General features: G+C 44.7%; 51 protein-coding genes (1 of these 51 running past the window's edge). 18 read left to right on the plus strand and 33 right to left on the minus strand.

What is annotated here, in order from left to right; translation table 11 throughout:
• Positions 1 to 49 precede the first annotated feature (49 nt).
• The 3 genes from QUA58_RS20675 to QUA58_RS20685 form a co-directional block, all read right to left on the minus strand.
• Positions 50 to 523, minus strand: coding sequence for an HAD family hydrolase (locus tag QUA58_RS20675; protein ID WP_333395650.1), 474 nt, complete (start codon positions 521 to 523; stop codon positions 50 to 52).
• A 166-nt stretch (positions 524 to 689) separates the two neighbouring features.
• Entirely contained in the window at positions 690 to 1,805 is a 1,116-nt protein-coding gene (gene rlmN, locus QUA58_RS20680; RefSeq protein ID WP_333248035.1) for a 23S rRNA (adenine(2503)-C(2))-methyltransferase RlmN, read from the minus strand.
• A gap of 113 nt (positions 1,806 to 1,918) precedes the next feature.
• Positions 1,919 to 2,986, minus strand: coding sequence for an acyltransferase (locus QUA58_RS20685; RefSeq protein WP_333248037.1), 1,068 nt, complete (start codon positions 2,984 to 2,986; stop codon positions 1,919 to 1,921).
• A gap of 920 nt (positions 2,987 to 3,906) precedes the next feature.
• On the opposite strand from QUA58_RS20685, the gene lgt reads away from it, so the two are divergent.
• The 3 genes from lgt (at position 3,907) to QUA58_RS20700 (ending at position 6,647) form a co-directional block, all read left to right on the plus strand.
• A complete protein-coding gene (lgt, locus tag QUA58_RS20690; RefSeq protein WP_333248039.1) occupies positions 3,907 to 4,800 on the plus strand; it encodes a prolipoprotein diacylglyceryl transferase in 894 nt (297 codons plus the stop codon).
• A 119-nt stretch (positions 4,801 to 4,919) separates the two neighbouring features.
• On the plus strand, positions 4,920 to 5,699 hold the full coding sequence (gene cobM, locus QUA58_RS20695; RefSeq protein ID WP_333248040.1) for a precorrin-4 C(11)-methyltransferase: 780 nt from the start codon (positions 4,920 to 4,922) through the stop codon (positions 5,697 to 5,699).
• A gap of 102 nt (positions 5,700 to 5,801) precedes the next feature.
• A complete protein-coding gene (locus tag QUA58_RS20700) occupies positions 5,802 to 6,647 on the plus strand; it encodes a dienelactone hydrolase family protein (protein ID WP_333395651.1) in 846 nt (281 codons plus the stop codon).
• Positions 6,648 to 6,817: 170 nt separating this feature from the next.
• Here the strand turns inward: QUA58_RS20700 and QUA58_RS20705 are convergent, their stop codons facing one another.
• The gene (locus tag QUA58_RS20705) at positions 6,818 to 8,020 is read right to left on the minus strand and encodes a glycosyltransferase family 87 protein (protein ID WP_333248044.1); all 1,203 of its coding nucleotides are present in this window, start codon (positions 8,018 to 8,020) and stop codon (positions 6,818 to 6,820) included.
• Between the two features lie 286 nt (positions 8,021 to 8,306).
• Here QUA58_RS20705 and QUA58_RS20710 point away from each other — a divergent pair, with 286 nt between their 5' ends.
• Entirely contained in the window at positions 8,307 to 8,789 is a 483-nt protein-coding gene (locus tag QUA58_RS20710; RefSeq protein ID WP_333056840.1) for a flavin reductase family protein, read from the plus strand.
• A gap of 49 nt (positions 8,790 to 8,838) precedes the next feature.
• Here QUA58_RS20710 and QUA58_RS20715 read toward each other — a convergent pair whose 3' ends face one another.
• A complete protein-coding gene (locus QUA58_RS20715; protein ID WP_445243623.1) occupies positions 8,839 to 9,402 on the minus strand; it encodes a pyroglutamyl-peptidase I family protein in 564 nt (187 codons plus the stop codon).
• Between QUA58_RS20715 and hisH the strand changes: the two genes are divergently transcribed.
• The 7 genes from hisH to QUA58_RS20750 all read left to right on the plus strand — a co-directional run bounded on the left by hisH (position 9,392) and on the right by QUA58_RS20750 (position 15,488).
• Positions 9,392 to 10,027, plus strand: coding sequence for an imidazole glycerol phosphate synthase subunit HisH (hisH, locus tag QUA58_RS20720; RefSeq protein WP_333395654.1), 636 nt, complete (start codon positions 9,392 to 9,394; stop codon positions 10,025 to 10,027). The genes QUA58_RS20715 and hisH overlap by 11 nt on opposite strands.
• 265 nt (positions 10,028 to 10,292) lie before the next feature.
• Positions 10,293 to 10,835: a 16S rRNA (guanine(966)-N(2))-methyltransferase RsmD gene (gene rsmD, locus QUA58_RS20725; RefSeq protein WP_333395656.1), complete on the plus strand. Its 543-nt coding sequence runs from the start codon at positions 10,293 to 10,295 to the stop codon at positions 10,833 to 10,835.
• A 257-nt stretch (positions 10,836 to 11,092) separates the two neighbouring features.
• Positions 11,093 to 12,553, plus strand: a complete 1,461-nt coding sequence (glmM, locus tag QUA58_RS20730) for a phosphoglucosamine mutase (RefSeq protein ID WP_333395723.1) — start codon at positions 11,093 to 11,095, stop codon at positions 12,551 to 12,553.
• Positions 12,554 to 12,739: 186 nt separating this feature from the next.
• Positions 12,740 to 13,714: a hormogonium polysaccharide biosynthesis glycosyltransferase HpsN gene (gene hpsN, locus QUA58_RS20735; RefSeq protein ID WP_333395658.1), complete on the plus strand. Its 975-nt coding sequence runs from the start codon at positions 12,740 to 12,742 to the stop codon at positions 13,712 to 13,714.
• A 37-nt stretch (positions 13,715 to 13,751) separates the two neighbouring features.
• Positions 13,752 to 14,921, plus strand: coding sequence for a hormogonium polysaccharide biosynthesis glycosyltransferase HpsO (hpsO, locus tag QUA58_RS20740; RefSeq protein ID WP_333395659.1), 1,170 nt, complete (start codon positions 13,752 to 13,754; stop codon positions 14,919 to 14,921).
• 43 nt (positions 14,922 to 14,964) lie between these two features.
• The gene (locus QUA58_RS20745) at positions 14,965 to 15,312 is read left to right on the plus strand and encodes a hypothetical protein (protein ID WP_333395661.1); all 348 of its coding nucleotides are present in this window, start codon (positions 14,965 to 14,967) and stop codon (positions 15,310 to 15,312) included.
• The gene (locus tag QUA58_RS20750; RefSeq protein WP_332977946.1) at positions 15,309 to 15,488 is read left to right on the plus strand and encodes a hypothetical protein; all 180 of its coding nucleotides are present in this window, start codon (positions 15,309 to 15,311) and stop codon (positions 15,486 to 15,488) included. Before QUA58_RS20745 ends, QUA58_RS20750 begins: the two co-directional genes overlap by 4 nt.
• A 152-nt stretch (positions 15,489 to 15,640) precedes the next feature.
• On the opposite strand, the gene QUA58_RS20755 is transcribed toward QUA58_RS20750, so the two are convergent.
• Both QUA58_RS20755 and QUA58_RS20760 read right to left on the minus strand, forming a co-directional pair.
• A complete protein-coding gene (locus QUA58_RS20755; RefSeq protein ID WP_333395664.1) occupies positions 15,641 to 16,273 on the minus strand; it encodes an RloB family protein in 633 nt (210 codons plus the stop codon).
• A complete protein-coding gene (locus QUA58_RS20760) occupies positions 16,266 to 17,555 on the minus strand; it encodes an ATP-binding protein (protein ID WP_333395666.1) in 1,290 nt (429 codons plus the stop codon). The genes QUA58_RS20755 and QUA58_RS20760 overlap by 8 nt, the downstream gene beginning before the upstream one ends.
• Positions 17,556 to 17,654: 99 nt before the next feature.
• Between QUA58_RS20760 and hpsP the strand changes: the two genes are divergently transcribed.
• Positions 17,655 to 18,869, plus strand: coding sequence for a hormogonium polysaccharide biosynthesis glycosyltransferase HpsP (hpsP, locus tag QUA58_RS20765; protein WP_333395668.1), 1,215 nt, complete (start codon positions 17,655 to 17,657; stop codon positions 18,867 to 18,869).
• A gap of 12 nt (positions 18,870 to 18,881) precedes the next feature.
• On the opposite strand, the gene QUA58_RS20770 is transcribed toward hpsP, so the two are convergent.
• The 5 genes from QUA58_RS20770 to QUA58_RS20790 all read right to left on the minus strand — a co-directional run bounded on the left by QUA58_RS20770 (position 18,882) and on the right by QUA58_RS20790 (position 23,716).
• On the minus strand, positions 18,882 to 20,855 hold the full coding sequence (locus QUA58_RS20770; RefSeq protein WP_333395670.1) for a TerD family protein: 1,974 nt from the start codon (positions 20,853 to 20,855) through the stop codon (positions 18,882 to 18,884).
• Between the two features lie 159 nt (positions 20,856 to 21,014).
• A complete protein-coding gene (locus QUA58_RS20775) occupies positions 21,015 to 21,230 on the minus strand; it encodes a hypothetical protein (protein ID WP_333395673.1) in 216 nt (71 codons plus the stop codon).
• 33 nt (positions 21,231 to 21,263) lie between these two features.
• Positions 21,264 to 21,824 (minus strand): TerD family protein, encoded by a 561-nt coding sequence (locus QUA58_RS20780; protein WP_333395675.1) that lies wholly within the window; start codon positions 21,822 to 21,824, stop codon positions 21,264 to 21,266.
• Positions 21,825 to 22,057: 233 nt separating this feature from the next.
• The gene (locus tag QUA58_RS20785; RefSeq protein ID WP_333395678.1) at positions 22,058 to 22,465 is read right to left on the minus strand and encodes a DUF4359 domain-containing protein; all 408 of its coding nucleotides are present in this window, start codon (positions 22,463 to 22,465) and stop codon (positions 22,058 to 22,060) included.
• Between the two features lie 285 nt (positions 22,466 to 22,750).
• On the minus strand, positions 22,751 to 23,716 hold the full coding sequence (locus QUA58_RS20790; protein ID WP_333395680.1) for a M48 family metallopeptidase: 966 nt from the start codon (positions 23,714 to 23,716) through the stop codon (positions 22,751 to 22,753).
• Positions 23,717 to 23,961: 245 nt separating this feature from the next.
• On the opposite strand from QUA58_RS20790, the gene QUA58_RS20795 reads away from it, so the two are divergent.
• Entirely contained in the window at positions 23,962 to 24,513 is a 552-nt protein-coding gene (locus QUA58_RS20795; protein ID WP_333395681.1) for an acireductone dioxygenase, read from the plus strand.
• Positions 24,514 to 24,584: 71 nt separating this feature from the next.
• On the opposite strand, the gene QUA58_RS20800 is transcribed toward QUA58_RS20795, so the two are convergent.
• Complete coding sequence (locus QUA58_RS20800; protein WP_333395683.1) at positions 24,585 to 26,204, minus strand: NAD(P)/FAD-dependent oxidoreductase; 1,620 nt, start codon at positions 26,202 to 26,204, stop codon at positions 24,585 to 24,587.
• Between the two features lie 356 nt (positions 26,205 to 26,560).
• On the opposite strand from QUA58_RS20800, the gene QUA58_RS20805 reads away from it, so the two are divergent.
• The gene (locus QUA58_RS20805; RefSeq protein WP_333395686.1) at positions 26,561 to 27,169 is read left to right on the plus strand and encodes a chorismate lyase; all 609 of its coding nucleotides are present in this window, start codon (positions 26,561 to 26,563) and stop codon (positions 27,167 to 27,169) included.
• Positions 27,170 to 27,263: 94 nt separating this feature from the next.
• Here QUA58_RS20805 and QUA58_RS20810 read toward each other — a convergent pair whose 3' ends face one another.
• The 13 genes from QUA58_RS20810 to QUA58_RS20870 all read right to left on the minus strand — a co-directional run bounded on the left by QUA58_RS20810 (position 27,264) and on the right by QUA58_RS20870 (position 46,310).
• Entirely contained in the window at positions 27,264 to 28,580 is a 1,317-nt protein-coding gene (locus QUA58_RS20810) for a cytochrome P450 (RefSeq protein ID WP_333395689.1), read from the minus strand.
• 72 nt (positions 28,581 to 28,652) lie between these two features.
• A complete protein-coding gene (locus tag QUA58_RS20815) occupies positions 28,653 to 33,992 on the minus strand; it encodes a PAS domain S-box protein (protein ID WP_333395690.1) in 5,340 nt (1,779 codons plus the stop codon).
• A gap of 514 nt (positions 33,993 to 34,506) precedes the next feature.
• Complete coding sequence (locus QUA58_RS20820; protein WP_333395692.1) at positions 34,507 to 36,489, minus strand: ABC transporter ATP-binding protein; 1,983 nt, start codon at positions 36,487 to 36,489, stop codon at positions 34,507 to 34,509.
• Between the two features lie 270 nt (positions 36,490 to 36,759).
• Positions 36,760 to 37,269: a hypothetical protein gene (locus QUA58_RS20825; RefSeq protein ID WP_333395694.1), complete on the minus strand. Its 510-nt coding sequence runs from the start codon at positions 37,267 to 37,269 to the stop codon at positions 36,760 to 36,762.
• A gap of 325 nt (positions 37,270 to 37,594) precedes the next feature.
• The gene (locus QUA58_RS20830) at positions 37,595 to 37,810 is read right to left on the minus strand and encodes a hypothetical protein (protein ID WP_333395697.1); all 216 of its coding nucleotides are present in this window, start codon (positions 37,808 to 37,810) and stop codon (positions 37,595 to 37,597) included.
• A gap of 163 nt (positions 37,811 to 37,973) precedes the next feature.
• Entirely contained in the window at positions 37,974 to 38,273 is a 300-nt protein-coding gene (locus tag QUA58_RS20835; protein ID WP_333395726.1) for a DUF3574 domain-containing protein, read from the minus strand.
• 469 nt (positions 38,274 to 38,742) lie between these two features.
• A complete protein-coding gene (locus QUA58_RS20840) occupies positions 38,743 to 39,090 on the minus strand; it encodes a hypothetical protein (protein ID WP_333395700.1) in 348 nt (115 codons plus the stop codon).
• 174 nt (positions 39,091 to 39,264) lie between these two features.
• On the minus strand, positions 39,265 to 40,347 hold the full coding sequence (locus QUA58_RS20845) for an ABC transporter ATP-binding protein (RefSeq protein ID WP_333395728.1): 1,083 nt from the start codon (positions 40,345 to 40,347) through the stop codon (positions 39,265 to 39,267).
• Between the two features lie 265 nt (positions 40,348 to 40,612).
• Entirely contained in the window at positions 40,613 to 41,476 is an 864-nt protein-coding gene (locus QUA58_RS20850) for a carbohydrate ABC transporter permease (protein WP_333395730.1), read from the minus strand.
• 80 nt (positions 41,477 to 41,556) lie between these two features.
• Positions 41,557 to 42,456, minus strand: a complete 900-nt coding sequence (locus QUA58_RS20855; RefSeq protein WP_333395703.1) for a sugar ABC transporter permease — start codon at positions 42,454 to 42,456, stop codon at positions 41,557 to 41,559.
• Between the two features lie 258 nt (positions 42,457 to 42,714).
• Entirely contained in the window at positions 42,715 to 44,028 is a 1,314-nt protein-coding gene (locus tag QUA58_RS20860; RefSeq protein ID WP_333395705.1) for an ABC transporter substrate-binding protein, read from the minus strand.
• A 579-nt stretch (positions 44,029 to 44,607) separates the two neighbouring features.
• A complete protein-coding gene (locus QUA58_RS20865; RefSeq protein ID WP_333395708.1) occupies positions 44,608 to 45,948 on the minus strand; it encodes a DUF4912 domain-containing protein in 1,341 nt (446 codons plus the stop codon).
• 98 nt (positions 45,949 to 46,046) lie between these two features.
• On the minus strand, positions 46,047 to 46,310 hold the full coding sequence (locus QUA58_RS20870; protein WP_333248094.1) for a hypothetical protein: 264 nt from the start codon (positions 46,308 to 46,310) through the stop codon (positions 46,047 to 46,049).
• A 159-nt stretch (positions 46,311 to 46,469) separates the two neighbouring features.
• On the opposite strand from QUA58_RS20870, the gene QUA58_RS20875 reads away from it, so the two are divergent.
• Positions 46,470 to 46,670 carry a hypothetical protein gene (locus QUA58_RS20875; RefSeq protein ID WP_333248096.1) on the plus strand — a complete coding sequence of 67 codons (201 nt, stop codon included), beginning with the start codon at positions 46,470 to 46,472 and terminating at the stop codon, positions 46,668 to 46,670.
• Positions 46,671 to 46,824: 154 nt separating this feature from the next.
• Here QUA58_RS20875 and QUA58_RS20880 read toward each other — a convergent pair whose 3' ends face one another.
• The 5 genes from QUA58_RS20880 to QUA58_RS20900 form a co-directional block, all read right to left on the minus strand.
• The gene (locus QUA58_RS20880) at positions 46,825 to 48,744 is read right to left on the minus strand and encodes a TolC family protein (protein ID WP_333395711.1); all 1,920 of its coding nucleotides are present in this window, start codon (positions 48,742 to 48,744) and stop codon (positions 46,825 to 46,827) included.
• Positions 48,745 to 48,797: 53 nt separating this feature from the next.
• Positions 48,798 to 49,973, minus strand: a complete 1,176-nt coding sequence (locus QUA58_RS20885; RefSeq protein ID WP_333248099.1) for an ABC transporter permease — start codon at positions 49,971 to 49,973, stop codon at positions 48,798 to 48,800.
• Between the two features lie 73 nt (positions 49,974 to 50,046).
• Positions 50,047 to 51,561 (minus strand): efflux RND transporter periplasmic adaptor subunit, encoded by a 1,515-nt coding sequence (locus QUA58_RS20890; RefSeq protein ID WP_333248101.1) that lies wholly within the window; start codon positions 51,559 to 51,561, stop codon positions 50,047 to 50,049.
• A gap of 85 nt (positions 51,562 to 51,646) precedes the next feature.
• Positions 51,647 to 52,090, minus strand: coding sequence for an Imm30 family immunity protein (locus QUA58_RS20895; protein ID WP_333395712.1), 444 nt, complete (start codon positions 52,088 to 52,090; stop codon positions 51,647 to 51,649).
• Complete coding sequence (locus tag QUA58_RS20900) at positions 52,090 to 52,440, minus strand: hypothetical protein (protein WP_333395713.1); 351 nt, start codon at positions 52,438 to 52,440, stop codon at positions 52,090 to 52,092. The genes QUA58_RS20895 and QUA58_RS20900 overlap by 1 nt, the downstream gene beginning before the upstream one ends.
• A 225-nt stretch (positions 52,441 to 52,665) precedes the next feature.
• Between QUA58_RS20900 and QUA58_RS20905 the strand changes: the two genes are divergently transcribed.
• Complete coding sequence (locus tag QUA58_RS20905) at positions 52,666 to 53,241, plus strand: Uma2 family endonuclease (RefSeq protein ID WP_333395714.1); 576 nt, start codon at positions 52,666 to 52,668, stop codon at positions 53,239 to 53,241.
• Positions 53,242 to 53,312: 71 nt separating this feature from the next.
• The gene (gene cysS / locus QUA58_RS20910; protein WP_333395717.1) at positions 53,313 to 54,809 is read left to right on the plus strand and encodes a cysteine--tRNA ligase; all 1,497 of its coding nucleotides are present in this window, start codon (positions 53,313 to 53,315) and stop codon (positions 54,807 to 54,809) included.
• Positions 54,810 to 54,864: 55 nt separating this feature from the next.
• Here cysS and QUA58_RS20915 read toward each other — a convergent pair whose 3' ends face one another.
• Positions 54,865 to 55,821 (minus strand): alpha/beta fold hydrolase, encoded by a 957-nt coding sequence (locus QUA58_RS20915; RefSeq protein WP_333395719.1) that lies wholly within the window; start codon positions 55,819 to 55,821, stop codon positions 54,865 to 54,867.
• Positions 55,822 to 56,011: 190 nt separating this feature from the next.
• Between QUA58_RS20915 and QUA58_RS20920 the strand changes: the two genes are divergently transcribed.
• On the plus strand, positions 56,012 to 57,124 hold the full coding sequence (locus QUA58_RS20920) for an AI-2E family transporter (protein WP_333248113.1): 1,113 nt from the start codon (positions 56,012 to 56,014) through the stop codon (positions 57,122 to 57,124).
• 412 nt (positions 57,125 to 57,536) lie between these two features.
• Here QUA58_RS20920 and QUA58_RS20925 read toward each other — a convergent pair whose 3' ends face one another.
• On the minus strand, positions 57,537 to 57,671 hold the 3' end of the coding sequence (locus tag QUA58_RS20925; protein WP_333248115.1) for an OmpA family protein. It continues 801 nt past the right edge of the window; the window shows 135 of its 936 coding nt (coding positions 802-936); the start codon falls outside the window, past its right edge; it ends in the stop codon at positions 57,537 to 57,539.

A 57,671-nucleotide genomic window follows, 5' to 3' on the forward strand; every position in this document is an offset into this window, starting at 1 on the left:
AGGTGTGATTTTTTAACATTTTACCTGTTTCTAAACTAAGTATAAATACTTACTTCCTTAATGGGATGCTCCCGATTTTTTTAATATATTGAGCTAGGTTTAATGCCTTAATTTTCTCGCTTTGCCCGTCCCAAGGCCCATTTGTAAGAATAGCAGTATTAATTTCTTTGTCTTCTAAAGTTTTTAGTAAGGGAATCACATCATCAAATAATGTTATTGCGTGATTAGCCTCTTTCATGTAAATAGAATTTAGTGCTGAAGAAAACGCTAAAGGATTTTCGTGAGCGCCTTGTATAACATCAGCATAGCGACGCAACCTATACTCGTCCCTTGAAATAACTCCATTAACAAATTGTCGGAACAACGTAGGTTCTATTAAGCTATAACTATTCCAGAATTGGTTAACATCTATCCCAGATAATTCAAGAACTCGATTAACAAGATTTATTGCGTTTTTTTTAGCTTTCTGATAATCACAAAGTGTATCATCTAAATCAAAAATGACGTATTTTATTATAGCCAATTATTTCTTCCACCCTAATTGTTCATCCCAAATTATACGAACTCCAACACCAACTGTTCCCGATCGATACAGCTCGTAGTAGGGTGCGTCAGATCGTAGCTGGTCGATTTTTGATGAAATCACGCACTCGCTCCGCACCCTACAAGATTATTTATCGGTTAAAAATCTATTTTTCAACCTCAGAAGCCCGCAATTGTCCGCAGGCGGCATCTGCTTCTAAGCCGCGAGAATACCGCACGCTAACTGCAATTTTCTTTTCCTTCAAAACCGAAACAAAACTGTTGATTCGATTGGGAGTCGGTCGCTGATATTCAGCTTCCTGAATCGGATTGTAAGGAATTAAATTGACGTGACACTGAAAACCGCGCAACTGATTTGCTAACTCGGCTGCGTGTTCTGGTAAATCATTTACGTTTGCTAAAAGCACGTATTCAAAGCTTAATCTGCGGCCGGTCGATCGCACATATTCCCGACATTCTGCCACTAACTCACCCAAAGGATAAGGGCGGGCGCTAGGAATTAACTCTTCGCGCAATCTTTGATTGGAAGCGTGGAGGCTGACGGCGAGGGTAATTTGCAGTTGATGTTCGGCTAGTTGGGTGATGCGATTGCGGATGCCGACTGTGGAAACGGTGATGTTGCGCTGTCCAATTCCTACGTCTTGATTCAAACACTTGACAGCAGCTACGACGTTATCGAAATTCAGCAGCGGTTCGCCCATCCCCATAAATACGATGTGGCTGACTCGGCGGCCGAAATCTTGCTGTACTGTCAAGACTTGATCGACGATTTCGTTTACTTCTAAATTGCGCTTGAAACCGCCTTTGCCGGTGGCGCAAAAATCGCAGCCCATCGCGCAGCCAACTTGCGCCGAAACGCACACAGTCAGCCGTTTATCGGTGGGAATGCCGACTGTTTCAATAATTTGACCGTCTGCTAATTTTAGGAGATACTTTACTGTGGCATCCGGTGCGACCGATCGCAAATGAATAGTCGATCGCCCGATCGGGATTTTAGCAACAGTCTCGCGCCATTGTTTCGAGAATACAGAAATGTCAGAGAGCGATCGCGCACCTCTCTCATAAATCCACTGGTACAACTGCTTCCCGCGATAAGCGGGTTGCCCGTTTTGCTGCACCCACTCCGTTAACTCAGCCAAACTCGCGCCCAACAACGGCGGAATTTTACCAGACTCAACAGCCAAAGCAGCAGTCTTGCGAGACTGATTCGCACCCTTGGAATTACCAGAAGAGTACACCTGAGAAACGGAGGTAGGGGACATAGGTCATCAGAAAAAATTTACGATCACTCTCTATACTAAAACTTCTTGACCAAAACTGCCGTCTATCTGTGACGAAATTGGCGAAATTCTGCTTAGTAAATATTTTATGGCGTTTAACTTGAAGAAGATGAAAACCGCTTGCGGAGCTTGGTGCATGGCAACTCTATATACCTATAAATTGCATAGGCTAATGTAAAGGAAATCAGAAGACTTATCGCTCCCTGCACAACCATAGGCATTTGATTAAAATAAAAATGAATACCTTGAAGGGTTGTATCGTGTACTAGATAAAGCGAGTATGAAAGTAAACCAATAAACCGCATCCATTTCCAATTTAGAGGTTTAAATATTAGCCAATCTGGAAAACGGATAGCAGCCACGAAACAAAGATGTAGTCCAATACCTTGAACAGTGAAACGAACTGTATTTTCAAACTCTGGATAACGACAGATAAAAGACACAATAATTAAAGTTATTCCTAATGGTAGTAAGAAATACTTCCAAAATCGCTCTGAGCCATAGGGAGCGTCTAATACTGGGTTACCATAGACCGCTAATGCACAGCCAAACAATATGCTATCCATTCGGGTATCTGATAAATGAAAGATCCGCTGTTCAGTTGCTCCCATGCCAAAAACTAGAACACATCTCCACAGTAGAAACAATATGCACAAACCCCAACAAATTAACATTTGCTGTTTGGGCTTTAAACGCATTTTCATTAAAAGTATGTATAAAAAAGGAAAAATTAAGTAGAAGTGTTCTTCAACGGCAAGAGACCAATACACATCTGTACCAATAGCTACTCCAGTGTTACCATTAAAAAATTCATAATAGTTATAATAATGTAGAGCCTGACTTAAAAAACCGGGCAGTCTCAGTTCGCCTTGCAATACCCCTAGTAATGTTAAAATAGATGCCATAAATAAAACTGCATAAAAACCAGGCAGTATTCGCACTACACGTCGCAAATAAAAATATTTGATATTAATCACTTGATTTTGTTCGTATTCACGTCTCAGCAAGGTTGTAATTAGATAACCGCTCAAAAAGAAAAAAGTTGTTACACCCAATCCTCCCGGCACAATATAACCCATTCCTGCATGAGATAAAAAAACAATTAAAAAAGCAATAGTCCTAATTCCATCCAATGAAGGAATGTAAAATTTTGATGCTGTCATATTTTTTTGTTAAGATTTAATTTTTTTGATATTTGCATATTACTGCCAATATTTTTTGGGTATCGAGTTTTACTTACCTTGCGGTCAAAGTCGTTATAGCCTTTCTCAAAAAGGTGAGGTACGAATTTTGACCTGAAAAGATTGATGCTTCAGGGTTTCGGCATACCTCATTTATCTGATAACCGCTATACTCTACCTGAGATATTTGGATTAGTGCAGTTGTTGGAGCAGCGCCAAACACCAACAGGTGATGCTTTCCCAGGACTCTTGGTCACAAATCTGACAATTAAGCGTATTGATTAAGGGTATTGATGAGGAATGGTTGTATCTTAAGTGGGATGAGCTAACTTGTCAATATTTTTGCGTACAAGCCTGATTTGGCTGGGCTGCGACCAAAACTCGTCCCAAAATAGCGACGAGTCCTCTCCTGCTAAAATTGAGATCTCCTCCCACTTGATTAACGACAATAACCACTAGATATAGCAATCCTAAATAATTTTCAGTAGGGACTAAGGCCAAGCCGTGTCCGGGACACGGCACTCTACAGATGGATTTTGGGTAAATCACATTTATGTTCGCCGCACGTGATAATGATTTAGGATTGCTATAGAGGGTTGAGAATAGTTAAATCTGTCGATCGAAGTCTGCCTTCTCAAAACCTAGCCAGACGCGATCGCAAACAACAGTGGTGCGTTCTGCCATTTGCTATGACTCTTTTTTGAAAATTTTTTTGATGTCGTACCGCCTTTAATCTAAAAGTATTTTAAGGACAGCATTTTTTATACAGTTAAAAAATATTTTTTCGGCACTATTCCCCAAATATTGCGTCTAAACGACCGCAGCCATCTAAAATAAACTCTGTAGTTTGTAAATAGGGTATGCAAATTTGACAGGCTTACAGCACAATTAATGGAACTTTTATGGTGCTAAATATTCTTGCGCTGCCCTTAGCGTTTCAATTTACATCCCCCGGCCCGATTATCTTTCAACTCGGCCCCGTAGCTATCCGTTGGTACGGGCTGTTGATAGCTTCTGCCGTCTTAATTGGGGTCAGTCTGTCCCAATATTTGGCCGAAAAGCGCCGCGTCAACCCAGAATTGCTGGGCGATTTAGCAATTTGGCTGGTTCTGGGCGCTATTCCTTGTGCCAGAATTTACTACGTGGCTTTCGAGTGGCCACAATATGCCCAGAGACCCGAAGACATTATTGCGATTTGGAAAGGTGGAATTGCCATTCACGGCGCGATTTTGGGCGGCACGATCGCAGCTTTGATTTTTGCGAAAATCCAGCGAGTTTCTTTTTGGCAAATGGCAGATTTAATCGCGCCTTCGGCAATTCTCGGTCAGGCGATCGGACGCTGGGGAAATTTCTTTAACTCCGAAGCTTTTGGCAGTCCTACGGATTTGCCTTGGAAACTCTATATTCCCCCAAACAGCAGGCCGGCAGCCTACGCTAATTTTGAATACTTCCACCCCACATTTCTCTACGAATCCCTGTGGAATTTGACAGTATTTGGGTTGCTTCTGACTTTGTTTTTCCGCGATTTGCAGGGCAAAATTCGCTTGAAAATTGGTGCTTTGTTTTTGGTTTATATCGCAGCTTACAGTTTGGGTAGAGTCTGGATTGAAGGGTTGCGGACTGATAGTTTGATGTTCGGGCCGCTGCGGACGGCGCAAATGGTAAGCTTGACTGGGATTGTTTTAGGGTTAGGCGGTTTGGCTTGGCTTTATTTGCTCGATCGACCTTTACCCGATGTTGTCTCCCCCAATAGCGATCGGGCAAATATCGATCGCAAATCCCCAGAGGATCAATAAAAAACCCCAGAGAGGTTAGTCTCTAGGGTTCAAACCAGGGTGCATCTACCATCCCTTACTTCCAACCAAAATAGGTGCATCCGGAAGCGTCGGTAAATTTAGCAAATTTTTTAGCAGCCATGAGTTTGACAGAGATTCCATCCCTAATTCCAGGGGTATACATTGTAGGTGCAGGCCCCGGAGACCCGGATTTGTTGACTGTTAAGGCTCAAAAACTACTGGCTGCCGCCGATGTCATATTATTTGCTGATTCCCTAGTCCCAGAGCAAATTTTGCAGGGAGTGCGCGCAGATGCTGAAGTGATCCAAACTGCGGATAAGACCCTCGAAGAGATTGTACCTTTGATGGTGGAGCGAGTGCGCGCCGGCAAAAGCGTCGTCCGCCTCCATTCGGGCGATCCCTGTCTCTACGGGGCCGTCGGCGAACAAATGCAAGCTTTGGCCTCCGAGGGAATTGCTTTTGAGGTAATCCCGGGAATTAGCGCTTTCCAACTTGCGGCAGCTAAACTTAAAATTGAGTTGACAGTTCCGGGAGTTGTGCAGACAATTATTTTGACCAGAATTAGCGGCCGCACGGAAGTGCCGGAACGTGAAGAATTAGCTAGTTTGGCAGCTCATCAAGCAAGTTTGTGTCTGTATTTGAGCGCGCGCCATGTCGAACAGGCTCAAGCTAAGTTGATGGAACATTACCCGTCTGATTTGCCTGTAGCTATTTGTTATCGGTTGGGCTGGCCGGATGAAAAAATTGTCCTAGTTCCTCTTGACAAAATGGCCGTTGCTACACGCGAAAATAATTTGATCAGAACGACAATGTATGTGATTAGTCCGGCGTTGGGGAAAGAAGCTCAAGGGCGATCGCGCTTGTACCATCCAGAGCACGATCGGCTTTTCCGTCAGTAGTCATTAGTCATTGGTTATTTGTTAGTTCCAATTACCAATGCCCAATCCCCCCGCTTCGATCCACCCAATGCCCAATGCCCAATGCCCTATTCCCCATTACAAATGAAAGATTTAACTCGCAGACAATTTATCATTGTCACCGCATTAAGCGCCGGATTTGCCTTAGCAGTTCATCCTATTGCCGCTGCCGTTATCAATACGGATGCTGCTGGCTTAGTTGCAGGTGAGGTAAAAATTCCTGTAAAAGACGGCTCAATTCCAGCATACAGAGCCATGCCAGCCACCGGCAGCAATTTTCCAGTAATTTTAGTAATTCAAGAAATCTTCGGAGTTCACGCCCACCTTCAAGATATTTGCCGCCGTTTTGCAAAATTAGGTTATTTAGCGATCGCCCCAGAAATGTTTGCCCGTCAAGGTGATGTTTCTAAAATCACCGACATCCAAGAAATTATTAGTAAAGTTGTCTCGAAAGTTCCTGACGTTCAAGTTATGTCTGATTTAGATGCTACCGTAGAGTGGGCACAAAAGTCAGGAAAAGGCAATACTAATAAGTTGGGAATTACAGGATTTTGCTGGGGTGGCAGAATTGTTTGGCTGTACTCTTCCCACAACCCGAAAGTCAAAGCGGGAGTGGCTTGGTACGGGCGTGTGGTTGGCAATTCTACGGATTTAACTCCCAAACAGCCGATCGACATTGCAGCCAGTTTGAAAGTGCCCGTATTGGGGCTTTACGGCGATAAAGACACCTCAATTCCCAACGATACAGTCGAGAAAATGCGACAAGTTCTCAAAACTGGCAGCAGCGGTTCCGAAATAGTGCTTTATCCAGATACGCCGCACGGTTTTAACGCCGACTATCGCCCCAGTTACCGGGAAAAAGAAGCTGAGGATGCTTGGAAACGGATGCAAGATTGGTTTAAGAAGCACGGAGTTGCACAAGAGTTTTGAGATTTCTTCGTTCTTGGCAACCCTTCGCCCCTCGATGAGTTTTGAAGTTCATAAACCCGGTTTATTCGTAGATATTTAGTCGCCCAACCAGGATTTTTGCGGCGTATAAACCGGGTTTATGAGGCAAGCGCCTCTTATGATAATTTCTGCCCCTGGCAACTCTGCGAAAATCAAGCCATTTTTTGCAGAAATCCTTGATTGGATTTAGCTTTCATGCTGAATGCAAGAACACCAACTACCAGCATCAAAACAACAATTGTTCTCCAGTGAATCAAAAAAGGCAAACCCGCAGCTAAAAATATCCGTCTCGGAAAAAACAGCAGAAAAACTAAAGCAATACTGCCGATTGAAGCTTTGCGGTTATTCTTGCTGCAATACAGCCACAGCGATGTCACAATCGGGAACAAACCTACATAATCATAAACGTGAGTATATCCCAGAAAAGTGAAGGATATACCCATCAGCAGAGCCAAGACATCTTCTCGATTAATTTTATTGCGGAATACCCACAGCAGAACCGCTAAAATTACTGCCACAATCTTGATAGCCGGTATCTTCAAGCCGAAAGAAGCGAAAAGACTTTCCATACCAACTTTATCTTGAAACCCCGGTTGATTGAAAGGCAAAGAACTATAGCTGTCTTGAATTCCTTGATGCCATGCTGCCAGCATCCCAACGGGCCCGCCGTACAGCACCAATGGGTAAGCGCTCATAATTGTAACCGTTGCGAAGGCTACAGCTAATATTTTCCAGTTCCGTTCTAGCAAAAACCAAATACCGAGCAATAAGCATAGTTGTGGCTTAAAACTGGCGATACCTAAACAGATTCCTGCCCATACAAATTTTTCCCGTTGGCTGAAAAACCAAGCAGCCATGGTCGCAGAAAAAGCCATCAAAGAAGTTTGACCCATCCACACAACGTGGGCCGTGAATGGGTTGCCGATAATTATCGCAGCCATAATCCAACCGCCCAGGTGATTTTCACTATTATTTTGATGTTGATTGACGGTACGAACAGTCATGAAAATAATAGCTGCGATTGACAGCAAGTTGAGTAATAGCCAGACGAATTTGGCAACAGAGTAATCAAAAATACCGACCAACATACACAATGCGGCTGATTGAGGAGGATAAAAGAAAGCGGCATTTTCCAGACCGTCAATTTCCTTTATTCCTGCTACACTTTTAGTCAGCATATCGTGGTTGTAGGCATTCAAACCCGTCAGCCAAGCACGTCCAGCAGCATAAAGGACGGCACCGTCAGCATTGAGCGAGCCGTCTCTGCCAATCCCTACTATGCCGAAACAAATTAGAGATAATATACTGACGGCTAAAAGACCTAAACCAAAGTTCCGCTTAAACGATTCTGTCATCGAATTATCTCCGATTTTGTTAACGAATTGAGCAACTACGTTGAGATTGCAATATTAATGGCTAAAGTTTTAACACAGCATATAGTTAGTTGCAAAAAAATCCGAGGAACTTAATTTAACTTAATAAAAATAAATGTTGGGTGAAGCAGAAGATTTGGTATCGAAAAAAACAATATTGGCAATCTCAACAGTTTCGGTATGGCGATCGCCCTTAAGACAGTTGGGTTTGGGTGCGCGACATTGGTAAACTGGGCGGTGTAGAATTATAGATCGAACAGGTAAGCCCGTGCTAGACGAACAAGCTAAAAAGACCATCTTGCGGAAAATCCCTCACGGATTGTACATCTGCGGTGTCAAAGACGGGGAGGAAGTCAACGGTTTCACCGCTAGCTGGGTGATGCAATCTTCCTTTACCCCTCCCTTAGTTGTCAACTGCGTCAAGCAAGACTCCAAATCCCACGCCATGATCAAAGCCAGCGGTGTCTTTGCTTTGAGTTTCCTAGAAGCAGGGCAAAAAGAGTTAGCCCAGAAATTCTTTAAACAGCAGCGCCGCGTTGGCAATAAATTTGAGGATGTAGAATTTTATCCGGGCGCGGAAACTGGTTGTCCGATTATCTCGGATTCTCTGGGTTACATCGAGTGCAAAGTTGTCGGTGCTGTGGAACACGGGGATCACACGGTTTATGTGGGAGAAGTTTTGGCAGCCGGCGTCCACCGAGAAGGCAATCCGTTGCTGCTAGAAAGCACCGGTTGGAATTACGGCGGCTAAAGACTTGGCAGTTGGCAACTGGCAGTTGTCAGTTGTCAGTTGTCAGTTGTTAAGTGAGGCGAGTTAAAATTAATAAAAAATCGGCGACAATTTTGTCGGCATTTTCTTCTGTCAAAATTGGTACGTGTACGAAAATACATTTGGTGCTAAGTAGAGAATCTGCAAGGTGTTTTAAAACTGCATAATAGAGGGCTTCGCATACAAATTTTCCTGCTTCGTGACTGATTTCGGTTGCTGCTAAATCAGCGACTAGCGGTTCGAGATTAACTACGGTTTTCAGAATGTCGCGATCGCAACAAGCGCAAGATTCTACGGTTAATTTTTGCCGACTCTCGGCCATGCCGCAGCAGATAATAGTGTCGGGTTGGAGTTGGTTGATTTTGGCGATCGCTAAATTAGGTGCTAGCTGAAAATCTACTGGCAGTTTCCTCAAAAAAGTCAGGGAATCAGGCAAAGATTTGATTTGGGAAATCTTGGCTAATAAATCGTCCGAAGAGTTGGATTTCTGATGGGGAAGCCAAGTATCAAATGAGGTGAGCAGGATTTTCGCCGTCATATTTGTGCAATAATACTGATATTGATAATATAAGGCAAGTAAGTCAATGTCTGTCATTGCAGTAGTGGACTATGACATGGGCAATCTGCACTCGGTCTGTAAAGGCTTGGAAAATGTGGGTGCAGTACCAAAAATTACAGATTCTCCTGCTATAATCGAGCAGGCGGATGCGGTGGTTTTGCCGGGGGTGGGTTCCTTTGACCCGGCAATGCAGAATTTACGATCGCGCAATTTGATAGAACCGATAAAAAGGGCGATCGCCTCGGGGAAACCTTTTTTAGGCATTTGTTTGGGTTTGCAAATTCTATTTGAAAGTTCCGAAGAAGGCGTAGAACCGGGATTGGGCGTTATTGCGGGAAAAGTGCGCCGATTTCGCTCGGAACCGGGTTTGACAATTCCCCACATGGGATGGAATCAATTGCAATTAACTCAGCCGGATTTGTCGCTGTGGCAAAATTTACCGTCCGATCCTTGGGTTTATTTCGTGCATTCTTATTATGTCGATCCAGTTGATTTGGAAGTGCGATCGGCAATTGTGACTCACGGTAGTCAAAATGTGACGGCGGCTATAGCTAAAGGCAATCTGATGGCTGTGCAATTTCACCCGGAAAAGTCTTCGACTACGGGATTGCAAATGCTGTCAAATTTTGTCAGTCTGGTGAGGGAAAAAGTACCTGCTTAGGTGGCATGAGTCTTGAAAATCCCGGTAGATTGCCGAAACTGGGTTTGACATTTTTAAAAGTATTCTTCCTTCCGGACATCCGTTACATCTGAGATGTTGCACCATTCTCAATTACTTGTTTAGGAACAGGCAAGATGCCTGTTCCACAAGAAAATTCACTCTTTGTGGAACAGGCATCTTGCCTGTTAAGCGAGAATGGTGCAAGATGTGAGTTACATCCGTTACATCCGTTACAAAATCCGTTGCCGAACTTCCTTCTTCCTAAATGAGCCTGAGAATCTGTGGCAATCGCCAAATCAAAACCCTGCCGGGACTCGCAACTCGCCCTACACCTTCGCGAGTCAGAGAAGCTTTATTTAATATTTGGCAAGGGACGATCGCAGATTGTAGATGGCTTGACATTTGTACCGGCAGTGGTTCGATGGGTGCAGAGGCTTTGTGTCGGCAAGCCGCGAGTGTCACCGGTATCGAACAGTCGGCGAAAGCTTGTGCAATTATCCGCGAAAACTGGGAGAAAATAGCAGATTCTTCTCAAGAAGTCCAAATATTGCGGGGAGACGCGATCGCAAAATTGACGGCACTAGCGGGACAGCAGTTCGATCGCATTTACTTCGATCCGCCCTACGCCAGCGACTTGTACGAACCTGTGTTAAACACGATCGCCAGCCAAGAAATGCTAGCACTCCTCGGCGAAATCGCGATCGAACACAGCCCGGAGCGATCGACACAAGCGATTTCCGGCCTAGAAATTTGTCGCCACAAAGTATACGGCAATACAGCATTAACCTTCTATACCCGCAGTTGCTGACAGGATCAAACCGCAGCAGCGTCAAGCCTGGAGACAGGAAGAAACCGGGTTTCGTGGCGTTGGCGCGCCCCCGGTACTAAAAGTTTTTCCCTTGGATACGATACAAACTTTTCCGATGAAGCTAAGCTTTGTGCGTAGGTTGTCAGAGCAAGTTGCTTCAGCAATTGACGAAATAAATGGAGTTTAGGCTGAAAATAAAGCTTTCAGTTGTAACATGAACCCAAAGTGTGAGTGTGAATATTCCTAAAGGAGTGAATATGGTTCAGACACCTTCGCGCCCTCGTGGCAGCGAGTTTCCGGCGGCTAACTCGGTACAGCCAGTCAAACGCGATACGATTCTGCTGGGAGATAGCCTCTCCCTGCCCAATACCAAACTCTTCGGCACAGACGGCATTCGCGGGAAAGTTGGAGAATTGCTGAATGCACCCTTAGCCCTGCAAGTTGGCTTCTGGGCTGGACAAGTTCTACGGCAACATTCCCCCAACCAGGGGCCTGTGATTTTGGGACAAGACAGCAGGAATTCCAGCGATATGCTGGCAATGGCACTGTCAGCGGGTTTGACGGCCGCCGGTTTGGAAGTGTGGAATTTGGGATTGTGTCCCACTCCCTGCGTTGCTTATCTGGCAAGCGTTTCGGAGTCGGTCGGCGGAGTGATGATTTCGGCTTCTCACAATCCCCCAGAAGACAACGGCATTAAGTTTTTCGACTCAAACGGCTCGAAGCTGTCGCAGCAGTTGCAGGAACAAATCGAAGCGGGAATCCGGGGGGCAAAGGTTCCAATTGCTAGCTTGGGTTTGGGACACCACTACCATCGGTCTGAGTTGGTTAAAGATTATGCCACTTCCCTCTGTGATTCGCTGCAACAGATGAATTTGGAGGGAATGCGGATAGTTTTGGATTTGGCTTGGGGGGCGGCCGCGGGTTTGGCGCCGGCGGTGTTCGCGCAAATGGGTGCGGATGTGATCTGTTTGCACGACTCTCCTGATGGATCTCGTATTAATGTTAACTGCGGTTCTACTCATCTCGACAGTTTGCAAGCGGCTGTTTTGGAACACAATGCTGATTTGGGATTTGCTTTTGACGGCGATGCCGATCGAGTTTTGGGTGTTGACAACAAAGGTCGATCGATTGACGGCGATTACATTCTTTATCTGTGGGGTCGGCAGTTGCGCGACTCCCAACAGTTACCATCCAATTTAATTATTTCTACTGTAATGGCTAACCTCGGCTTCGAGCGAGCTTGGGAAGAATTGGGGGGCAAACTAACTAGAACCAACGTGGGAGATCAGTACGTTCACGCTGAAATGCAGCGCACTGGTGCGATGTTGGGCGGCGAACAGTCGGGACACATTCTTTGTCCCCATTACGGTATTAGCGGCGACGGTTTGCTGACAGCTTTGCACTTGGCTTCGCTGGTGCGCCAGTCCGGGCAATCTTTGGCACAATTGGTAAGTGGCAGTTTCCAAACTTATCCGCAGTTGCTGCGAAATATTCGGGTGGACGATCGCGAAAAACGCCTGAAATGGCAGGAGTGTGAGGCAATGCAAAGTGCGATCGATCGTGCTACAACTGCAATGGGAGAACAGGGACGGGTTTTGGTTCGCGCTTCTGGCACTGAACCGCTAATCCGAGTTATGGTAGAAGCTGCCAGCGCCGAATTGGCTAATTTCTGGACTGAAAATTTAGTTTTAGCCGTTGGGCAACACATAGCTATCTGATGGAAATGGGGAATTGCTAAAACTTTTGAATTTTGAGTTTTGAGTTTTGAGTTGAAATCCTTTAATTCAAAATTCAGAAATCAAAATTTCTAACTATTAATTTCTAGTTTTAATCAACTTCTCCAAAAATAACGAGTGGGGCAGGCATCCTGCCTACCCTTAACTTTATTTTCACTCAATTGTGTGATGATGATTTCTGTTGTGATACCCACCTACAACCGCGAGCAGCCCCTGCGAGAGACATTGGCTGATGCAATCCGGCAAAATTACCCGAATTTTGAAGTGCTGGTAATCGATCAAACTCGCACCCACGAATCAGAAACTCAAGTTTATTTAGAGGAATTGGCAAATGCTGACAAAATTCGCTGGTTTAGGGTAGATTGGGCGAGTTTACCTGCTGCTCGAAATTATGCAGTGCGCCGCGCAGTTGGAGAGATTATTTTATTTATTGATGATGATGTACAATTGCCAGATGGTTTTTTGGCGGCTCACGCTGACAACTATTTAGAAAAACCTGATGTGGGATGTGTGGCGGGCAGGGTTTTTGACAGAATGAAACTGGATAATTCTGGAGGTGATTTGGCGATCGAATATTTGCCCTCTGAAGCGATGGATGCAGGCATTGCGTGGTATTTTATCGATTTGGTGCATACAGTAAAACCGCAGCAGGTGCTCTCGGCTAGAGGCTGCAATATGTCATTTCGCTCCTCAGTTTTTGCCGAGTGCGGGCTGAGGTTTGACGAGCGGTTTGCAGGGAGTGCGGTACGGGAGGAGTCGGATTTTTGTTTGAGATTGCGATCGACTGGCATGAAAATTTGGTACGATCCCAATGCCTGTTTAGTTCACTTAGGGGAAGAGAGCGGTGGATGTCACGATGTCAGCACGCGATCGATCGAATATCAAATCACATTTTATCACAACCATTTCCTCATGGGATTAAAAAATTTAACAGCCTTTCAATGCCTGCGATTTTTCACCAAACTCTTTGACTGCCACGTTTTGGGGAATCCGCCTTGCCATAAAAGTCGATCGCCCATTAAAATAATTGTTCGATTTAGTTTTTATATCCTCGGTTTTATCAGTGCCATCAATACATTAATTCAGTCCCTATCGAACGACGGACAAATTTACACCCATCAAGATCACATTAATGCTAAATAATTATTATTACCAATTGTCAATTATCCCTGACTAAAAAATGAGAATTCTCGTTGCCAGCCACACCTATATAGTTGACATCAATCGGGAAAAATTCAAGATATTAGCAAACCTAGAACCCGATATTGAAGTAACAGTTGTAGTGCCGCAGCGTTGGAAACCCGGAGGCATACAAAATAAAATTATAGAAACGCAATTCTATCAGAAAAGTTCATTTAAAGTAGTTCCCCTATCTAATTATAGCCAAAATAATCAAGGTTTGCTAACATTTGGCACTGATTTAATTGAAGTTTTGCAAAAGTTTAGACCGCAGATTATCCAAGTTGAACAAGGTTCAAAATCCCTCGCTTGTGCTCAGCTAATCTTACTAAACAGACTGCTAAAACTGCAAGCAAAAAATATATTCTTTACCTGGTGGAATCTCCCTTATCGATTGAACTGGCCCGTTTCACTCTTAGAAAATTACAATCTTCAGCACACCGATGGAATTATTGCAGGCAACTTAGATGGATCTAACATTTTGCGACAGCGGGGCTATCAAGGTGCGGTGAAAGTAATGCCTCAACTTGGAGTAGATGAAACTTTGTTTCGCCGTACTGGTAAAAACGCTGATTTATCGCGCAGGTTCGGCATTGAACCGACCGATTTTGTGGTAGGATTTGTAGGGCGATTTGTCGAAGAAAAAGGACTGCTAACTTTAGCTGAAGCCTTGGCTGGGTGGAAAAAACTCCCTTGGAAGTGGCTGTTAGTAGGACAAGGAAAATTGCGTGCGCACCTCGCCGAAAAATGTATTGAATGGGGAATCAGCGACCGAATAATCTGGGTAGAAAGCGTTTCCCACGAAGAAATCCCCCCCTACATTAACTTAATGAACTGTTTGGTATTGCCCTCGCAAACCAGCTATAAATTCAAAACTTTGACCACTGTGGGCTGGAAAGAACAATTCGGTCACGTTTTAATCGAAGCGATGGCCTGTAAAATTCCGGTAATCGGTTCCGACTCGGGGGAAATTCCCCACGTCATCGGCGATGCGGGGTTAGTCTTCCCGGAGGGAAATGCAGGGGTTTTGCGCGAGTGTTTGCAGAAATTGATGGAGTCGCCGGAGTTAGCCGCTGATTTGGGCGATCGGGGTTATCATAGAGCGATGAGCAATTATACAAATAAAGCTTTAGCTGAGCAGTTGTTGGAATTTTACAAAGAATTGTTGTAACTGTTAGCAGTATAATGCAAGTGTTAAATAAAAACTGTCGTAAATGGCTATTCCTTCCGACATACGCTCTTTGGTTACCGAACTCTACCAGGTACTAGACGATACAGAGCGCCAAGCAACGCAGGGACTTTTTGCACTTAGAAGAGCAATGTCTCTTTTTCCACAAAATGAAATACTGATGCAATACTTTTCTTCGATCAGTAATTTTCAATTTAACGTAGCAGGTGTTCGCTTACAAGCCGAGCACATGGTGGGCAATGTATTGATGGATGGTGTGCCCGATGAAGATGTTCAAAAAGCAGGAGATTATTTAGCAGCCTTGCTACAGATGGCTCCCGAATCGAAAATTATGATAGACAAAGTAGTTGAGAGATTAGAAGCATTGCCATGAAACAATTACCAGATGAAAGCCTACTGCTGGAAATCCTTGAAATTGTGAAAGCTGCGGAAGCAAAAGCCAGTGAAATGTATGAATTTTCCAAAACAATGGCTCACAATACTCAAATTACAGCAACAAAGAGAGAGGAAGCTGAACAGCTAGATGGGCAGCCTTTTGCAGATAATTAAATTTGGTAATGGGAGATGTTGGTATTTTGATTTAAATAACTATCCCTAATGCGGATTCTCCAAATTATCCCCTCAATTTCCTTGGTATACGAAAGTTGCAGGGCTTACGCATGGGGTGGCTAGAAACCAGGTTTCTACGACTTTCTCCCTCATCAATCAGGAATAAAACTGTTAAGTTCTTCGACTAGCAAATGTACTGTTGTTGAAGGATTATCACTTTCAGGATTGGGGCGATCGTATTCAATTAAAAGCCGTTTTGCGTGTTTAATTGTATCTTGCTGTTTGTCTTTTAATTCCTCATAAATCGTATCGCTGTTTTTCTTATATTCGTGTCCCAATTTATTGGTTAGCATATTTTGATAACGCTGGCGAGAAATTCCCGTATTATAAAAATGGAAGTGCAGCAAATACCACAATTCAAAAGCATCATTTGAATAAGCTACGTCAATGCCGTTATTTCTTGCAAGAGTTATGGCTGAATTAAAATTTTGCAAGTCGTTAGGATTTTTAGGGTTTTTATCGCGATCGAACACGCACCAAAATCGGTCTGTTTCGTCGAATTCTAAGCCGTTTTTTAACTGAATAGCTTTTTCTACTAAACTATTCGTATTTCTTCCTTCTCCTGTGATCTCCAGCTTAATTACCTTTGCGTCTACCGGGAAACTTTTAAAATAGTAGGGTTCTGTTTTCTCACCTTCGCACACGATAAAAAACCATCTTCTACTTTTCTCTTTTCGATCGCCGTAAGGAATCTTGCTTTGTCTAGACGAACTTTTTTTACTCATGAAGTTCACCTATGAGTTCTTTAAAATTACCAATAAAAGGGATAGCGCCATACTTGCCGATAATGTAATCGCGCTCGAATGAGGCATCTTTCCCGACTTTATACTCTACCAAAGAGTACAAATCAGTAGCACCCTTGTTATCCTTTTCAGTAAACCATATTTGATCCTTACGAAAAGTTTTGCTACTGAGTAAGTTTGTATCGTGTGTCGTGAATATAAGCTGTGCGTTGTGCGGATTAGTCTCGTTAGAATTGAATAAACAGATTAATTCGCGAGTAATCAGCGGATGAAGTCTGGCATCAAGTTCATCAATTAATAAAATCTTTCCTGTTCTTAAAGTATCCAGGAGAATGCCTGCTAATGCAAACAGTTTGTTGGTTCCCTCAGATTCATGCTTTTCGATATCGAATGATTCGATCGAAGTTCGCTTACCGTCAGCATCATATTTCGGGTGAAGTGTTTTCACGGTTGGTTTGCTTTCAGAATTAAGATATAAACTACCGCCGTAGGATGTAGCATATAATGCCTTATTATTGGAAATAATAAATACAGGTTGATTTGTGATTTGGATATCAGCAATACCCAAGTCTAATTTTTTGATGAATTCAATAATATCATGCCTGTGGCGATCGTTCTCAAAAGACTCTAAAGTTTCCTTGCGGTATAGCCTATCTTGCAAGCCTGATATCAATTGCAAAGTTTTACTGAACCACAGCAATATTTTGCCTGAAATTTTACCATTAAATTGTGCGACTACAGAAAGAAATAAAGCATTACTTCGGGTTTTATCGATAATTCCTTGTCCCTCTGGGAAATCATCTAATATAAAATTGTCAAAATCCCGTTCAAAAAGCATTTTTTCTTCACTGTCATCAGCTTGAAATAGCCACTCAGAAACAACTTCCCGCGCGTTCACCTCAAAACCGTACCTAAAAGTTTGGTCTTCAAGTATAAAAACGATTTCAAAGAAAGACGGCTCTTTTTCTGTCTCTGTACTTAGCCTGAATGCTTCAATATCGATCGCCTCTGAAACTTGCGTTTCTTTGGATGAGTTGAGGACAAACCATTTCATAAAGTTAATAGCAGCGATAAGATTGCTTTTGCCGCTTGCATTAGCTCCATAAAGAGCAGCACTTTTGAGTAAGCTTAACTTATCATTAATTGGGAATACATTATTTTCGTCCAGCTCTTTGTCTTCCTCAGTAATTGACGAGGCTACCATGCTGAGGGTGACAGTTTCTTTAAAAGATTTGTAGTTGCCGACGCTGAATCCAATCAGCATAACTTGCCTCCGATCGCCTAAATTAGTATAACGTGCAAATTTTGCAATTCTTTCTATGATAACACAACCAGCTACCTCAGCTAACACCAAGTGCTAACCATGCGGATTCTCCAAATTATCCCCTCAATTTCCCTAGTCTACGGCGGGCCAAGTCAAATGGTACTCGGGCTTTCTGCGGCCCTCGCTTCCCGAGGTATTGATGTCACAATTATCACCACAGATTCTAACGGAGATATCGGTCAACATCCCTTAGATGTCTCCTTAAATCAACCAATAAAACAAAACGGTTATCAAATTATTTATTTCCGCTGTTCTCCGTTTCGTAGATATAAGTTTTCTGTGAGTTTATTGCAGTGGTTAAATGAAAATGCGCGACAATTTGACCTCGCCCACATTCACGCTCTTTTCTCACCAGTAACTACCTTTGCCGCCACAATTGCTAGATATCACAAGTTGCCATATATTATGCGTCCCTGCGGTATGCTTGACCCCGCCGATTTGCAGAAAAAAAAGCGCTTGAAACAGATTTATGCCACGCTTTTAGAACGCCATAATTTAGCAGGGGCAGCCGCAATTCACTTCACAAGTAAAGAAGAAGCTAAAATCTCAGAAAGATTTGGTTTGAACTGCACAGGCAAGATGCCCGTGCCACGGGATTTGGACTGCACAGGCAAGATGCCTGTGCCACGGGATTTGGTGATTGCATTGGGGGTGACAGCAGGTTTGTTTCCTAAAAGATTGCGAGAATCTCAAGTGCCAATCATCTTATTTATGTCGCGAATTGAACCTAAAAAAGGGCTTGATTTGTTAATTCCAGCATTAGAAAGTATTTTGGAATCAGGCATAGAGTTTCACTTTATTTTAGCTGGTTCAAATCCCCAAGATGCTGAGTATGAAACACAAATTAAAGGAAAAATTCAGAATTCCAGCTTAGCAAAATACACAACAATAACTGGCTTTGTGAGCGGTGATTTAAAAGTTGAACTATTGACAAAAGCCGACTTATTTGTATTGCCTTCTTATTACGAAAACTTTGGCATTGCTGTAGCGGAAGCGATGGCCGCCGGTGTACCTGTCGCCATTTCCGATCGCATACATATTGCGGAAGACATACAGCAAGCAGAAGCTGGTTGGGTAGAACCTTTGGAAATAGGGGCGATCGCCAATTCAATCAAATCAGCACTTCTCAATCCACAGGAGCGCCAACGCCGGGGATTGAAGGGCCAAGAGTATGCCAAAAAGCATTATAACTGGGAGGCGATCGCCCAACAAACCATTGATGCTTACCAGGAGATTTTGTCATCTCTTAACTAATGCAACAGCCGCTTACCTTTTACTTCTTCTCCTGCTGCGAGTTCTTGTGCTGCTGCTATCAGAATTTGCAGGCGAGATTTTTTCAACGCTGCTATTGCTTTTAACATCAGTAGACTCAGAGTTTGAGGTAGCAGTCGCGGATTTTCTTCTAATTATAATCGGAACATTAACAGATCGACCGCAGGGCCTGCCAAAGGAGTCTATGTTCCTTCGATAATCGCAGATTGCAGCCTGTACACTCGGTTCTTGACAATCTTTAATAAAGCTTTGTGCTAATTGGTAATTATTTCCGTCTCCCTGCTTTGAGAAAAGTTCTCCAGCTTGTTGAAAGTCTGCTACTGCTTGCGTTTTTGTTCCCAACATACAGCGAATAGCACCTCGTTCCAAATAAGCCAAACCATAATTAGGATTAACGCGAATAGCTTGTTCGTAATCGCCGATCGCCTTTTGCTTGTTTCCCAATTCATAGTATGCTTGACCGCGACCGAAATAAGCTTCTGCTAAGTTAGGATTAAATTGTAGAGCTCGATCGTAATTGTAAATTGCCTGCTGCTTGTTTCCCTGTTGGCCAGTAGCAATTCCCAATCCGAGGTAAGCTTGAGGTATGTTCGGATTCAACGCTAAAGCCTGAGTAAAATTGGCGATCGCCCCCGGAACATCTCCCTTTTGAATTTTCAAAGAACCTTGGTTGCTGAAAGTTGCGGCTTTTTGAGCGATCGCAACTCTTTGACTGATAACAGCGCGATTGGCCCGGTAATTAGATAACTTATTTTGAGCTAAATTATAAACAGGTGTACGTGAATCGATCGCTTCTAAAAGTGCGATCGCCTGTTGCCATTTACTTTGCGACTGCTGCCAAACTTCGATCGGATGAGGCGGTTTTTGCACAACCACAGCAGCTTCCATCGCCAATTTTTGAGCCGTTGCTAGACTTTCTGCCGCCTGTAAATTTTGCGCTACTGGAACCAAACTCGGACGCAGTTGCAGCAAATCTGCTCTAGCTTGTTGATACCCAAAGCCGGGGAAGTTAGGAATTTTGTCTAAATTGGCGATCGTTTCTTTAAGTCGTCGATCAAAACTTCTGAGCAGATTTACATCGGTGACTTTCCCTGCATTCTGCGTTTCAACTGCCAGTATTTTCGCTTGCTTCAGCGTTTCATTTCCCGATCGCATAAAGGCGCTCATCCCTGCACCTGTCCCCAATATCAAAACCCCTAAACCTGCTAATAAAGCTGCGGGTATTTTGCGGCTTCGCGAATTATTAACTTGATTGTTAATTCGTGAGGGCTGTACCCTTTGAGTCTGACGAGATTGTTGCGCTTCCGGTTCTGAATCCCCCTCCAAATCCCAGGCCGGCAACTGCAAATCATCTGCTGCTTTTCCTGCTGCCAACTCTCTACTACTGGGAGCAATATTATTGCTATTTCCGCTTTTATATTTGTCAACCAGACTCTGCAATCCTGCTTGATATCCTTCTCCTACTGCCTGAAATCTCCACTCTCCATTCTTTCTATACAAACGACAAAATTCTACAGCAGTCTCTCGGGAAAAGTTCTCTTTTAATTCATAGCGAACCAGTTCGCTTCCCGTATCCAAATTGGTAAGTTTGATAAAAGCATTTTTGATATTGCTAAAACTTGCCTTAATTTTATCTGCTTCGTGAATAGTGACCGCAAAAGTTATTTCCTCAATTTCAGGATTAATTTTCTCTAAAATAACGCCGTAAATACTCTTATTCTCTTGACCTCGGTTGTTTTTATCAGGAATCGATTGCACCACCGAACCGTCACAGGATTGCAGATTATTATAAAAGATAAAATATTTATCATTAGGTAGTTTGCCGTCAGCACCTAGCATAAAGGCAGAGACATCAATCTCGTAGCTTTGTCCGGTCTCTGTCACTTGCCAACCCAGGGCAATCGCCATTTTTTTCAAACCGGGCGCTTCTTTAGAAAAATTAAATCTCTCACCCTTACTTAATTGCATCCCCATCTGCTTATTTGTTAAATATAAAAATTTATACTACTCATCTTAAGGTTAAGTGGCATAATAAGTTATTTAATTAATGAAATTTAACAGAGTTTCTATAATCGCGGGCTTGATTAAAAATATCTGCTGCCTGTCTCTGAATTTATTGAGATTTACTTACAGAGAATTACCCAAGTAAAAACCAGGCTTTTTGCCCCAAGCGGTTTCTACAATTGAACTTAATTTGACATTAGTTTGGAGCATTTTCAAAACTAGGTAGCAAGGTAACAAAGTCACCAAAAGCTCCAGACGAGACTGTTCCGCTTCCGGTTCTGGCTTCACGTCCAACTTCCCAGCCGGGAACTGCAAATCATCGGCTGTTCCCGCTGCCAACTCGTGAGTAATTGGAGCAATATTATTACTGTTTTAGCTGCAATACTTGTCAACAAAACTCTGCAATCCTGCCTGATATCCTGCTCCTACCGCCTGAAACCTCCACTCTCCATTCTTTCTATACAAACGACCAAATTCTACCGCAGTCTCTCGCGAAAAAATTTCTTTTAATTCATAACGAACCAGTTCGCTTTTTGTATCCAAATTGCTAATTTTGATAAAAGCATTTTTGATATTGCTAAAATTTGCATTAAATTTCTCTGCTTCGTGAATAGTGACAACAAAAGTTATTTCCTCAATTTCAGGATTAACTCTTTCTAAGATAACGCCGTAAATAGTCTTATTCTCTTGATATCCGTTGTTTTTTTCAGGAATCGATTGCAGTACCGAACTGTCAAAGGATTGCAGATTATTGTAAAATATAAAATATTTATCGTTAGGTATTTTGCCGTCAGAACCTAGCATAAACGCAGAGACATCAATGTCGTAGCTTTCTCCTGCCTCTGTCACCTGCCAACCGAGGGCGATCGCCATTTTTTTTAAATCCGGCGCTTCCTGAGACATATTAAATCTCTCACCCTTACTTAATTGCATTGCCATCTGCTTATTTCTTAAACCTAAAACTTTATAGTGATCATGTTAATATTAAGTGGGACAATAAGTTTTGTTCTTTAAGAAAACTTAATAATTTGTCTCTAATAGGGGCCATGATTAAAAATATGTGCTACCGATCTCCGAATTTATTGAGATTTCCTGAGAGAGAATTACCTAAGCAAAAACCGGGCTTTTGACAAAACCCGGTTTCGACAATTGAACTTAATTTGACTCTACTTTTGAGCATTTTCTGAACTAGGTGGCAGCGTCACAAAATTACCAAAAGCTCCAACCGTTTGATAGCTTTTTTTGCCCAGTTCAGTTGTGTAAATACTGACCACACCTAAATTTTGACGCTGCGTTGTATTGTCGAGCAAGCTTTCGATCGTGCCCCGCTGCGAAGTCAGCAAATTCTTGCAACTGCCGATCAAAGTATCTGTAATGCCGCCCAAAGCTTTCGGCACGCGAGAATCTTTGCACACAGTGCTTTCCAACTCGTTTTGGAGTACGCCGGAAGCATAAGTTAGGTATTGATCTCTCCCAGGATTTGTAAATGCCATGCCGCCAGCCAGAAGAATCATGGCGATCGCAACTTTTCCCACGTTGCCGAAAAAATTAGAAGTTGACTTGTTAGTATTCATTGGTTTATCAATAATCATTTTTTTTTAGCCCGGTTGAGTTATAAGCTTCTCTTGATTTAAACTACACTTCGTCGGAAACAGATTTCCGAAAGGAGGGGACAGTTTTTAGATTGGAGGCCAGTTCCGAGTAAGTCTCTCACTGGTTTACCTTCCTTTTACCTTCCTTTTTGCCACAGATCCGCTAAATCTCGAAAATAATCTCGATTTTGAGACGGGCAGGATGCCCACCCCACAAGAGTAACTGGTTCCCCAGGCAGAGAGAGCCTGGGGACGAGGAATTGAAACTTAGTTTCGCTTTGATTTTTGCCGATCGATCTCCCGCTGCAATTCTTCAATCTGACGGCGCAAAGCCTCCGTCTCGCTGTTAGGCGTTTGGGACTTGACATCAACCGCACCCTCGGATACCGCCCGCTTGTAGTTCCCCAGCTTAATTTGGCGGTATTCCTCGGAACTTGCCCAGTCTCGCAAATACCGCAGGCGTTCCACCGGGAAAGGGTGACTCAGCATCACGCCCTGGCCGCCGTTGTAAAGTAAAAATTTATACACTTGATTGAGATTGTCTCGATCGAGCTCTTGATAGTTATCAGACTGGCGGATAAATTCTTGCAAACTGCATTGGTCAGCATATTTACTGCTAACTCCCGCAAGTTTCATCATCGTCTTCATCACGCTATTCAAATCATCAGTTACTAACAAAGCCGCCCGATCTGCGGATAATTCCGCCTTGCGCCGCCACTCATAAAAAGCGTAAATTAAACCGCTTCCGACCATATTTCCCAGCCCGAAAGTCATCTCGCCAATGGTCGAGGCGACGCTCATCGCCCACATCGCCATTTGATTTAAAATTGGATGGCCGCATTTTATGTGTCCCAACTCGTGAGCTAGCACTGCCTTGATTTCTGCCTCGTCCAATAAGTCTAAAAGACCCGTATTTAACACTATGTAAGGCTGGTTTTTTCCTAGGGCGTAGCTGTTAACTGCGGGATTTTGAGACACAAACAAACCCGGTTCTGGAAAAACATCTAAATCCTGCACGCACTCCCGAAATATGTGATAAATGCTGGCATACTGGCGCGGCCCGACCTGAATGCTATTTCCCATTAAGTAAACGAATTGCGGTCGTTCGTAGATAAATTCTACAAATTTGCTGGCAATTAAGTCAAATCCCGGTACGCTGCGTAACGCTTCTTCGGCTTGGCGATCGAGGGGATGCTGAAATGCTTCGCTAGAAATTCCAGTATAAGTAGGCATGGTTGTTGCAAAAATTACATGAATAAAATCAGTATACTGAACCGCTGGCGGTACAGACGGACACCTGACTTTTTTGGGTTCTGATTAAATACTGACAAATTAATTGGAAAATTGTGTTGAGTCGATCGACCAAACTTGCGAACACCCACAAATCCTAAAAATAGCGTTAAAATTGTTTTTCTGCTACAAGGGCGATCGACCAATATCTTTCGCCGTCTGTGAATCAAAAATAAAAACGTGAAATAATGGCTATCCTGCAACTCGAAAACGGTACAACCTACACTCAATTAAGCGATATTGCGCGCGAACTCGCGCCTTTAAACATTCAACTCAACCGCTGGCCCGTGGGTGACAGCGCTGAAATTCTGGAATTGCTAGCGAAAGATGCTCTTGACGACAATCAAAAAGAGCAAATCCTGCAAGCCCTCGACGGCTACTTTCAACAGTTGTCGGAAACCGCAGGCTATCAAGAGCGCGACTTAATCGTACTGCACCCAGACATTCCCAACATCGACACCGTGCTGTCGAAATTCAATAAGTGCCACATCCACGCTGACGATGAAGTGCGTTATATCGTAGCAGGCGAGGGCATTTTTGGCTTCGTGCGGCCCGACGGTAGCCAAGTGGAACTCACGGTGCAGCCAGAAGAATTTATCAATGTACCGGCGAATACAGAACACTGGTTTTATTTGACTGCGGCCCGGAAAATTAAAGCTGTGCGCTATTTTACCACCACAGAAGGCTGGACGCCGGAATATACGGATACGGAAATTCGATCGCGCTTAGCTACTGTTTGAAAAGAGTTGACAGTTGACGGTTGACGGTTGACGGCTATCCTCAAATCATCTAAAAATCCTCAAATCCAGCCTCAAACTTTGTGATTTGAAGATCGCAAAATACTCAAAGCAACCGCCTCCGCCACCTTAATCCCATCAATCCCCGCCGACAGGATTCCACCCGCATATCCCGCACCTTCCCCAGCAGGATAAAGGCCTTCTGTATTCAAACTCTGATAATCTTCCCTGCGTTTAATCCGAATCGGCGAAGAAGTGCGCGTTTCCACCCCAGTTAAAACCGCATCATCCATCGCAAATCCTTTGATCTGTTTGTCAAAAGCCGGAAGCGCTTCGCGGATGGCTGCGATCGCATAATCTGGCAAACTTTCGCTCAAATCAGTCATCACAACTCCCGGCGTATAAGAAGGCTGCACACTGCCTAGCGCCGTGGAAGGGCGATTTGCCAAAAAATCACCCACAAGCTGCCCAGGGGCGTTATAAGTGCCACCTCCTAACTCAAATGCCCGTTCTTCTAGGCGACGCTGAAACTCAATTCCTGCTAAGGGATGACCGGGATAATCCTCCGGCGTGATACCTACTACAATCCCGCTGTTAGCATTGCGTTCATTGCGAGAATATTGACTCATCCCGTTAGTCACAAGTCGCCCCGGTTCCGACGCAGCAGCCACTACCAAACCACCGGGACACATACAGAAACTGTAAACAGAACGGCCATTTTGGCAATGGTGCACCAGTTTGTAATCGGCGGCACCCAAAAGTTTGTGGGCCGCGCGATCGCCAAAACGACAGCGATCGATTAACTGCTGCGGATGTTCCACCCGAAAACCAATAGAAAAAGGTTTAGCCTCGATGTAAACACCGCGCGAAAACAACATTTCAAAAGTATCGCGGGCGCTGTGTCCCACCGCCAATACTATATAATTACTCGCAATATATTCTCCGCTGGCTGTGGTAATTCCCTGCACTTTGCCATTTTCGATATGGATATCTTCTACACGAGTTTGAAAACGAATTTCTCCGCCTAACGATTCAATTTTTGCCCGCATACTTTGGACAATTCCTACCAGTTTAAAAGTGCCAATATGCGGCTTATTAATATATAAGATTTCCGGTGAAGCTCCCGCATTCACAAGTTCCGTCAGCACCTTGCGCCCGTAATGCTGGGTATCTTTAATTTGGCTGTAGAGTTTACCGTCGGAAAAAGTACCTGCACCGCCTTCGCCAAACTGAGCGTTAGATTCTGGGTTGAATTCGGTTTTTTTCTTCCAAAATCCAAAGGTGTCAACTGTGCGATCGCGCACTGCTTTGCCGCGTTCTAAAAGGATCGGGCGAAATCCCATTTGTGCCAGCATCAGCCCTGCAAAGATACCGCAGGGCCCCGTACCAATCACAATGGGCCGAATCGTCAAATTGCTGGGGGCTTGCGCTACATAGCGATAATTCATGTCTGGTGTTACCGTGACATGAGGGTCTTTTTTGAGGCGTTGCAGATGTTGTTTTTCCTGTGTCGTTTCCACATCCACAATATAAACAAGGACGATTTCTGCTTTTTTGCGAGCATCGTAGCTGCGCTTGAAGATGGTATAGCTTAGCAATTCTTCGGGGGGGATTTGCAGCTTTTTGAGTATGGCGCTGGCGATCGCACTTTCAGGATGATCTAAGGGAAGTTTGATTTCGGTTATTCGTAACATATAGTAGTCAGTTGTCAGTTGTCAGTTGGGGCGGTGGATGGTGCGTGCGGGCCCTCTTAGTTGTCAGTTGGTAGGGGCGGTGCCCCCGTGCCCGCCATCTTAGTTGTCAATTGTCAGTTGAAAAATTGAATAAAATCAGTCGAATAAAAGTATTTAGGAATTGTGCACGGGTAGCTAAAAAGCGTTTTTTTCGTCCCAAACCCGGTTATGAGAGTCGGAGTACGATCGCGAATTTTATTATAACTATTTGACTGGACATTCTATGGGCGATCGCCAGTAGATTTTTGACTTTTGACTTTGATTGGATAATTGCAGAAGCGCTATAATAAACAAAAAATTAAGTTTTGTAAACACCCTTGACTGCAACATTCACATTCAAAAACAACCAAACCTGGCACGCTCTCAACCCCCTGTGGGAAGGAGCAGAAGACGCTGTACAGAGGGGTTTACCCCACACTAAGCTAGCGCCGGCATGGCAAATACTGCTCCTGGGCGACGGTTCCCCCACCCGTCACCTGCAACTGCTGACAGGGGAACCCACAGAAGTAGACGTGATCGATATGTCCTTAGTGGGTGAGGACGCAGACGGCGCACCCCAGCAAATTGTCGCCGTTCCAGGGCCCCGCCTGCGCCGCCAAGTGTGGCTGCGGACAGCTTCGGGACAGCGCCTCGCCTACGCGACTTCTTGGTGGGAAGCGAGTCACGTAGATGAATATTTGCAAAATAAATCTTTGCCAATTTGGGCTAGTTTAGCGCGGCTGCGGACGGAATTGTATCGCGACGTGCAAGGCATTTATCTCGGTGATTCGGCGATTTTGGAGTCTGCTTTTGAACAATCGGGGCCTTTTTGGGGGCGACACTATTTGTTTTGGCATCACGGGAAGCCGCTGACTCTGATTTATGAGGTGTTTTCACCTTATTTAACTAAGTATTTGGGGCCGATGCACTTGGATGTTGATTCATAAAATGCGATCGCTCTTCGAGAACCCTGTTAGATCAAATATCGGAATTATCGACCTCTCTGTTCTCTTCCTCTGCGTTCTCTGCGTCCTCTGTGGTTTAATCCTTCAGATTCATAGTTGTTTGCCAAAATTTCACTCGCAAACCGTCGCGCGGGTGCGGAGTCGGTACTCGGATTAAATTCAAATCTTGATCCAGTAAAAGCTCCCATTCGCACTCCCGAACCATCCTCGCCGCAAACAATTTCATTTCCAAGCGGGCGAACTCTTTTCCCAAACATTCCCGCAAACCGCCGCCAAAGGGCACGTAACTAAAAGGTTTCGCATTTGTCGATCGATCCAAGCTAAATCGATCGGGATCAAAGCGATCGGGTTCGGGATAAACTGCGCTATCCTGATGCGTCTGATTAATTTCATACAAAACGCTCCAACCCTTGGGAATTTCGTAGCCGCCGAACTCGCAAGCCTTAATTACCTGCCGAAAACCGCCTCCCACCGGCGGCACCAACCGCAGCACTTCTCGCATCACCTGCTCTAAATAAGTCATTTGTTTGAGCTGTTCCAGAGTTAGCGGTTCAGTTGCAGGAAACTGCTGTTGTTCGGCGCGAATTTTTGCCATTACATCGGGGTTTTGAGCCACGAGAAGACAAAAAGAGGCGATCGCCGAAGTCAGAGTTTCGTGTCCCGCAAACAACAGCAACAGCACTTGATCCTTCAACTCCTCCAAACTCAGAGAAATGCCCTCATCATCGCGAGCGCTAATTAGCAAACCCAAAGCATCATTACCGCCGGGGGTTCCTTGCTGTCTGTCACGAATAATATTTTCTAGTTCAGCTAACAGCAACTTTCTGCCATTTTTAGCTTTGCCAAACCGAGTAAAAGGCAAATCCAAAGGAATAGAAAATAAACCATCCGAGAAGATCTCAAAATAATGTCCTAGCGCAGTATCCGAACCATTGTCAATTCCAACTAACAGCTTACTTGCAACATCAAAAGTATAATTTCTCAGTTCGGGATACCACGCAAACTCGCTCATTTGAGTCCACCTTTGCAAGTAGCGCCCCGTGATATCTTCCATCCCGCCGATGTAGCCCGCCAGAGCTCGCGGTTGAAATGCTTGATATAGCAGCTTGCGTCGATTTTGGTGTTCCGAACCCGTTTGCAGCGCCAAGGAAAGCGGCCCTAACAGCGCTTTGGTGCTAGGAGGCCAACTCACAACAAAATACTGGTTTTCATTGCTTAAAACAAACAAATTCGCCTCTTGGCCGCACACAAACACCGTAGGCTGTCCGAAGATGCTGGTTTTGAAAATTGGCCCGTACTGTTGGTGGCGTTTTTTGGCAAACTGAGAATCTTTCAAAAAGTTGAGGGTATCGCCAATTAGCGGTAAACCTAAACTGCCTGGAGGTAATGCCATTTTAGATTTTAAATTTTAGATTTTTAATATTATATCAAACTCTGAGGACTAAAGTCCTCACTACAAACCTATTTAATTTTCTATTCTTTTAATCGGAATCTCGATCGCAAATTCAGTACCTTTCCCGACCGCCGAAAAACAGTTGATTTTACCTTTGTGTTTTTCGACAATAATTGAATGGGAAATTGCTAAACCCATTCCCGTACCGGAACCGATCGGTTTTGTAGTATAGAAAGGGTCGAATATCCGCTGCTTGATTTGCTCGGCGATGCCTGAACCGTTGTCAGCAATTCTAATCGCAACGCAAGTACCTTCTACCTCTGTACGAATGCGGATACTTCCCGGATTTTCAGGCGAATATTGTAAAGCGTCGATCGCGTTAGCGATAATATTCATAAACACCTGATTCAACAGTCCGGCGTAGCACTCCACTAGCGGCAATTCTCCGTATTCTTTAACGAGCTGAATGGCTGGGCGATGGTACTCCGTACCCGCTACGCTAACGGGCTGAGCTTTCAGACGGTGTTCTAAAATCATTAATGTGCTGTCGATGCCTTCGTGAATGTTAACATTTTTCATGTCAGATTCATCGAGGCGAGAGAAATTCCGCAAACTCCGCACGATATCCCGGATGCGAGTTGCTCCTACCTGCATCGAAGATAGCATTTTTGGCAAATCGTCGAGCAAGAAATCCAGCTCTAACCGCTCTATTTCTTCCTGAAGATGTTCAGAAGGTTTTAGGTGTTCATCTCGATACATTTGCAGCAGTTTCATCAGGTTTCCGGTGTATTCTTCAGTGTAGGTTAGGTTGCCGAAAATAAAGCTGACTGGGTTATTGATTTCGTGGGCAATTCCTGCTACCATCTGACCGAGACTGGACATTTTTTCGGCTTGGACGAGTTGAGTTTGAGCTTGCTGGAGTTCGCACAGAGTTGCTTCGAGTTGGGCAGTTTGTTCTTGCGCGATCCGCGCTGAATCGACGCTTTGAGTGTAAAGTTCCGCTTGATTAATGGCGATCGCCAATTGATTGCCCACCGCCACTAACAGTTCCACTTCCTCATCGCTCCAACACCGCACACTGCTAGAAGCACTACAGCAAATCAGCCCGATTTTACCAGCAGATGTTTGAACCGGAATGTTCAGCAGAGAGTGGAATCCTATATAACTGAAAAACTCCCGCTCGACTGGATCGGTAACAGTCTCAAAATCATCGATCCGAATTATTTCTAAATTGGCAATTCGCTCGGCATGAGAACCAGTTGCACCAATAGGAAATAAACCCAACACCGAAGGTAAGCTGGCATTTTTCGCCTCGTACTGCACAGCCCAAACTGGCGGCAATGCGTCAGGCAAATACCAAATAAACAGACAGCGATCGAGTTGCAGCAAGTCGCGAATCTGCTCCACAGTTGTCGCCAAAATAGTATCTAAATTCAACGATTTGCGGATATTGCTAGCTAGTTGGTTCAGCAGCGCTTCCTGCTCCGCTAATTTGCGGAATCTCGCTTCCGACTCTTGCAACTGTCTTTGAGATTCTTTTTGTTTTGTAACGTCCAAACCTAAACCAATTAAGCCGATCGCCCTGCCACAATCATCTTTGATTTGAGTTTTAATTGTCTCCACCTGGTGATACTCGCCGTCAGCCAACTGGAGCAATTCTTCAGAATAACAGGGAGTCTCTTGGCTCCACGCTTGCGCGTCAGATGCCATGCAGTTAGCAGATGCTTCTAATCCCAAAACTTCGGAATAGTGAGAAGCTGCCAAAAATTGATCTTCGGATACAGCGACATCTTCGCAGAAAGTTTTGTTAACTAATAACATCCGCCCGCTAGGATTTGCCATCCACACCCAGATCGGAGCGTTATCAATAATTGTCCTCATAGTTTGCTTTTGGGCGGCGAGAGCCATTTCTGTTTGTTTGCGCTTGATTCCCAAGGCGATCGAATCAACACTTGATGCTAAAGCAATTAGTATTGATTCCTGCAACTCATGGCGAGCAAACATCACGATTACTCCCAGCAACTGATTGTCAACAATTAGCGGATATCCAGCAAAAGCTACCATTCCTTCTCGTTTCGCCCATTCTTTGTCACTGACTAGGGGATCTGTTTCCACAAAATTAGTGATGTGAGGTTTTCGCGATCGGGCGATTAAACCAATCTTGAACTGGCCGACAGCAATGCGGCTGTGAGCGCCGTCAATATGAGTATAGATCCCCCCACTTGCTTGCAATTCCAAGACATTTCCCTGTTCGTTCAGCGTCCAAATCCGAGCAAACGCAGCATCCAAATGGCGCACAACTGCATCGGTGCATTGTTGCAAAGTGGCAGGTAAACTCTGGTTTTTAGTTAGAGCAATTCCAATATCTGCTGTGAATAAAGAAATTTTCAATTGTTCTGCTAAACTTTGTTCTGCTTTTTTGCGCTCTGTAACATCCGTAGCAGCACCGAGACGCTGCTTGATTTTTCCCTCTGCAGTTCTGCTAAATACAATTTCGCGGCTGACGAACCAGTGCCAATTATTTTGTTTGTCGCGCACCCGATATTCGTATTCAACAACCTCGTCGTCGGGAGAATTTTTTAATTGCTGCAAAGATTCGGGAAATTGAGCTAAATCTTCAGGGTGGATAATGGTCGGCAACAGACTGCTGCCCATTGTGGCAACTTCTTCGAGGCTATAGCCTAGAGTTTCAGCGAGTTCGCGGTTGCTGTAGACATTTCGATGCTCGATATCATCGTAAACATAGAGAATATTTGGAGTTGCATTAGCAATGCGCTCGACAAAATGCTGACTCTCTTGGAGGGCTGCTTCTGCTTGTTTGCGATCCGTAATATCGATCGAATTACCAATTATGCGGTAGATGTTGTCAGAGGCATCGCGCAGAGGTGTCAGAGTGACGATATACCAACGTTCTGCGCCTTCCAACTCGGCGCTGGTTTCGTAAGCAATCGAGCTGCCGGCTGTCAAACAATCTACGTAACTTTGTCGAAAAATTGCTGCTATTGGCGGGGGAAAAATTTCTTCTGGGGTTTTGCCTTTGAAATCGGCACTCAAAATACCTGTAGACGCTTCTGCAGCAGCATTCCAGCCAGCGTAGCTAAACTCTCTTTCTGCGCCGACATCTATTACGAAAATAGGTTGATTAGAGCCGTTATAGATGCTGTTTAAAAATTCTTCTTGTTCGCGCAATTGGATTTCGGCTTTTTTGCGTTCTGTAATGTCGCTTGAACTGCCGACAATGCGATAAATTTTGCCCGAAGCATTCCGCAGGGGAGTCATAGTTGTTATAAACCAGACTTCTTTACCGTCAAAAATAACGGGATATTCGCGGGAAATCGAGCTGCCTTTTTCCAGACACTCGATGAAATTCTGCTGGAACATTCCTGCGGTAATTGGATCGAAAAGCTCTTGGGGAGTTTTGCCGCGGCCGAATTCGCTGCTGATGCCGCCGAGTAATTCGGCTGCTAGGTTCCAGCCGGCGTAGCGAAACTCTCCATCTGCGCCGATATCTATTACGAAAATGCTGTAGTCTACGCCGTCATAAATGCTGCCCAAAAATTCTTTTTGCTGCTGTATTTCTTGTTCTATGATTTTGCTCTCTGTAATATCCGAGTGTATTCCCACCCACTGGCGAACGCTGCCGTCTGCGTTCAATAGGGGCACACCGCGCACGCTCATGTACCTGTACTCGCCGTCGTGCCGCAGCAAGCGGTGTTCTATTTGGTATAAGGTGCTGTTGGCAAGTGCATCAGACCACATCCTGGCAGTATATTCTCTGTCGTCTGGATGGACATGATTGAGCCACCCCCATCCTTTGATTTCGTCGTAAGTCGCTCCGGTGAATGCACTCCATCCTGTTTGTTCGGTGACAAATTCGCCTGCTGCTTTAGTATCCCAAACAATTTGGGATGTGGCTGTAATTAAGCAGCGATAGCGTTCCTCGCTTTCTTCCAAGGCTTTTTCTGCTTGTTTGCGATCGCTAATATTGCGAGCAACTCCGACTACACCGATGATGTTTGCGGCTCGATCGCGCAAAGGACTTTTGGTAGAGAGAAATGTTCGGATGTTACCCTCGCTATCTTTTCCTGCTTCCTCGATCGTTTCCTCAATCCCAGATTGCCACACCCGGCGGTCATTTTCCACCAGCATATCTGCAATCTCCGGCGGAAATAATTCTGCATCTTTTTTGCCAATAATTTCCGATTTTGGCAAGCCAATAATGGCTGCAGCCTGAGAATTTACCAATAGGTGGCGGCCATGAATATCTTTGACAAAAATGCTGTCACCTGTACTTTCGATGACGCTTTCCAAGAGGATGTTTTTTTCTAGTAGCGCGGCTTCTATTTCTTTGCGATCGCTGATGTCGCGAGATATGCCCACAACGCCGATAAATTTTCCTTCCGAGTCACGCCAAGGGTATTTCGCTGTGAGAAACGTTCGCACAACTCCGTTTTTTGGTATATCTTCTTCATAAGTAAAACATTCTCCCGTAGCAGTCACTCTGCGGTCTCCTTCGATAACTTGAGCGGGTATTTCACCGGGAAATAATGCTGAATCGTCTTTGCCTATAATGGCCTCGATCGGTTTTCCAGAAAATTGAGCTACTGCAGAATTTGCGATCGCGTACCGGCCTTCAAGATCCTTGACAAAAATCAGATCCGGCGTGCTTTCTATCACGGAACGCAAGATAGAATTGCTGTGTTGGAGAGACTCTTGGGCTTGTTTGCGATCGGTAACGTCGCGACCGATCGCATACATCAATTCTTCCTCGCAGAAAGGGCTAGCATTCCAGGCTATCCACTTGTAAGACCCATTTTGACACCGCCAGCGGTTTTCAAACCCAACGGTATTGTTTCCCGTAGCAATGCTTTCAGCTTGTTTTAAAGTAGTTTCGCGATCGTCTGGATGCACGAATTCAATGAAGAGTTGGCCAACCATTTCGGCTGGGGAATAGCCGAGGATTTTTTCGGCTGCTGGGTTGATGCGTTTGAAATAACCGTCAAAACCAATGACGCACAACATATCTGGCGAGAGACTAAAAAAGCGATCGCCCTCGTCAGTTTTGCCCGATTGGCGATCGTTTTTCTTAGCAGCAGAGTTGTTCCATCCCGCTGCTGCTGCCAGCAGGACAATATTTGCTATTACCAAAAATGCCAGGGCGATCGGGCGATCGTACAAACCATAGGCACCGCTTGCTACCAGCCACCCGTTTAGTAGCAGCAGTACGACTATCAAAACTGAGAATTGGCTGCTGCGGGCGATCGTCTCTAAGTTGATGTTTTTTTTATACAGCATTCTGGATTTAGTCTTTTGTTTTCTGTTGACTTCTGCAGCCGTGATTTCTCTCAACCGCATTGGCAGAAAGTGCAACAATTTATTATTTCTTTTTCTGATATGAACTGAATCTGTCATTTGTTCACTCCAAAATCAAGAGGAATATTGGCTGTTGAAAACTTACAATAAAAATGTTTAAATAGTGTAAAATATTTTAAATTTGCGAGTTTTAGCATTGTAAGTCCTACCTAAATCTCAGCATTCCCACAAGCGAATTAAGTATATTTACGCAATTAGCAGTGATTTTTGATAGCTAACGCACCTATTTTATGATTTTTTTTCAACAGGCTTAGAGGGTTTATTTCTTATAATGCACTAAACATTGCTGTCAGTCATTGGACATTTGGCCTAATCTAGCTAGTCCCGACACAAAAATTAATTATCTACAGTAAATTAGAAGCGCATTGTTAAATGATATCATGTCCGGCCGATTGCCAAAACAAAAAGGGTTCGCGCGTGCGAACCAAATCTTATCGAGGTACGCGGGCGAGCAATTCCCGATAAAATTGCCAATCGCGGACAGATATTGAAATAATCTGCGTCCATCAGTGTAAATGGGTCTTAATCTGCAGTCAGCCTCGCGATCGAAGATTTAGGCACTCTTGTCTGCTGCTTTGCGACCTAATTGCTGTTGGCGAATGCGTTCCAAATTGCCCGCCGGAATAGCAGCTATAAGTTGCTTGGTGTAAGCTTGTTGCGGTTGGCGGTAAATGCGATCGGCTGTGCCAATTTCCTCGATTTTACCTTTGTTCATGACGATCGCCCGATCGCTCATAAACTTAACCACACTCAAATCGTGAGAAATAAAAATATAAGTCAGTCCAAACTCTGTTTGCAACTCCTTGAGCAAATTTAAAACTTGCGCCTGTACCGACACATCTAAGGCAGAAACCGACTCATCGCAAATAATAAACTTTGGATTCAAAGCCAAAGCTCTAGCAATACAAATTCGCTGCCGCTGTCCGCCAGAAAACTCGTGGGGGTAGCGCCGCATAATATCGGGATTCAAACCCACTCTATCCAACAAATAAGCCGCGCGATCGCGCTGTTCTTTCTGGTTCTTGCCAAAGCGGTGAATCACCATCGGTTCCATCACCGCATCCCCAACACTCAGGCGCGGATCGAGAGAACTAAAAGGGTCTTGAAAGATAATTTGCAAGTCGCGTCGTAGCCACCGCAATTTGCGATCGTACTCTTTTTTGATTCGATAATTAGCCATCCACTGCAATCCCGAACTACTTTTCGCAGGAGGAGTAATTTCTTGACCTTCAAAAAATACTTGACCGCTGGCGATCGGAATTAATTGCAGCAAAGCTCTCGCTAAAGTTGATTTCCCGCAGCCGGATTCGCCCACCAAACCCAAAGTTTCCCCGGGGTAAACCTCAAAAGAAATATCGTTTACCGCCATAAACAAACGTTTAGTTTCGCCAAACATTCCCTGCATGGGAAAACCTACTCGCAAGTTATTAACAGCTAGCAAAGGCTGGGAAATATTCGGCAGCCGGGGCGGTTTTCCGGCGACAAAAGCGGAAAGTCCGCCGCTGCTGTCGCCGTCTAAATCGATATTTTTCTCGACAATTACCAATTCGCCGCTGGCATTTGTGGTGACATCCATAAAATCGGAAACCGTCGGCAAGCGGCGCATTTGCCGATCGAGAGTTGGGCGGCAAGCTAACAGACCTTTTGTGTAAGGATGTTGGGGAGTGCTGAAAATTTGTTCGATCGCAGCGCACTCAACAATCTTGCCTCGGTACATCACCGCCACCGTATCGGCAATTTCAGCAATGACGCTCAAATCGTGGGTAATAAAAATCATTGCCATGCCTCTAGAGTCCCGCAACTCGCGCAGCAAAGCTAAGATTGTGGCTTGGACGGTTACGTCTAAAGCCGTTGTCGGTTCGTCAGCAATTAATAATGTCGGATTGCAAGAAATGGCCATTGCAATCATCACGCGCTGGATTTGACCGCCGGAGAGTTCGTGGGGGTAGCGATCGAGCATAGCTTGTTTTTGGCCGTTGATGAGCTGCATCAAATCGCGATCGGCCTCCCGAACAGCTTCTTGCTGCCGGGCCAAACACGTTTGCCGGAGTTCTTCGTCGCCCGGTAGCAGCTTCACCTCTTGCAGCAGCGAAGCAGCTTTGCGCCGCGCTTGTGTCTGCGATACTTTTTGGTGCAGACAAATGGCTTCTGTGAGTTGAAATCCGATCGTATAAACAGGATTTAGCGAACTCATCGGCTCTTGAAAAATCGTCGCAATCTGGCTGCCCCGGTAGGTTTGTTTTTCCCTGTCCGGCATGGCCAACAGATTCACGGGCCCGTGGCTAGCGCCGTCTTTGGTGGGAGAAAACCAAATTTCGCCTTCTATCTTCGTTGACGAACTCGACAGCAAATTCATCACGGCCAGGGATGTTACCGATTTTCCCGACCCCGATTCTCCCACGATGCCCAGAGTTTGCCCTCGCTTGACCTCAAACGAAACGCCGTCAACAGCTTTGACTGTTGCAGACGCATCACCTGCGTCCGCAGATGGAAATTCAACCCGCAGGTTGCGAACTTCGAGGACGGTTTCACTCATGGATATCTACGGCAAAAGTTAAATACAGATTAAGTGGATTGTAGCAGGGCTCGCTCAAGGCAGAAGGCGGGGGGAAAGTCTGAATTTTTAAATTAGAAATTTTTTAACTAATGGCGATTTTCGCGCTGATGAGTGAAATATAGATGCTTGGGTAGGAGGGACAGGGCAGTGCTGTGTCCCTACTATATTTCATAGAATGGAAAACTGCGATCGAACTCAAAACTGACAAGTCGGAACTACTTAAGCGCCTTCTGACAGAGAGGAATTTTCTCAAAAACCTATGACTTGAGTGTCAGCAGGCAGTGCAGTGGCCTCGGAGACCTTTTTAAACACGGTTGCTTGCTCGTTTAAGGAATTAGGTCTCGCCTGTCCGGGATTGGTGCCTTGCAACTGAAGGCGCATTTGACCTTCGGGAGTCAACTCAAAAACAGTTTCAACGGTTTCTGTGCTGCTGAGGCCGACATCAAGGTGCATTGGTTGTTGACCGAGATTAACTTTGTACCTCATTTCTTTGGCGCGGGCTGCTCCGTCGGGGCCTTTAGCCATGAGAAACAATTTGCCTTCTGGGGCAAAGACGAAGGTGAAAGACTGACCGGATGGGACTGTGCCTTGCCATTGACCTAGGAGTTGCTTGTCGATGTTGCTAGTGGCCGGGGCGGCTGCTTCGGGAATTGTTGGTTCTGCTGCGGATGCCGGGCCCGGTGAAGCGTTGAAGCTGGCGAGGATGCCGAAGCAAATGCCACTTGCGATCGCTTTGCCAATCATTTTTGAATTAGACATGAGACCGATCTAAAAATTGGTTATTCTTTTGTACACTCTAGCGGTAAAAGCGTAAATTGTTTAGTTTTAATTTCTTTTAGATATAGATATTAGGTGGAGCTTCAAACCTGCAACGCGGTTCTCATCTCTAGATTAAAGCTTGTCCTGAGTTTGTTGAATGGTTACGGGCTGTCAGTTTTTTTTTGTAAAATCCAATACAAACAAGGCTGTAGCGGCACAGCTCGCTGTTCTGAGTCGATCGTTCTCAACCCAGAACAGCTTACTGACTGTTGCGTTCAGGAGCGCCACCAGAGAATTTTGTCCTTCTGCTATTAATGCTATTTGATTAATTGCGTTCAGGAGCGCGATCGACTTGTTCTGTCTCAGATTCTGTATGAGATTGCTGCGCTGGTTCCTGTTGATTTTTCGAGCGTTTAGTTCGCTCCAAAGCCTCTGCGTAAGACCAAGCTACGCTCACAATAAAAGCTTTGGCAATGCCGGCAAAACTTTTTGAATCCTCGCTTTCGGGCGCTGGTGCTTTTGGGTTGCCGTCGTCCGTCATATTTTTGTTTTCTCCGGGGCTGGTTTTTCTAGCGAAGGGCAGGCAATGTGCGATCGATACCCACAAACTTTGATTTTTCTTGCACCCGCACCCTACTGATCTTTGAGGATATGACCTCGCTCACCATAAATAATATCATAAATACGCTAATTGCCCGATCGCATCAGAAAGAAATCTTAACTTTGCTGGTTGTCCGCAGCACTGACTCCTGCTGAAAACTGCGCTTGTAGCTGCCGATAATTTTATGAATAGATTTAGTTTTTTCCGGGCTATTTTTATAAATTAAAATCACTATGTTTGATTTTTCTATAATCAGAATTCCCGAATTGTTAAAAAACTGCCATAAGCCGTCTAATACAGTTAGTCCTTCCCGAAAACGAGGGGTAATAACTGTCTTGACAAACTCCTGCCATTCTGATTCAGAAACAATCTCGCCTCCCCGTTTAGTTAAACCAAAACACAGTTCATCTTTGAGGAAATTTGTTTGCTGTTAGGATCGGAAGTTTCTGGCAGTTTAGCGCGGGCCATTGTCGCCGAAAACACAGGCACAACCAAGAGCATACAGGTCAAACCAAGACTGTGAAGATGTTTGTTCATATATTATTTTTAACGCCTCGTTGCTTAAACTACTGGCAAACATACACGCACCAAAACTGTCAATACCAATAAAGTTTGTATCTTACATCGTTTAAAATAATTTAAAACTTAAATTTAGCTAAAAATATAGTGCGAGATGTGAGGTTAAATGCACATCTTGCACTATAGCGATCCTAAATCATTTGCATAGTTCTTGTAGGGGCAATCCCCCGTGGTTGCCCAATCTCTCGGAGGGCGGGCACGGGGACACCGCCCCTACATATCTGCATGAATGATTTAGGATTGCACTATATTACGAACGGGATTTTCGACCCTTGCCACCAAAAAAACTATTCCTAATCCTTTAATTCGCGGATACTTCTCTTAGCGGTGTCTTGGTACATTTCCCCAAATTCTTTCACAGCAGCTCCTGCCTCTTGCCCGATCTTCTGAACTCTCTCACCCGGATCGTCCTTAGTTTCGCGAGCTTCTTGTCTCCATTCCCGAGTTGTTTGAGGTCTTTCGGGGTTGTTAAGATCGCCCTTTGAGCCACCTTGCGTGCCGTAAGCTTTGCTATTATCTCCAGCATTAACATTTGCCGTCAGCAACACAAAACCGACTAGGACTACAGACAAAAAACGTTTGACCTGCAAGCCCTTAAACAGGGAACTGATGCGATCGATCGCAGTGGAAATTAAATTCATCTTGGCAATACTCCCTAAGTTCTTTTTCGATAAGTTTCAACATTTCTCAATCTAAACAGTATCAAAATACTTCTACCTCTAACTAAAGTTATAATTTTGCTTAAAATCAGAAAATGTGTTTCTCAGCACAGAGACATACGGCTGTTAATAAATAATGCCGTGCAGTGCAACTTCTCACTGCAGGCGATCGCCCGTTCTGACATCAAACCAGTGCAGGAACTGAGCCGGAAAAACCAGCTCGACAATTTCCGAATTCCACTGGCGGTCATTTGACACCAAAAGTCGCACTGTTACCGACTCCACACCTTTAACTCGGACGCTAACCAAGTTTTGCATTCCCAAGTTTTCCACTAAATAAACCTCACCTTTAATTACCTCACCGGCCGGCATCTCGGCAGTCTCTGCACTTGCAAAGCTTACGTGTTCCGGGCGAATTCCCAAGACAATCTCTGGCGGCACACTAGGCCAATTTGGCAAAGGAACTTTAAAATCGCCCAACATCGCCGAATTTCTCTGGCATTTAAGCTCCAACAAATTCATTTGCGGACTGCCCACAAAACCCGCTACAAATAGATTTGCCGGACGGTTATAAATTAAGTGGGGCGGGTCTAGCTGCTGCACGTTGCCGCTGTTGAGAACTGCGACTTTTGTAGAAAGCGTCATTGCTTCGGTTTGGTCGTGAGTGACGTACACTACAGGAGCTTTTTGTGATGCAAATAATTGTTTGAGTTCTGCCCTCACTTTTTCCCGCAATAATGCGTCGAGATTGCTCAAGGGTTCGTCGAGCAAAAATACTTCGGGTTGGCGCACTAAGGCGCGTCCTAGGGCTACTCTCTGCCGCTGTCCGCCTGATAATTTACCGGGTTTGCGATCGATTAATTCCGTCAATCCGAGGGATATTGCAACTTCCGTCACTAACCGGTTGATTTCGCCGGAGGAGATTTTGCGAAGTTTGAGACTCGATGCCATATTCTCGTATACTGTCATGTGCGGATACAGCGCGTAACTTTGAAAAACCATTGCAATATCCCGATCGCCCGGTCTGAGATTGGTCACATTGCGATCGCCAATTCTAATCTCGCCCCGCGTCGGCTGTTCCAACCCTGCAATCAACCGCAGCGTGGTAGATTTGCCGCACCCGGAGGGCCCCAGCAAGGTGAGAAATTCGCCTTCGCTGACTTCTAAGCTAATGTCTTTTACCGGTACAACTTTGGGGCTGTAGGTTTTATTGAGGTTTTTTAGTTGCAATTTTGCCATGATTTTTAAAGTGTTGACTGTTGACTGTTGACTGTTGACTGTTGACTGCTGACTGCTGACTGTTGACTGCTGACTGCTGACTGTTGACTGTTGACTGTTAGCTGTTGTGTTGACTGTTAGCTGTTGTGTTGACTGCTGACTGTTGACCGTTGACTGTTGGCTGTTGACTAATAACAACTAATAACTAATAACTAACAACCAACAACTACCAACTAACAACTAACAACTGCCAACTGCCAACTGACAACTGCCAACTGACAACTGACTATCCTTTTACCGCCCCCGCAGTTAAACCCTGAACGATGCGCCGCTGGAACACCAAAACCAGCAAAACTAAGGGTAAGGTTCCTAAAACGGTGGCGGCGGCGATCGGGCCGTAAGGAATTTCAAAGACTGACACCCCGCTGAGTTGAGCGGTAGCAACGGGGATTGTTTTCATGGATTCGCGAGTTATAAATGTCAGGGCAAATATAAATTCGTTCCAAGCTGAAATAAATGTCAAGATTCCGGTTGTGACTAAGGCGGGAAATGTCATCGGTAGCACGATTTGCCACAGCATTTGAAAAGTGTTGTAGCCGTCAACTTTTGCCGCATCTTCTAAATCTTTTGGCAGTTGTTGAAAGAAACTCCGCATTACCAAAATTGTCAAGGGCAAGTTGATAGCTGTGTAAGGAATAATTAAGGCTAAATAATTATTTCCTAAACTCAAAGCTTTGACTATTTCTAACAAACCCAAGAATAGCAGCACCGCCGGAAATAGCGTCACAATTGTTACAATTGCCAAAATGATTCTCTCGCCCCACAGCCGCAACCTAGCCAAAGCGTAAGCTGCGGGCGCGCCTACAGCTAAACACAGAAATGTGGAAGTAATGGAAACAAAAGCGCTATTTAAAATGTAAAGTGCAAACGGGCGGCGCTGGAACAAGGAGATGTAATGCTCGAAGGTGATTTGTTTGGGTATGTAGACGTTGGGAATTGCTGAAATATCTGCATTTACTTTGAAAGATGTCAGTACCTGCCAGACAATGGGTGCGAGGAAATATGCGACGATTAATATCGCTGAGATTGGCAAGATTAGTTGCCGGATGTCAAAGGTTTTTTTGTTAGATTGTTCGCGGGCGATCGACATAATTTTTTGTACCAATGAAAGGAAAGCGATCGGCTATTCGGCATTGAGATTGATTTTTTTGGGGTGTGCGGGCGACAAATCTAAAATTGACTGGCACGGGCTCTGGATAATAGGTAAGCGGCGATCGCCACTGCAGCAACTAACAGCAAAAAAGTACACACCACCAAAGCCGCCCCGTAGCCAAAGTCTAAATACCTCATTACCGTGCTGTAAATGTAGATAGAAACCGTCTCCGTTGCCCCCGCCGGCCCCCCTCCCGTCATCACCTGAATCAAGTCAAAAATGCCGAAAGCTTGGGCAAATCGAAACAGCAAAGCAATCACAATTTGGGGCATCAGCAGGGGCAAGGTAACTTGACGGAAACTCTGCCAGCTACTCGCGCCGTCAATGGCGTGGGCTTCGTACAAATCACCGGGAATTGATTGCAATCCCGCTAGCAAAAGCAAGCTGACAAAGGGCGTCGTTTTCCACACATCCGCTGTAATCACTGCCATCATTGCCAAAGTCGGATCTCCCAGCCAGCTAATGCTATTTTGAATCAATCCTAATCGCATCAAAATGTCGTTAATTACGCCGTATTGGTCGTTAAAAATCCACGCCCAAGCTACTCCCATCAATGCAGTCGGCAGCGCCCAAGGTAGCAGGGAAATTGTCCGCACGATGCCGCGCCCTGCGAAGGATTGATTTAAGACTAAGGCAATGCCCATACCGAGAATTAATTCCAGCACAACAGAGGCGACAGTAAATACTGTGGTGTTGCCTAAAGTTTGCCAGAAACGCCCGTCGCCTAACATTCGACTGTAGTTAGCAAAACCGGAAAAAACCAGTTTTAATTCTGTACCGAGGTTTTGGGTGAATAAACTCAGCCAAAAAGCGCGCAATATTGGGTAAGCAAATACTAGCATCAGAATTATCAAAGCTGGTGCTACTAATATCCACCCGGTTTTTTGTTCGCGCTGTCGCATCTTGTCTAATTGCATATTTTTTAGCCCTAATTTATCTCTAATTTATGGTTCGTCGTAGTAAGGCTAATTTTCACAACTCTTACAACATCATTCGTAGGGTGCGTCGCTCGCTCGATTATCGATTTTTATTGATGGATTTTGAATTGCGACGCACCCTACGGCTTTAGTAGGGTGCGTCGCTCGCTTGATTATCGATTTTTATTGATGGATTTTGAATTGCGACGCACCCTACGGTTGTCAACTGTCAACTGTCAACTGTCAACTGTCAACTGTTCAAGAAGCTTGGGGTTGTTTCAAACTGCCTAATAAATTGCGAGTTTCGCTAGCTGCTGCTTTCATTGCTTGTTCTGCACTCATTCTACCGGTAAAAGCTGAACTCAAATAACGTTGCAAAATATCAGAAGCTTGAGCGTATTGTGCCAGGGGCGGGCGCAAAGCTGACCGTTCCACTACTTTTAGCAGTTGCGGGTAGTGGGGATATTTGGCGACTATTTCTTTGTTGGTAAATAGGGATTTGTAACTGGGAACTAAACCGGTTTGTAAAATAAATTTGCGTTGGGTTTCCTCGCTGGTAAGGTACTGAATTGCTTTCCACGCTTGTTCTGGATGTTTTGAAGTTTTGGCAATTCCCCAGCCCCAGCCGCCCAAGCAGGAACCGCCTGTTTTACCCGTACTGCTGAGCATTGGCTCGATCGCAATTTTGCCTCTAACATTCGATTCTTCGGCATTTGCCAGCTTCCAAACATAGGGCCAGTTTCGCAAAAACAGTGCTTTGCCGTTTTGAAACAACAGCCTGGTTTCTTCTTCGCCGTAGGTGGTGACACCCGGAGGAGAAATGCCAGAGGCGATCGTATTTTTGAGAAATTCCACTGCTTTAATTGCTTCTGGTTTATCTAACCCAACTTCAAAAGTTTGAGGGTTTGCCCAGAAGCCGCCAAAACCGGAGAGTACCTCGACAAACATCGCAGAGACTCCCTCGTATTGTTTGCCTTGCCACAGATAACCCCAAGTTGCTTTTCCCTGTTTCTGCAAGTTTTGAGAGATTTTTACCATCTCTTCAAAGGTTTTCGGCGCGGGAATTTTCGCTTGTTCTAAAATGTCTTTGCGGTAATAAAGCATTCCGGCATCGGAAGCGTGGGGAATTCGGTAAATTTTGCCCCGATACCGCCCGCCTTCGACGTTACCTTGGATGAATTTTGATAGTTGTTCGGGGGAAATTCTGTCTGTCAAATCGCTTACCCAACCTGCGGCTGCAAATTTGGGAACCCAGACAATATCCATGTTGATGATGTCGTAGGGCGATTCGCCTAAAAGAAAGGCAGATGTGTAAAGATTTTCTATGAGGTTGCTGTCAAAAGGCCCTTCTATTAGGTTGATGCGAATGTCGGGGTTTTTCTGTTCAAATTCTTTGACAAAGGGTTTCCAATTAACAAGGTCTTGACCTTGCATTAACATGGTGAGGGTTACTGGCTGCTTACTCAGTGCGGGCAGAATAAATAACAGCAAGATGGCTGCTAATGTGACAGCGAATAAGGCTAAAAGGCGAGGCTTCTGCCTTCGTTGCGGCGGGGAATTTATTTTTTGCATTTGCTTTTGAGAAGTGGCTGTGCGATCGCCTTATTTCTCTCTTAACTCGGTTTCTGATGTTTCAAGGGATTTAGCGAGTTTATGTAATAAAAATTTAAGTAAACTTTAGCTTACTTAATAATGCTTGAGTGGAAAGTGCAAATTTTGATTTAACTGATTAGATGGCGAGTTAAATCAACATCTATCTACAGATAGATATTGAGAGCATTGTCTAATATCGTTGCGGCTGGCATTGCTATGATTTAATCGTTAGGCCGATGCGTGAGTCATAGTCTCAGAGTGTAAATGTAAAGATTTCTCGCTCTCACGCACCCTACAAAGAAATAATTCTTATTCCTTATTCCCTCTGTCAACTGTCAACTGTCAACTGTCAACTGTCAACTGTCAAATCTTCCTTCTAAATACAAAAAACACCGCTCCTCAAAATAGGAGAACGGTGTATAGGGGGTGTTATGGGTTGTTGTCTGGGATTAACCTTAACAAATCGCGATCGGCTGAGGCTATGGCTTGTGATGGTTCAAAAATTGGCACAAACCTGCATGAGCGCCCGCCGCTCGATCGACCTTTCGACCTTTGCGATTAGCCCAACCATTCCACAACAGCATCTTGCTGGGTATTGGTGCGCCGTTCTGGGGTTTCGCGCTCGAATTTCATGTGGATGGCGCGGTTTTGTTCGCCGTCTGCTGCTACTGCAAAAATCGGATAGTCGATTAAGCCATCTTGGAAGGACATCTGGAAGCGGAAAGTGCCGTCAGCATTGAGTTTAATCGGCTGTCCGCCTACGTAGACGGTAGCGTCGGGTTCGGTGGCGCCGTAGACGATCAGTTCGGCATCAGCAACTAACCAGAACTGGCGGGGGCGCATCGGGGCGGCGAAGCCAACTCCCGACATACCGACACCCGACATACCGAAACCGGACATCGTGAGGCCGGACATACCGACACCCGACATGGTGAGGCCAGACATACCGACACCCGACGTGGTGAGGCCGGACATGGTGGGAGCCGCCCACATTCCGACGCCGGAGGGGAACACGTAGGAACTGAGAGCTTGTTCGTGGATGCCGACTTGCTGGACGGAACCGGCGACGTGCTGCATGGAACCGAAGATAGAACCGGCTACGCGCAGGCCTTCGGCAGATTCTGCCATGCCGAAGATTTGTTCGTAGATAGCGTTTTCGGTGCTGAAACCGAAGCCATTGACTGCTTGTGCTTGTGCCATTTTCTTGGCCGGAGGAACCAGTTCGGCGAAGGTTTTGCCGGACAAGTCTTCTTCCCAATCGAGGGTGATGAATTGGTCTTCAATCCAGTCGCTGGGATAGACGGGAGGAACGCGGACTTCTGCCGATCGAGCTAATACCAGCCAGCGGCCATCTGCACAGCGGTAGCCGATGTCGATCGCATAATCCCGATCGCTCACGGGGATAGGTACGTACCATTCCCGCGCCAGTTCGTCGCAGGGATATTCTTGAATGCTGTGCGGGCTTTGGATTTCGAGGTTAACATCTGTCACGTCGTAGATCCGCAGGGCGAGTTGCTGTCCGCCTTGGCGGCGCAATTCTTGTTTGCGATCGTTGGGAATGTCCCAGTAGGTGTAAGCCCATTCTGGATCGCGGGGCATTAAAACCACCCGACTTTCGCCGTACCCGTTGGGCAAATCTGCTAAACCTTCATCTACAGACGACAAAGAACCGCCTGTTCTATCTTCTTGGCCGAGTTCAAACTTTGCTGCTTCCACTGCTTCTTGTGCCTCTAGTTTGCGAGATGGGCTGTAGGAAAATTTGGTGCGCTGAATTTCTTGAATTGATGCCAGAAGTTGCGATTTCCGCATCCGGCTGTAGCGAGAGACTCCACATTCGCTAGCAACTCTGCGGAGTTGTCGCAAAGTCATCTCTTCTAATGGTGGGCGTTCTTTTGCCATGAGTTGGTTCTCCACTAATTTAGGATGGCGGGTTAGATTTTTCCTTTCAACACAAATGTGTTGACTTTTTGAGTTAGAAACTCTTTTAAATTCACATATTATCGAGCTTCCAAATCTCTCCAACCTTTGAAGCCTTGCTTGTTTTTAGCTTGTCTTTTTCCCGATGCGATCGGGGGTTTGGACTTATTGGCTTCTGCGCGCACCGTCCGATCTAAATAAAGCTTTATCTGTCGATTCTTGATTGACAAGATCGATTTTGTGAGTGCGACCGGTGCTGCTAGCAACGCTGTGCTGGCAGCACACGCGCTATTCGATTCCCAGAGCTGCTTAATCGAAGCATTTCTTTGGGATCGCTTTGTCATGACTTAATGTTGCAGACAAGTTGCGATCGGGTCAAGGGGTCTTTGCCCTCAATCCTGGGTACTTATACGCATTTTCGTGATTTTGGGGATCAATATGTCAGGGAATCTTGACATTGGTGAGGTTTAGGGGATCGGTGTTGAAGCCAATGTCAGGATTTGATGACATATTGGCATAGGGGGCTTTTGATGGGTTTGGAGGGTGGGGGCGATCGTTTAGAATGGATATGTCTTTGCGAATATGACAAAGTGGAAGACTTTCTATATAATCCTTCTAACAAGAAGGCTTCGCGGGAGCATCCCGATTTTGCAAAAATATTAGACTGCAAATTAACCATTCAAGTAGGCACAACGCAGTTGTAACATTTGAGAAACACTTTCAGATTTCTACTGTGAAGAATGAAATGTTTAGCTTTTTACCTATCTGCTTGACGGCTGATTCTACGGATCCCGATCCGATGGAGGCTGGTGGGAATTACTGACAAGTCTCATTCAATCCGATAACAACTAACTAACATCATTGTTCATTTTCAATCCTCACCTGCCAAGTCTCCAAAGTAGTACCTATTATTTTATCAAGATTTGTCAAAGCATTAAAATAGGCAATCCTCGCATTAACTTCTGCATTTCTAGCCTCTATTAAATCCTTCTGAAAAGTCACAATATCGATACTCCGAGAAGTTCCCACTCCCAATCTTCTCTTGTCTTGCTCTATTTCTAATTGCTTTTGCGCTAACTCCCTTGACCTTTGAGCTAGTTCTACTTGCTTAAGATTCAAATTTATATCTCTCATTGCATTTCTGACCTCAAATTCTAGCTTTTGATTGGACTCCTTTAACATATTCTCAGCTTGTAATAGCTTAACACGACTATTCTGAAAATCTCGCTCAATTCCTCTATTTCCAAATTCGCGAGTCAAAACCAGTCCCGCTCTCAAATCCGAGCTGCTGTCTGAAAGATTAGTAGCATTATTATTATTATTATTAATACTTGCATTTACATCCAATTTCCATTTTCGATTATTGTCCGCTACGAACAAGTTATATTTAGCGATTTCCCGGTCGAGCTGTACTTGTAAATAATCAGGACTATTTGACAGAGCTAATGGTAAAATATTATCGAAATCCAGAGGGTTAGTCTGTACAGCCGCATCTTCTCTTGCTATTATATTAAGATTGCGATCGAGGTCTATAACTTGCAGCAGTGCTAATCTTGCCTTCTTCAGTTGCTCCTCACTAGCTAATACTGTCACTTCCCGATCTGCCACAGCTTTTTCAATTGTAAAAATATCAACTTTTGCTAGCCTTCCTGCCTCAATCAAAACCTGATTAGTCTGCAATTCTTGACGGGCAATTTCCAGAGAACTTTGTGAAATTTTAACTTGTTCCTGAGCCTTAATCAACTCTCTATAGGTTAAAATCACTTCAGTAATTGTCTCAATTAGCCTCGATTTCAAACTAAGAATATTTCTTTTTTCACTCAGGCGAGCAATCTCAATTGGTGCTCGATTGACAGCAACTCCAGCTCCCCTTAACAGAGGTTGGGTAAAATTTAACGTTAGATTTTGACTTAAAGAACCTTCACTATTAATGCCAAAACCATTCGCATCTTGTCCTTGTTTACTACTCCAAACAAAACTTATATTTCCTCCTGTGGGAATTTTGACACTCACCTGGGCAGATAAATCGACTTCGCCAGTAGTGGCGACTCTTCCCCCATTCCTCCAACGAATTGATGACACGGACAGTTTCGGTGTAAAACTAGGGACAAATAAGCCTTCTGCTACGGCTAAATCTTGTTTTTGGGCGATGCGTTCTAGGTATTTATTTTTGATATCTCTGTTGTTTTCTAAGCCTAAAAACACAACTTCTGGTAGTGTCAGTTCAACCCCTAATTCATCCGCTATAGATTGCTGTTGAATAGTTGGATTTTGGGTATTTTCAGGTATTGGTTCTGCTGTTATTTCTGGATTTGGTGGAGCTTCAGAAATTACTATTGATTCTGGTTGACCAGTTTTTTTTTGAGTAGAAGTTGTTAATACTTGGGAATTGGGAATTGGGGATTGGGAATGGGGAATGGGTGAGTGTTTGATTTTACTTGTTGGATTTTCGTCGGGGAATTGAGGAATAACTATTCTCTGGTTTGTAGTTAGCGTTTCTCTCTGATTTGGGGGTTTAATGAGCGCCTGATTTTGCGGTAGATTTTGGATGTGTGGGAGATATTTTTCAGTGGGAACTGGCAAAATTTTGCGCGCGATCGCCGATTTAGAGCTAACATCAGTTTTGACTGTTGAACTAGACTTAAAAGCTACAGCAAATATCGCCAATAGCCCACAGCTTGCAACCATAACTAGGCTAAAACGAAATATCCAAGGAATCTCGTAGCGAGCAGGGGAATCGCTATTTGGGAGATAATCTTCGTGCGGTTGCTCAGTCATGCTAACTCCAGTGATTTCTGCAAGTAATTCTATGGCGATTTCCTACGGGATGACTACCCTTGACGCAGCGCCTTAACAGGATCGAGTTGACTAGCTCGCAGAGCCGGGAAAAATCCAGCTCCTACACCCACCGCTAATGCCGCTCCTAGAGCCAAAGCTGCTGTGTTGCTGTCAAATTTATAAGGCAACTTAAAAACATCCGCTACCACCACCGTTAACCCGTGTACCGTCACAATAGCAGCAATTCCCCCCGCTAAACTCAGAATTACTGCTTCTAGAATAAACTGCAACATTATATCTCTCTGAGTAGCCCCGATCGCACGTCTCAAACCAATTTCGGGGGTACGTTCCATCACCGCCGCGATCGTAATATTAGCAATACCAATACCTCCCACCAGCAGCGAAATTACCCCCACCGCCAATAGTCCCCGCGAAGAGAGCTCCAGAGTTTCCTGCTGCTCCAAAATTTTCTTAACATTGTTGCTAACATAAACCTCTGCCTGGGGAAAGCGCTGCTTCAAAACCTTTTTGGCCTGCTTTTCCATCCCTTTAATATCTTTGAGATTGTAAGGGCGCACCGAAATTGAGTTAATTCTCTGGCTCCCTGTTATAGCCTTGTAAACCGACATCGACACCAACATTTCACCTGTTGGTTTTTCCGAAGAATCTTGCTTACTCTCCATCACGCCGATCACAATATAAGGTCTGCGGTCAACATAAATGCGCTGACCTACAGGTTCCATGTCACCTGTAAAAAGTAGCGATCCCAGCCATTCATCGATTACTACTACGGGTCGATAGTCAGCAAAATCACTACGGGAAAAAAAACGCCCCGTCATTAATCGCCGCCCCGATGTCAATAAATTATCTTGAGAAACCGCGACCATATTAGGTTCCGCTGTTTGCGCCTGAAATATAACTTTATTGTCATTAAATCCAAACCAATTTTCGGCGCTAATCGCCCGAATTCCTTTCAGCCTTTGCCGCAAAAATTCCATATCTTCTAATTTCAAGCTTGTGTCACCCCACATAAAGATTCGCACTTGAGGGGCTTCTCTCTCAGCTAATTGCTTGGCAATCACGGCGCGGCTAATGTTGCCAACTTGCAGCGTTGCGCTGACCGCAGCTACACCCATAAAAACTCCAACGGTAGTTAGGACAGATCGCAAAAGATTGCCACTTAGGGAAATGCAAGTAAGGCGGAGGAGGTCTAAAGGAGAAAGGCTCATAAGTAATTAAAAATCAAAAATCAACATTTCGTACATTAATAAAATTAGCTAATTTGATCCTACTCTTTAATTTTTATTCCAGATCATCACCCTCTGTTTTTTCTTTCTTTTTAGTTGTTTTTTCTTCCTGAATAGGAGTTCCTGGCTTTAAGGAAGGTTCAGGAGGGGGTATCACAACACTGTCACCTGGCAGCAAACCCGAAGTTACTTCTACCTGAGTTAACCCTTCTAAACCTAGTGTAACTGACCGTTTCTGAGCTTTACCTTGACTGTCACGAATCCACACAAAAGGCTTAGACTCCGATCGCACAATTGCCTCCGTATTCAAAACTACTACCTTCTGGCGCTGCTGCAAAATTATCTCCACATTCACTTGACTCCCTGGAATCAAAGTCCGGGTTGGAGCATCGAGTCTTACTGTTGCAGGAACCGTTGGTTGACTGCCTTGATTAGAGCCGTCATTTCCTTTACTATCACCACTTTTAGCAAGAATATACAAGCTTTCTACTCTTCCTGAAAACTGCTTAGAATTGGGGCCAATAATGCTGATACGGACGAACTGCTTGGGTCTAACTTTAGCAGCATTGAGCGTAGAAAGCTGTAGTTTTACCAGTTCTTGTGAAGGGTCGCCTAATGTCAAAAGCTCTGTTCCCTGCGGCACTCCGTCGCCATTTTTAACTTGAATATTAAGTACCTTGCCATCAATAGATGCAGTCACCATATTGTTTTTTAGTTCCTGTTCTTTTTTTCGGTACTCAAGCAGAGAGCTTTGGAGAGCGGGGCTACTTCTAGCAACCTCTAACTGAGCTTGTCGCACTCCTGACTGAGCAGCGATCACTTGTTCCTGAAGTCCTTGCTCTTTATCTTGTCGCTGAATTTGCCGACTTTTGAGGTCGAGCAAATCGGTGTTGATTCGAGACTGTGCCTCTCGTAAACTGACTTTAGCTTTGCGAACTTCGTCTTCTTGGGAGCGCACGTCATCTGCCGAAATATAACCTCTTTCAAATAATGCTTTTTGCTCGGTAAGTTTCCGCTCAGCAGCAGCCAAAACCACCTCAGCGTCAACAACTTTTTTGCGATTATTTGCTAAGGCAATTTCCTGTTTTTTAATTTCTAATAATTCGTTATTTGGCCCGGATTTATAATTTTGAAGTCTCCCTTGGGCGATACTGAGCGTTTCCTGGGCTGCGACAAGTTTTTGGCGTAAGCTTTCTAGAGTGAGTTTTTCTTTTTGAATCTCCAACTCTTGCTTGCTAAGAATTGTTTGTTTTTCGGGATTACGAAGAGTGATTAAGTTCTGACCCGATGTGATATTTTGCCCGATTTTTACTAACACTTCATCAACAGTAGCATCAACGGGAGATTTAAGAGTTTGTTGACCAGCCAATTCAATAGTGCCGCTTTCATTAAGCGTATCTTCAATATCGCCAAGTTTGACGGGTATCAAGCGCACTCCTATGGGTTCGGGAGGTCGATTTTGATATAACCCATAGGCAAATAAGCCGCCGCCGATGCCTAGAGTGAGAAAACTCGACCACAGTAGCCATTTGACTCCTGTTTTGAAACTATTGTTTTCTTTATATTTCACTGTCAACTCCCCCTACAAACTGTAAATAACTGTTAAGCGTGCGCGATCACCCTTTGACAGATTTTGCTGTTGCCTAAAAACGTCCTTACCTAGCTAACTCTAATTTTGGCTCCCGCTTGTTTAAATGATAACTAGCACTTTCTTCCAGCAATTGACGAACAAAATTAGGTTCTTGGGAGTTCAATGAATGCAAAATATCTCGATACAAACCACAAGCATCATCATCATTTAAAATGCGGCCGTGGAGGATTCTCGTCCATTCCGAAGCAACGAGCATTAATTGCGGTACAACTGTAACAAACGCTTGAATCTGTGCTGACACATCAAAAGATTCTAGAAAATGAATCAAACCAAACATGACTTCTGGTTGTTCGCAGCGATCGTCTAAAATCAGATGTAAATCTGGCAAATCTTCATCTTGAGGACGATCGGCAAGTGAGGCTAAAGCATTTTCAAAAGCTATAACTTCATCAGGCGATCGCATCAATTTATTTGTTTCTAAAATGCTAATCCAGATATTTTTTTTCATCAGCTATTACCTTCCTTGTCAAAAATTCTCGACCAAGCTAACTTATTTAACCGGATAACTTCCTGTAAGCTGCGTCTAATCTCTGGGCTATAAAGTCCCTGACGGCGATAAATCGATCGTGCATCCCTAATCTCTCTAGCCAGTACATTTCTTGGGGAAACACTGAGATTGGGGGATTGTCCAGAGGAGATAGTTTGGCGATGACGACCTCCCTGACCAGGCAAAGGGTGTTCCATCATCATAGCAATACCCATGCCTTTGGTGTAGCCAGGAACTTTTGCAGCCATAAACGCATTAGAAGGAATGTGGTGCGGTGTTAGATTATCGCCTCTACGTCCAGTTTGCAGCAACCGATCGTAGCGTCCGACAGCGCCTTCTCCTGGAAGTAGTTGAGGTATGTTATTTACGATCTTTTCTCGTACATATTTCAGCTACGCAATATTTCATAATTTTATCATGAAGGAATAGCAAAGCTTTGTATAATTAGTACAAGGTTATTTTAAAAAGCCGATATAACCTTGCAAGCTTTTGTGACACAATAGAATAGGTGATAGCCGATCGCGAGGCCGCACAATATGCTCAAAACTACCATTACCATTCCCCAAACCTTCAAAGTAACTCACGAACAGTTCCAGCAAATTGCTGCCGTCAACCGTGAGTTAAGACTAGAGAGAACAGCTACAGGAGAATTAATTGTTATGCCCCCCACAGGAAGCGATACAGGCAAACGCAACCAAGATGTGTCAGGACAACTCTGGCAGTGGAATCGCCAAACCAAGCTAGGAGTAGTATTTGATTCTTCTACTGGTTTTCAACTGCCCAATGGGGCCGATCGCTCCCCTGATGCTTCCTGGGTTAAATTAGAACGGTGGCAAACTCTCACACCCAAACAACAAGAAGGCTTCGCTCCCCTTTGTCCAGACTTTGTAGTAGAATTGCGCTCTAAGTCTGACAACCTGGAACCATTGCGGGAAAAAATGCAGGAATACATGGCAAATGGAGCAAGTTTGGGATGGTTAATCGATCGCAAAAATAAGAAAGTCGAAATATACAGACAAAATCAGGATGTGGAAATATTAGATAATCCCAGCACTTTGTCAGGGGAAGATGTGTTACCAGGATTTGTCTTAGATTTAACAGATGTTTGGTAGTGACACCGAAAGATTCACCAACAGCAATATAATAAATTAGAGCAGTACGTCAATCCCAAATCTCAAATCCCATGCCCCTAACGCTTTACAACAGCTTAACCCGTCGCGAATCACCTTTTGAACCCCTCGAACCCCCAAAAGTGCGGATGTATTGCTGTGGCGTTACGGTATACGATTACTGCCATGTCGGCCACGCCCGCGCTTACATTGTTTGGGACATGGTGCGGCGTTATCTGATGTGGCGGGGATACGATGTGCGCTACGTGCAGAATTTTACAGATATTGACGACAAAATTCTCAACCGCGCCCGCGAAACCAATTCCACAATGGAAGCCGTGGCGGAACGCTTCATCGAGGAATATTTTGCAGATATGGACAAGCTGAATATTCTCAGGGCCGATGAATATCCCCGCGCCACGCATACAATGGACGGCATTAAACGGCTGATTCACGAATTAGAAAATAAAGGTTATGCCTATGCCTCCGGCGGCGATGTTTACTACAACGTTAGGCAGTTTGCCGATTACGGAAAACTTTCGGGCCGCAAGTTGGAAGAAATGCAGGCTGGGGCTAGCGGTAGATTAGAAACCACAGAAATAGAAGCTCAGAAAAAGCAAGATTCGTCTGATTTTGCCCTGTGGAAAAGCGCTAAACCGGGAGAACCTGCTTGGGATTCATCTTGGGGAAAAGGTCGCCCCGGATGGCACATCGAATGTTCGGCGATGGTGCGCGATTGCTTGGGCGAAACTATTGACATTCACTGCGGCGGTTCCGATTTAACTTTTCCGCACCACGAAAACGAAATTGCTCAATCTGAAGCCGCGACTGGCAAGTCACTTGCTAATTATTGGATGCACAATGCTTTTGTGACTGTCAATGGCAGAAAGATGTCGAAATCTTTGCACAATTTTATTACAATTCGCGATTTGTTGGATGGGAATTGGTCGGGCGATACAGCTTTGGAAGGAAGCCAGAAGTCAAAAGCGCTGGAACCGATGGCGGTGAGGCTGTTTGTATTCATGGCGCAGTACCGCAGTCAAATTGATTTTACCGAAGAGGCGATCGCTAGCGCTCGAAATGGCTGGAATACGATCAACGAAGGCTTGCTTTTTGGACTCCGATATGCCGATAAACTGAATTGGGATGTTGAGAAAACCGGACAAGATACCGATGCTGTGCAGGAATTCCAAGCAGCGATGGACAATGATTTCAATACTCCGGCTGCTTTGGCTGTTTTGTTTGAATTGGCTAAGGAATTGGGTAAGGAAAGCAATATTTTGGTACATCAAGGCAAAACTGAAACTCCGGCGGAATTGTTGCAGCTTCATTGGCTGACTTTGGTTAGTTTGGCGGGGGTTTTGGGGTTGGAAGTTCAGCCGGAAGCTGACAGCAATGATGCGGTTGGCGGTTTGAGCGATGTGGAGATTGAAGTGATGATTCAGCAGCGGAAAGATGCCCGGAAAGCTAGGGATTTTGCTGAGGGCGATCGAATTCGCAATCAACTTAAGGATAAGGGAATTACTTTGATTGACCAAAAGGATGGTACAACTATTTGGCATCGCGGTTAAAATTTAGAGTTTGCAACCGCAGATGCACGCGGATTAACGCGGATGTGTGCGGATTTTAGTTGTTTTTTAACTTATTTGCAAATTCGGCAACCGCGCCGACAAATTCTGGGGTTGATTCGTAGGGTAAAACGTTGCGCCCCGGCATTAACAAACCCTCTGCGTTGGGAAAGTTAGCCAAATATTGCGCTAATCTTTCCTCTGGTTTTTCTTCTTTACCCGATTGACTGATGCTTGAGGCTTTTTCTCCCATGACAACGAGTACGGGGCGATCGAACTTTTGAATCGTACTGCTATAATCCTGGCGCCAAAACCCCGCTAAAAACGAGAAAACCGCGTGCCGACTGTCAGGATTCGCCGCCCCAGCCTGCAAAGCATCCAACCATTCGCTGTCAACTTTTGCCGCATCGCCAAACAGTTGTTTGATGGAAAAAGAACGCAAAAACTCAGCGCGTCTGGCGTAGCGGTAAAAAGCGTTTCCCAAGGGAGAATCTAACAAATTCCAAACGATTCTTTGCTGTCTCTCTGTCGAATGTTTGTTCATCACCGCCCAAGCTGGAGGCCCTGCGAGAACTAAGCCACGAATTAAATTTGAGCCGCTTTCCTGCTGCATTTTTGCTAAAGCCAAGCCTACTGACAGTAAAGCACCTTGCACGAGGACGATCGCAGGTTTTTTCACTACAGTCTCCAAGAAAAACTGCAACTGGGCCGCCCAATCGTCTGGATAGCAAGCCACAGCAGGCATTTCGCAATCTCCGCAGCCCAAAAGGTCGGGATTGTAAATCGGATTAGTGTTCCCTGCTTTGTACCAACTCTCACAAAATCTATGCCAAAAGATTCTTGACAATCCAACTCCAATCGGATGAATCAATAACAAAGGGATGCTATCTTCTGTCGCAGTAGTTGGGTTATAAACATCATAAGCACAGCGATAATTTTGCCATTCGTAAAACAGCGTTGCTGACTTTATAGACGAAAGGGTGGACAAATCTTGGGTTGAATATTGCGGTTCCATAGAAAATTTTGAATAGTTCAATTTTTTGTGCAAATCTTAAATTTTATTATAATATAAGTAGGGGCGGGTTTTACCATAAATATTTGGGTAAATCAAGAGATAGATAAACCCGCCCTCTTAGACTACGGGATAAATAAACTGGTCATTCTTCGATCGTGCGATCGCAACTACAAACCTTTATTATTTAATCATGTCAGAACAGCGGATTACCATTTCTATACCAAACTTGCTGCTCATTGTAGCATCGTCCTTGCTGCTAGTGCTGCTGTGGCAATTACGCAGCCTGCTAGTAATTCTGATGATATCAGTCGTGCTGGCCGCTTCCATCGTCCCGATCGTGAATTGGGCCGAAACCATGCGGGTTCCCCGCTGGCTGGCGGTGATTATGGTTTATTTAACTCTCATCGGCGGATTTAGCGGGACGGTAGTGTTAATCGGGCCCACGGTCATCGAACAAATAGAGTTACTGCTGCGGCAGTTACCACTGTATGTCGAAAGTTTGCGAACAGTGGCAACTAATGTATTGAGTCGCCTAACCGACGATGCCCCAACCTTGGTAGGTCAGTTGGTAGACACTCAATCGCTGACTAATTGGCTGATTCGATCGAGTCAACAACTGGTTTTGCGATCGTACAGTTTAACGAGAGGCATTCTAGGCGGGGTCTTCAGTTTAGTTTTAGCATTATTTATTTCCGGTTACATGGTAGCCGATAGCAACACATTAATTAAAAGTTTGGTGCAGTTTTTCCCGAAACCTTGGGATGAAAGATTAGCCGCCCAAGCAACTCCCATCGGTCAAAGAATGGGGAGTTATATTCGGGGACGGGTGTTAGTTTCGGGAATTTTAGGGATATTTATTACCACAGGTTTGAGCGTTTTGGGAATGCCGGAGTTTGCTTTAGGCTTAGGTGCGATCGCAGGCGTTACCAACCTGATTCCCTTCATCGGCCCAGTTTTGGGTGCAGTACCAGCATTAATCGTAGCATTAGCTAAAGGTGGCTGGGTACTTTTGTGGGTATTACTGTTATTTGTAATCATCCAGAATTTAGAAACTTACGTCCTCGATCCTTTGCTGGTTGGTTCATCGGTTGGTGTGCATCCTTTATATCAATTGCTTTCTGTATTGGGAGGCGTTCAAGTATTAGGAATTATTGGAGCTGTAATTGTGCCACCTTGGTTTGCGGGAGTGGCAGCTTTGATTGAAAACTTGTATTTAAAACCCAAACTTAGGAGCGAACATAGAGAGGCAATAGATCAGGCTAAAAATAATTCTGACTTGCCACCTCTTACACCTTCGGCGTGACAGCAGGGGAGAAGAGGAGAAGGGGAGTAAGGGAGAGGGGGAGTAGGGAATTGAAACATAAAATTTATATCGTTTCTGTTGGCATCGGAATAATAATTTTCGGAGTTCAGCGCTTACGTGACCGATCGCATTTCCGCTCGTACTTGGGTATAATTCCGTAGTTACCAGGTTTAATATTAAATTCACAACAGCAATTTTAACATCCCAGAAGCCGTTTGATATCAAATCCGTTGGTGGCATCGGAATTATTCATCTCTCTCTTCTCTTCCTCTGTGTGCTCTGTGTCCTCTGCGGTTAAATCATTCCGGTTCAACCGGATGTGATATGACTCCAATTATTCGATCGCTACCATTGACACTGCAACAATATCTACAAGTCCGCTGACTAATAACTAATGACTGATGACTAAAAACTAAGGACTAATTGCCACTTCAATGCGGCGGTTGCGCTGCCGATTAGTATCAGAACTATTATCCACCGAAGGGCTACTTTCCCCATAGCCGATCGCCACCCAATGATACTTCTGACCGAGTACACCAGACAAATA

Origin of the sequence: Microcoleus sp. N9_A1 (assembly GCF_036701795.1) — a bacterium.
Classification (GTDB): Bacteria; Cyanobacteriota; Cyanobacteriia; order Cyanobacteriales; family Microcoleaceae; genus Microcoleus.

Bases quoted from the DNA above. Each gene is read 5' to 3' on its own strand.
- QUA58_RS20905 (WP_333395714.1), top strand. From the start codon at position 52,666: ATGCTCAAAACTACCATTACCATTCCCCAAACCTTCAAAGTAACTCAC.
- QUA58_RS20760 (WP_333395666.1), bottom strand. From the start codon at position 17,555: ATGCTGATTGGATTCAGCGTCGGCAACTACAAATCTTTTAAAGAAACT.
- QUA58_RS20815 (WP_333395690.1), bottom strand. From the start codon at position 33,992: ATGACAGATTCAGTTCATATCAGAAAAAGAAATAATAAATTGTTGCAC.
- QUA58_RS20785 (WP_333395678.1), bottom strand. From the start codon at position 22,465: ATGAATACTAACAAGTCAACTTCTAATTTTTTCGGCAACGTGGGAAAA.
- cobM (WP_333248040.1), top strand. From the start codon at position 4,920: ATGAGTTTGACAGAGATTCCATCCCTAATTCCAGGGGTATACATTGTA.
- rlmN (WP_333248035.1), bottom strand. From the start codon at position 1,805: ATGTCCCCTACCTCCGTTTCTCAGGTGTACTCTTCTGGTAATTCCAAG.
- QUA58_RS20795 (WP_333395681.1), top strand. From the start codon at position 23,962: ATGGCTATCCTGCAACTCGAAAACGGTACAACCTACACTCAATTAAGC.
- QUA58_RS20825 (WP_333395694.1), bottom strand. From the start codon at position 37,269: ATGTCTAATTCAAAAATGATTGGCAAAGCGATCGCAAGTGGCATTTGC.
- lgt (WP_333248039.1), top strand. From the start codon at position 3,907: ATGGTGCTAAATATTCTTGCGCTGCCCTTAGCGTTTCAATTTACATCC.
- QUA58_RS20800 (WP_333395683.1), bottom strand. From the start codon at position 26,204: ATGTTACGAATAACCGAAATCAAACTTCCCTTAGATCATCCTGAAAGT.
- QUA58_RS20685 (WP_333248037.1), bottom strand. From the start codon at position 2,986: ATGACAGCATCAAAATTTTACATTCCTTCATTGGATGGAATTAGGACT.
- hpsO (WP_333395659.1), top strand. From the start codon at position 13,752: ATGAGAATTCTCGTTGCCAGCCACACCTATATAGTTGACATCAATCGG.
- QUA58_RS20855 (WP_333395703.1), bottom strand. From the start codon at position 42,456: ATGCAATTAGACAAGATGCGACAGCGCGAACAAAAAACCGGGTGGATA.
- QUA58_RS20790 (WP_333395680.1), bottom strand. From the start codon at position 23,716: ATGCCTACTTATACTGGAATTTCTAGCGAAGCATTTCAGCATCCCCTC.
- QUA58_RS20780 (WP_333395675.1), bottom strand. From the start codon at position 21,824: ATGCAATTAAGTAAGGGTGAGAGATTTAATATGTCTCAGGAAGCGCCG.
- QUA58_RS20875 (WP_333248096.1), top strand. From the start codon at position 46,470: ATGACATATTGGCATAGGGGGCTTTTGATGGGTTTGGAGGGTGGGGGC.
- QUA58_RS20745 (WP_333395661.1), top strand. From the start codon at position 14,965: ATGGCTATTCCTTCCGACATACGCTCTTTGGTTACCGAACTCTACCAG.
- QUA58_RS20865 (WP_333395708.1), bottom strand. From the start codon at position 45,948: ATGGCAAAAGAACGCCCACCATTAGAAGAGATGACTTTGCGACAACTC.
- QUA58_RS20750 (WP_332977946.1), top strand. From the start codon at position 15,309: ATGAAACAATTACCAGATGAAAGCCTACTGCTGGAAATCCTTGAAATT.
- QUA58_RS20880 (WP_333395711.1), bottom strand. From the start codon at position 48,744: ATGACTGAGCAACCGCACGAAGATTATCTCCCAAATAGCGATTCCCCT.
- QUA58_RS20845 (WP_333395728.1), bottom strand. From the start codon at position 40,347: ATGGCAAAATTGCAACTAAAAAACCTCAATAAAACCTACAGCCCCAAA.
- QUA58_RS20810 (WP_333395689.1), bottom strand. From the start codon at position 28,580: ATGGCATTACCTCCAGGCAGTTTAGGTTTACCGCTAATTGGCGATACC.
- hpsN (WP_333395658.1), top strand. From the start codon at position 12,740: ATGATGATTTCTGTTGTGATACCCACCTACAACCGCGAGCAGCCCCTG.
- QUA58_RS20700 (WP_333395651.1), top strand. From the start codon at position 5,802: ATGAAAGATTTAACTCGCAGACAATTTATCATTGTCACCGCATTAAGC.
- QUA58_RS20860 (WP_333395705.1), bottom strand. From the start codon at position 44,028: ATGCAAAAAATAAATTCCCCGCCGCAACGAAGGCAGAAGCCTCGCCTT.
- hisH (WP_333395654.1), top strand. From the start codon at position 9,392: ATGTCTGTCATTGCAGTAGTGGACTATGACATGGGCAATCTGCACTCG.
- glmM (WP_333395723.1), top strand. From the start codon at position 11,093: ATGGTTCAGACACCTTCGCGCCCTCGTGGCAGCGAGTTTCCGGCGGCT.
- cysS (WP_333395717.1), top strand. From the start codon at position 53,313: ATGCCCCTAACGCTTTACAACAGCTTAACCCGTCGCGAATCACCTTTT.
- QUA58_RS20870 (WP_333248094.1), bottom strand. From the start codon at position 46,310: ATGACAAAGCGATCCCAAAGAAATGCTTCGATTAAGCAGCTCTGGGAA.
- QUA58_RS20755 (WP_333395664.1), bottom strand. From the start codon at position 16,273: ATGAGTAAAAAAAGTTCGTCTAGACAAAGCAAGATTCCTTACGGCGAT.
- QUA58_RS20715 (WP_445243623.1), bottom strand. From the start codon at position 9,402: ATGACAGACATTGACTTACTTGCCTTATATTATCAATATCAGTATTAT.
- QUA58_RS20895 (WP_333395712.1), bottom strand. From the start codon at position 52,090: ATGAAAAAAAATATCTGGATTAGCATTTTAGAAACAAATAAATTGATG.
- rsmD (WP_333395656.1), top strand. From the start codon at position 10,293: ATGAGCCTGAGAATCTGTGGCAATCGCCAAATCAAAACCCTGCCGGGA.
- QUA58_RS20850 (WP_333395730.1), bottom strand. From the start codon at position 41,476: ATGTCGATCGCCCGCGAACAATCTAACAAAAAAACCTTTGACATCCGG.
- QUA58_RS20915 (WP_333395719.1), bottom strand. From the start codon at position 55,821: ATGGAACCGCAATATTCAACCCAAGATTTGTCCACCCTTTCGTCTATA.
- hpsP (WP_333395668.1), top strand. From the start codon at position 17,655: ATGCGGATTCTCCAAATTATCCCCTCAATTTCCCTAGTCTACGGCGGG.
- QUA58_RS20840 (WP_333395700.1), bottom strand. From the start codon at position 39,090: ATGAATTTAATTTCCACTGCGATCGATCGCATCAGTTCCCTGTTTAAG.
- QUA58_RS20770 (WP_333395670.1), bottom strand. From the start codon at position 20,855: ATGCAATTAAGTAAGGGTGAGAGATTTAATTTTTCTAAAGAAGCGCCC.
- QUA58_RS20885 (WP_333248099.1), bottom strand. From the start codon at position 49,973: ATGAGCCTTTCTCCTTTAGACCTCCTCCGCCTTACTTGCATTTCCCTA.
- QUA58_RS20705 (WP_333248044.1), bottom strand. From the start codon at position 8,020: ATGACAGAATCGTTTAAGCGGAACTTTGGTTTAGGTCTTTTAGCCGTC.
- QUA58_RS20920 (WP_333248113.1), top strand. From the start codon at position 56,012: ATGTCAGAACAGCGGATTACCATTTCTATACCAAACTTGCTGCTCATT.
- QUA58_RS20820 (WP_333395692.1), bottom strand. From the start codon at position 36,489: ATGAGTGAAACCGTCCTCGAAGTTCGCAACCTGCGGGTTGAATTTCCA.
- QUA58_RS20830 (WP_333395697.1), bottom strand. From the start codon at position 37,810: ATGACGGACGACGGCAACCCAAAAGCACCAGCGCCCGAAAGCGAGGAT.